The 55183-nt window shown below is 67.2% G+C and carries 44 protein-coding genes, 1 pseudogene and 1 riboswitch; of the genes and pseudogenes, 12 read left to right on the top strand and 33 right to left on the bottom strand.

The features are described 5' to 3' along the window. The first annotated feature begins 393 nt into the window (after positions 1-393). On the top strand, positions 394-1386 hold the full coding sequence (locus tag ACO1P8_RS21620; protein ID WP_486297915.1) for an XdhC family protein: 993 nt from the start codon (positions 394-396) through the stop codon (positions 1384-1386). A 98-nt stretch (positions 1387-1484) separates the two neighbouring features. On the opposite strand, the gene ACO1P8_RS21615 is transcribed toward ACO1P8_RS21620, so the two are convergent. From ACO1P8_RS21615 to ACO1P8_RS21530, 18 genes are all read right to left on the bottom strand, one after another. Beyond that, positions 1485-2705: an alginate O-acetyltransferase AlgX-related protein gene (locus tag ACO1P8_RS21615; protein WP_486297914.1), complete on the bottom strand. Its 1221-nt coding sequence runs from the start codon at positions 2703-2705 to the stop codon at positions 1485-1487. A 3-nt stretch (positions 2706-2708) separates the two neighbouring features. Further along, a complete protein-coding gene (locus ACO1P8_RS21610; RefSeq protein WP_486297913.1) occupies positions 2709-4133 on the bottom strand; it encodes an MBOAT family O-acyltransferase in 1425 nt (474 codons plus the stop codon). A gap of 70 nt (positions 4134-4203) precedes the next feature. Continuing rightward, positions 4204-4881 carry an alginate O-acetyltransferase AlgF gene (locus tag ACO1P8_RS21605; RefSeq protein WP_486297912.1) on the bottom strand — a complete coding sequence of 226 codons (678 nt, stop codon included), beginning with the start codon at positions 4879-4881 and terminating at the stop codon, positions 4204-4206. Next, positions 4878-5540 (bottom strand): SGNH/GDSL hydrolase family protein, encoded by a 663-nt coding sequence (locus tag ACO1P8_RS21600; protein ID WP_486297911.1) that lies wholly within the window; start codon positions 5538-5540, stop codon positions 4878-4880. The genes ACO1P8_RS21605 and ACO1P8_RS21600 overlap by 4 nt, the downstream gene beginning before the upstream one ends. 61 nt (positions 5541-5601) lie before the next feature. Beyond that, on the bottom strand, positions 5602-9720 hold the full coding sequence (locus tag ACO1P8_RS21595; protein ID WP_486297910.1) for a cellulose biosynthesis protein BcsC: 4119 nt from the start codon (positions 9718-9720) through the stop codon (positions 5602-5604). Next, on the bottom strand, positions 9696-10934 hold the full coding sequence (gene bcsZ / locus ACO1P8_RS21590; protein ID WP_486297909.1) for a cellulose synthase complex periplasmic endoglucanase BcsZ: 1239 nt from the start codon (positions 10932-10934) through the stop codon (positions 9696-9698). Before bcsZ ends, ACO1P8_RS21595 begins: the two co-directional genes overlap by 25 nt. Next, positions 10934-13219, bottom strand: a complete 2286-nt coding sequence (bcsB, locus tag ACO1P8_RS21585; RefSeq protein WP_486297908.1) for a cellulose biosynthesis cyclic di-GMP-binding regulatory protein BcsB — start codon at positions 13217-13219, stop codon at positions 10934-10936. The genes bcsZ and bcsB overlap by 1 nt, the downstream gene beginning before the upstream one ends. Then, positions 13216-15447, bottom strand: coding sequence for a UDP-forming cellulose synthase catalytic subunit (gene bcsA / locus ACO1P8_RS21580; protein ID WP_486297907.1), 2232 nt, complete (start codon positions 15445-15447; stop codon positions 13216-13218). The genes bcsB and bcsA overlap by 4 nt, the downstream gene beginning before the upstream one ends. After that, complete coding sequence (gene bcsQ, locus ACO1P8_RS21575) at positions 15444-16223, bottom strand: cellulose biosynthesis protein BcsQ (RefSeq protein ID WP_486297906.1); 780 nt, start codon at positions 16221-16223, stop codon at positions 15444-15446. The genes bcsA and bcsQ overlap by 4 nt, the downstream gene beginning before the upstream one ends. Continuing rightward, complete coding sequence (bcsP, locus tag ACO1P8_RS21570; RefSeq protein ID WP_486297905.1) at positions 16220-16900, bottom strand: cellulose biosynthesis protein BcsP; 681 nt, start codon at positions 16898-16900, stop codon at positions 16220-16222. Before bcsP ends, bcsQ begins: the two co-directional genes overlap by 4 nt. Next, positions 16897-17370 (bottom strand): cellulose biosynthesis protein BcsD, encoded by a 474-nt coding sequence (gene bcsD, locus ACO1P8_RS21565; protein ID WP_486297904.1) that lies wholly within the window; start codon positions 17368-17370, stop codon positions 16897-16899. The genes bcsP and bcsD overlap by 4 nt, the downstream gene beginning before the upstream one ends. A 351-nt stretch (positions 17371-17721) precedes the next feature. After that, a complete protein-coding gene (locus tag ACO1P8_RS21560; RefSeq protein ID WP_486297903.1) occupies positions 17722-18633 on the bottom strand; it encodes a polysaccharide deacetylase family protein in 912 nt (303 codons plus the stop codon). 95 nt (positions 18634-18728) lie between these two features. Beyond that, complete coding sequence (locus ACO1P8_RS21555) at positions 18729-19439, bottom strand: ABC transporter ATP-binding protein (RefSeq protein ID WP_486297902.1); 711 nt, start codon at positions 19437-19439, stop codon at positions 18729-18731. Next, entirely contained in the window at positions 19417-20199 is a 783-nt protein-coding gene (locus ACO1P8_RS21550) for an ABC transporter ATP-binding protein (protein WP_486297901.1), read from the bottom strand. The genes ACO1P8_RS21555 and ACO1P8_RS21550 overlap by 23 nt, the downstream gene beginning before the upstream one ends. Further along, positions 20196-21200: a branched-chain amino acid ABC transporter permease gene (locus ACO1P8_RS21545; RefSeq protein ID WP_486297900.1), complete on the bottom strand. Its 1005-nt coding sequence runs from the start codon at positions 21198-21200 to the stop codon at positions 20196-20198. The genes ACO1P8_RS21550 and ACO1P8_RS21545 overlap by 4 nt, the downstream gene beginning before the upstream one ends. Before the next feature lie 7 nt (positions 21201-21207). Further along, positions 21208-22077, bottom strand: a complete 870-nt coding sequence (locus tag ACO1P8_RS21540; protein ID WP_486297899.1) for a branched-chain amino acid ABC transporter permease — start codon at positions 22075-22077, stop codon at positions 21208-21210. 58 nt (positions 22078-22135) lie between these two features. After that, positions 22136-23314 (bottom strand): ABC transporter substrate-binding protein, encoded by a 1179-nt coding sequence (locus ACO1P8_RS21535; protein ID WP_486297898.1) that lies wholly within the window; start codon positions 23312-23314, stop codon positions 22136-22138. Between the two features lie 43 nt (positions 23315-23357). Next, the gene (locus ACO1P8_RS21530; protein WP_486297897.1) at positions 23358-24650 is read right to left on the bottom strand and encodes an amidase; all 1293 of its coding nucleotides are present in this window, start codon (positions 24648-24650) and stop codon (positions 23358-23360) included. Positions 24651-24899: 249 nt separating this feature from the next. Between ACO1P8_RS21530 and ACO1P8_RS21525 the strand changes: the two genes are divergently transcribed. Beyond that, a complete protein-coding gene (locus ACO1P8_RS21525; RefSeq protein WP_486297896.1) occupies positions 24900-25787 on the top strand; it encodes a LysR substrate-binding domain-containing protein in 888 nt (295 codons plus the stop codon). A 1237-nt stretch (positions 25788-27024) separates the two neighbouring features. On the opposite strand, the gene ACO1P8_RS21520 is transcribed toward ACO1P8_RS21525, so the two are convergent. From ACO1P8_RS21520 to ACO1P8_RS21490, 7 genes are read right to left on the bottom strand one after another with little or no spacing between them, the layout of a single operon-like run. Then, entirely contained in the window at positions 27025-27978 is a 954-nt protein-coding gene (locus ACO1P8_RS21520) for an SMP-30/gluconolactonase/LRE family protein (protein WP_486297895.1), read from the bottom strand. Beyond that, complete coding sequence (locus ACO1P8_RS21515; protein ID WP_486297894.1) at positions 27959-28711, bottom strand: ABC transporter ATP-binding protein; 753 nt, start codon at positions 28709-28711, stop codon at positions 27959-27961. The genes ACO1P8_RS21520 and ACO1P8_RS21515 overlap by 20 nt, the downstream gene beginning before the upstream one ends. Next, a complete protein-coding gene (locus ACO1P8_RS21510) occupies positions 28692-30557 on the bottom strand; it encodes a branched-chain amino acid ABC transporter ATP-binding protein/permease (protein WP_486297893.1) in 1866 nt (621 codons plus the stop codon). Before ACO1P8_RS21510 ends, ACO1P8_RS21515 begins: the two co-directional genes overlap by 20 nt. Next, positions 30557-31414 carry a branched-chain amino acid ABC transporter permease gene (locus ACO1P8_RS21505; RefSeq protein WP_486297892.1) on the bottom strand — a complete coding sequence of 286 codons (858 nt, stop codon included), beginning with the start codon at positions 31412-31414 and terminating at the stop codon, positions 30557-30559. The genes ACO1P8_RS21510 and ACO1P8_RS21505 overlap by 1 nt, the downstream gene beginning before the upstream one ends. Positions 31415-31429: 15 nt before the next feature. Then, a complete protein-coding gene (locus ACO1P8_RS21500) occupies positions 31430-32620 on the bottom strand; it encodes an ABC transporter substrate-binding protein (protein WP_486297891.1) in 1191 nt (396 codons plus the stop codon). Between the two features lie 49 nt (positions 32621-32669). Then, positions 32670-33761 (bottom strand): mandelate racemase/muconate lactonizing enzyme family protein, encoded by a 1092-nt coding sequence (locus ACO1P8_RS21495; RefSeq protein WP_486297890.1) that lies wholly within the window; start codon positions 33759-33761, stop codon positions 32670-32672. Further along, positions 33758-34879 (bottom strand): mandelate racemase/muconate lactonizing enzyme family protein, encoded by a 1122-nt coding sequence (locus ACO1P8_RS21490; RefSeq protein ID WP_486297889.1) that lies wholly within the window; start codon positions 34877-34879, stop codon positions 33758-33760. Before ACO1P8_RS21490 ends, ACO1P8_RS21495 begins: the two co-directional genes overlap by 4 nt. 173 nt (positions 34880-35052) lie before the next feature. On the opposite strand from ACO1P8_RS21490, the gene ACO1P8_RS21485 reads away from it, so the two are divergent. After that, positions 35053-35991 carry a LysR substrate-binding domain-containing protein gene (locus ACO1P8_RS21485; protein ID WP_486297888.1) on the top strand — a complete coding sequence of 313 codons (939 nt, stop codon included), beginning with the start codon at positions 35053-35055 and terminating at the stop codon, positions 35989-35991. Here ACO1P8_RS21485 and ACO1P8_RS21480 read toward each other — a convergent pair. After that, the gene (locus ACO1P8_RS21480; RefSeq protein WP_094839446.1) at positions 35979-36263 is read right to left on the bottom strand and encodes an acylphosphatase; all 285 of its coding nucleotides are present in this window, start codon (positions 36261-36263) and stop codon (positions 35979-35981) included. The two genes, ACO1P8_RS21485 and ACO1P8_RS21480, sit on opposite strands and share 13 nt — an antisense overlap. 189 nt (positions 36264-36452) lie before the next feature. Between ACO1P8_RS21480 and ACO1P8_RS21475 the strand changes: the two genes are divergently transcribed. The 6 genes and pseudogenes from ACO1P8_RS21475 to ACO1P8_RS21450 all read left to right on the top strand — a co-directional run bounded on the left by ACO1P8_RS21475 (position 36453) and on the right by ACO1P8_RS21450 (position 41068). After that, a complete protein-coding gene (locus ACO1P8_RS21475) occupies positions 36453-37319 on the top strand; it encodes an alpha/beta hydrolase (RefSeq protein ID WP_486297887.1) in 867 nt (288 codons plus the stop codon). A gap of 193 nt (positions 37320-37512) precedes the next feature. Further along, entirely contained in the window at positions 37513-38415 is a 903-nt protein-coding gene (locus ACO1P8_RS21470) for a phytanoyl-CoA dioxygenase family protein (protein ID WP_486297886.1), read from the top strand. Positions 38416-38495: 80 nt separating this feature from the next. Continuing rightward, positions 38496-38786 (top strand): annotated as a pseudogene (locus tag ACO1P8_RS21465) (TFIIB-type zinc ribbon-containing protein). Positions 38787-38947: 161 nt separating this feature from the next. Then, the gene (panE, locus tag ACO1P8_RS21460; RefSeq protein WP_486297918.1) at positions 38948-39880 is read left to right on the top strand and encodes a 2-dehydropantoate 2-reductase; all 933 of its coding nucleotides are present in this window, start codon (positions 38948-38950) and stop codon (positions 39878-39880) included. Positions 39881-39954: 74 nt separating this feature from the next. Continuing rightward, the gene (locus ACO1P8_RS21455) at positions 39955-40404 is read left to right on the top strand and encodes a nuclear transport factor 2 family protein (protein WP_486297885.1); all 450 of its coding nucleotides are present in this window, start codon (positions 39955-39957) and stop codon (positions 40402-40404) included. A gap of 130 nt (positions 40405-40534) precedes the next feature. Then, complete coding sequence (locus tag ACO1P8_RS21450; protein ID WP_486297884.1) at positions 40535-41068, top strand: nucleoside 2-deoxyribosyltransferase; 534 nt, start codon at positions 40535-40537, stop codon at positions 41066-41068. Positions 41069-41078: 10 nt separating this feature from the next. Here the strand turns inward: ACO1P8_RS21450 and ribB are convergent, their stop codons facing one another. The 3 genes from ribB to ACO1P8_RS21435 all read right to left on the bottom strand — a co-directional run bounded on the left by ribB (position 41079) and on the right by ACO1P8_RS21435 (position 43146). Then, positions 41079-41795 (bottom strand): 3,4-dihydroxy-2-butanone-4-phosphate synthase, encoded by a 717-nt coding sequence (gene ribB / locus ACO1P8_RS21445; RefSeq protein ID WP_486297883.1) that lies wholly within the window; start codon positions 41793-41795, stop codon positions 41079-41081. 107 nt (positions 41796-41902) lie between these two features. Then, a riboswitch (FMN riboswitch) is annotated at positions 41903-42058 on the bottom strand. 49 nt (positions 42059-42107) lie between these two features. Then, on the bottom strand, positions 42108-42599 hold the full coding sequence (locus ACO1P8_RS21440) for an SET domain-containing protein (protein WP_486297882.1): 492 nt from the start codon (positions 42597-42599) through the stop codon (positions 42108-42110). A 73-nt stretch (positions 42600-42672) separates the two neighbouring features. Then, positions 42673-43146, bottom strand: coding sequence for an Lrp/AsnC family transcriptional regulator (locus tag ACO1P8_RS21435; RefSeq protein ID WP_094839454.1), 474 nt, complete (start codon positions 43144-43146; stop codon positions 42673-42675). 94 nt (positions 43147-43240) lie between these two features. On the opposite strand from ACO1P8_RS21435, the gene ilvB reads away from it, so the two are divergent. Further along, positions 43241-45064, top strand: coding sequence for a biosynthetic-type acetolactate synthase large subunit (ilvB, locus tag ACO1P8_RS21430; protein ID WP_486297917.1), 1824 nt, complete (start codon positions 43241-43243; stop codon positions 45062-45064). A gap of 54 nt (positions 45065-45118) precedes the next feature. Here ilvB and ACO1P8_RS21425 read toward each other — a convergent pair whose 3' ends face one another. Together ACO1P8_RS21425 and ACO1P8_RS21420 are read right to left on the bottom strand one after the other, a co-directional pair. Beyond that, entirely contained in the window at positions 45119-46552 is a 1434-nt protein-coding gene (locus ACO1P8_RS21425; protein ID WP_486297881.1) for an aldehyde dehydrogenase family protein, read from the bottom strand. A gap of 26 nt (positions 46553-46578) precedes the next feature. Next, positions 46579-49299 carry a DNA topoisomerase III gene (locus tag ACO1P8_RS21420; RefSeq protein ID WP_486297880.1) on the bottom strand — a complete coding sequence of 907 codons (2721 nt, stop codon included), beginning with the start codon at positions 49297-49299 and terminating at the stop codon, positions 46579-46581. Between the two features lie 61 nt (positions 49300-49360). Here ACO1P8_RS21420 and ACO1P8_RS21415 point away from each other — a divergent pair, with 61 nt between their 5' ends. Then, positions 49361-52060, top strand: coding sequence for a GDYXXLXY domain-containing protein (locus tag ACO1P8_RS21415; RefSeq protein WP_486297879.1), 2700 nt, complete (start codon positions 49361-49363; stop codon positions 52058-52060). On the opposite strand, the gene gluQRS is transcribed toward ACO1P8_RS21415, so the two are convergent. Together gluQRS and ACO1P8_RS21405 are read right to left on the bottom strand one after the other, a co-directional pair. Then, the gene (gene gluQRS / locus ACO1P8_RS21410) at positions 52048-52941 is read right to left on the bottom strand and encodes a tRNA glutamyl-Q(34) synthetase GluQRS (protein ID WP_486297878.1); all 894 of its coding nucleotides are present in this window, start codon (positions 52939-52941) and stop codon (positions 52048-52050) included. The two genes, ACO1P8_RS21415 and gluQRS, sit on opposite strands and share 13 nt — an antisense overlap. 72 nt (positions 52942-53013) lie before the next feature. Next, the gene (locus tag ACO1P8_RS21405) at positions 53014-53475 is read right to left on the bottom strand and encodes a Smg family protein (RefSeq protein WP_066342731.1); all 462 of its coding nucleotides are present in this window, start codon (positions 53473-53475) and stop codon (positions 53014-53016) included. A gap of 312 nt (positions 53476-53787) precedes the next feature. Between ACO1P8_RS21405 and ACO1P8_RS21400 the strand changes: the two genes are divergently transcribed. Then, positions 53788-54858, top strand: a complete 1071-nt coding sequence (locus ACO1P8_RS21400) for a DSD1 family PLP-dependent enzyme (RefSeq protein WP_486297916.1) — start codon at positions 53788-53790, stop codon at positions 54856-54858. Positions 54859-55183 lie beyond the last annotated feature (325 nt).

Genomic DNA, 55183 nt, shown 5'->3' with positions numbered 1-55183 from the left:
TTCGAAGGTGCGTAAGCACCGACGGCGAATCCAGCCACGGGTGGCGTGATCGCGCGATCGGGTGACCGGTCAGCATCGGGGTCCGGCAAGTGTCGCGGACCGCGCCATCAGGAAGTCCGGCCGTTCATGCCCGTACGGATGGACGGTTCCCCCGGCGAGAGGCGGGGGTGCTGTAAGTGGCAGTCCTCTCGGTGCAGTACATCGGCCCTCCCCGCGAGGGCCGATTTTTTTTTGGGTGCCCGGCGCGGTCTCCACGGCCCGGCATCGACGCTCATGGCCGCCTCTTGTAAAGTAACCGTTCCCGGCGGCGCCCCGGTAAAGGGGGGCGCCCTCACACGTCGTGCCGCGACGCTGGGCGCGGCAGGCTTTAAGGGCCTCTCGGAAGGGCGCTTCATGAATTCCCTGGATATCGATGTATTGCAGCACGCACGCGACTGGGTCGCGGAAGGCCATCGCGTACACCTGATTACCGTTGTACAGACCTGGGGTTCGGCACCCCGGCAAGCAGGGGCGTTGGCGGCATTGCGCGGCGACGGCAGGCTGGTCGGCTCCGTGTCGGGCGGTTGCGTGGAAGACGACCTGATCGCGCGCGCGGTGGCGGGCACGCTGCCGGATATGGCAGACCGGGTGACGTACGGCATCACCAGCGAAGAGGCCGCGCGTTTCGGCCTGCCCTGCGGCGGCACGCTGCGCCTGGTGGTGGAGCCGCTGCTGGATACGGTGTGGCTGGATCCGGTGCTGGCGGACGTGCGCGCGCATCGACTGGTGATGCGTACCGTCGATCTGCAGACGGGGGTCTGTTCATTGGCCCCGGCCAGTCCTATCGACGGTCCGGACTTCGATGGCCGCACGTTTCGTTCGGTCTACGGCCCGCATTGGCGGTTGCTGATCATCGGCGCCAACCAGACGGCCCGGGTGCTGAGCGAGATTGCCTCGGCGCTGGATTTCCACGTGATGGTATGCGATCCGCGCGAAGAGTTTTTCGCGGACTGGAACCTGCCGAACGTGACCCTGCTGACTTCGATGCCGGACGACACGGTGAATGAGATCGGCACGGACGAACGCACCGCCATCGTGGCGGTCACGCACGATCCCAAGCTGGACGATATGGCTTTGCTCGAAGCGCTGAAGTCGCCCGCCTTCTATGTGGGCGCGCTGGGCTCGGCGCCCAACCAGGCCAAGCGCCGCGAACGCTTGCGCCTGTTCGATCTTTCCGACGAGGAAATCGGCCGCCTGCATGGGCCGGTGGGATTGCGTATCGCCAGCCGCACGCCGGCCGAGATCGCGGTGGCGATCGCCGCCGAGCTGGTATGGGTGCGCAATACGTTGGGCGGCGCATCGGCGTGCACGCCGAATCCTTCCACGGCGTCGCGCGAAGGTTCCTAGCGCCAAAGACTGCTGGCGTTAAAGGCGCTTGGCGGTAAAGGCCGCTGGGGTAAAGGCACTGGCAGCAAGGCACCGGCAACTGGCCGTGGCAATACGTGTCAACGCGGACCGAGCGCGATCGTGTCGCCATTGCGCGGCGCCTCGATCACGCGTTCGGGAATTTCCCAGATCAGCAGTTTCGGCGGTGTCTGCTTGAAGGCGGCGCCGCCGAAGTACGCATTGGCGGCCCCGGCGAAGTCGCCGCCGTCCTTCGCGAAATCGGGAACGCGTGCGTGCAGGTCCCGTTCCAGGTAGGGCACGAAATTGCCGTTGCGCGAGAAGGATGTGCCGATCAGCGCGGTGTTGGGCAGATTGCTATCGCCAAAAAGATCGTCGGCGTCGCTCGTGCCCGCGGGCTGGGGCGCCTGGGTGAAGACGGACACGCGCGTGATGTCCGGCGGCGGTTGCAGGGCCGGGGGCAGCCAGTCCAGGCCGGCCAGGCGGATCAGATCGCCCGGCACGGTCTTGATGCCGCTCTGCACGGTCCAGTCCGTGCGAGGGGACACCTTCACGCCGGTCCGGCGTATTGCCTGGGCCAGCTCGGCGGCGGCCCGCGCCGCGCCCGCTTCGTTCCAATGGGTGTCGGTGCGCAGATAGGCGCCGGACATGTTGCCGCCGCGGTCGTCCCTTTGGAGTCCGCCGTTGCCGCGGCCATCGTTACCACCTTTAGCGTTATCGCCAGCGCCATCGACCGCCGCCAGGGCCGGCGCCAGATTCACGGCGTCCACGCCTTCGGCGCGCAGTTGCGCGACCCAGCGATCCAGGCGCGGCGCGGATGCCGCGGGCCGCTGCAGGCCGCACAGGCGATCGGCGGCGATGCGGCTTTTGTCAGGCACGACCGCCACGACCAGCGCGATATGCCGCGCGGCCAATTCGTCCTTGACGCGTCCGACTTCCCGCGCGCGCGATAGCGCGTTGTCTTCCGCGTGCGGATAGCGCATGAACTCGTCGGTCAGGAACAGCCACCCCGGGCAGCCCTGGCGGACGCGCGGACCCAGGTCGCCGGCCACGACCCAGCTGAATCCGCGTTCCAGCCTGGCGGACTCGGCGGGAAGCGGCGCATCGGACAGGGCGTGGGCCAGCGCGCGGGTGGTGTCGCCGCGCATGAAAGCGGGCCAGGTGAAGCCTTGCGGGAGCAGATCCAGCGTGCCGCGGGCGGCCTGGACGACGGTTGTGACCAGGCCGGCCAGCAGGAAGAGAACCAGCGCCGCGCCGGCCAGCTGGCTCGTCCAGCGCGCGATGCGACTGGGATGGTCGATGGGAGGAGCGCTTGGCGTCATGGCTCAGAACTGGAAGTACAGGAACGGCACGGCGCCGCGGCTGGCGATCAGCGCGAAGGAAAACAGAAAACCCATGACCGGCCACAGCGCGCCCGCGGTCAGCACGGCCGGATTCCGGAAGCGCTCCATCCATGGAGCCAGGGCGGGCGCGAAGGCGCAGAAAATGCCCAGCGCCATCGTCATGACGTGGACGGGCCGCAGCGCCAGCCGCATCTCGTCGCCCAGGGCGATGCCGTGCAGGCCGAACTGGCCCGCGTACATGGCCAGCGCGCCATCGAAAGTATGGGCGCGGAAGATGGTCCACGCCAGCATGACGAACAGCAGCGTCAGCACGCGGGCGGGCAGGCGCGGCAGCGCGGGCAAGCCGCTGTTGATCCACAGGCGCTCGGCGCATAGCGCCAGGCCGTGCGCGATGCCCCACAGCAGGAAATTCCAGCTGTCGCCGCCATGCCACAGGCCGGCGATGGCCATGGTCAGAAGAAGGTTGCGGTAGGTGCGCGCGACGCCGTGGCGATTGCCGCCGAGCGGGATATACAGATAGTCGCGCAGCCAGGTGGAAAGCGATATGTGCCAGCGCCGCCAGAAGTCCTGGATGCTGCGCGCCAGGTAGGGATGCAGGAAGTTCTCCGGGAAGTGGAATCCCAGCATCAGTCCCAGGCCGATGGCCATGGCGCTGTAGCCGGCGAAATCGAAGAACAACTGCAGCGTATAGCCCAGGCAGCCCAGCCAGGCATCGGCCAGCGAAGGATGCGGCAGCGCGAAGGCCGTGTCGACCAATGGCGCAAGCGTATCGGCGATCAGCACTTTCATGCTGATGCCGATCATGAAGCGCCGCGCGCCCAGCGCGAACTGCGGCCAGTCCACCGTGCGCGCGATGAGCTCGCGCTTGACCCAGTCGTAGCGGATGATCGGGCCGGCGATCAAGTGGACGAACATCGCCTGGTACGCGCCGAAGGTCACGAAACTGTAGTCGGCCGGCACCGTGCGGCGGTACACATCGATCAGGTAGGAAATCGACTGCAGGACGATGAAGGAAAGCCCGATGGGCAGCACGACGCGCTGCCAGCCGACGGGATGCCCGCCGGCCGCGCCGATCGCCGTGTTCAGCGTATCGACCACGATGTTGGCGTACTTGTACCAGCCCAGCGTGCCCAGCGCGATGCCGATCAGTATCGCCAGCGTCCAGCCGCGGCGGCGGCCGTCGCCCGCCTTGTCGATCAGGATCCCGCCCAACCAGCCCAGCAGCGTCAGGGCGATGAACAGGAACAGGAATTCCGGGCTCCACCAGCCGTAGAACACCCAGCTGGATGCCAGCAGCACGGCGTTGCGCCGGTACACGGCGCGGCCACCCCCCACGCCCGCCAGGACGTAGGCGATGAGGAACGCTGGCAGGAACAGCGTCAGGAATTCCAGCGACGCGAAAACCATGGAGTGACCGGATACAGGATAAGCCCGGGCCGCGGATCGATGGCGGCGGCCCGCGATGTCGCCAGGAGAATCAGCGCGCCAGTGTGTCGTCGACGCGTATCAAGCGGGTGCCCGACGATCCGGGGATCGCCAGGACGCTATAGCGCTTGCCCGCCTGCAATTGGCCCAGGTCCAGCGGCGCGCCGGCGGGCTGGCCCGCGCAGGCTGCCTGCACCGACAGCGCGACGGGGTTGATGGCGCGACGCTTCAGCGTGCCCGTCGCGACGTCGTCGACGATGGCGATGCCCCGCCCCGCCGCCTGCAGGCCGGCATGCGCGCAGGACGGATCCAGGCTGTAGAAGGCCAGCGACGCCTTCAGGCCGTTGAAGTCGTCCGGCTGTTCGGCCACCGTGACGGTCTTGATGCCGCCCTTGCCGTCCGGCAGCACGGCCACCGTGGCGAAGGCGCCGGGCGCCACGCGCACCGATACCGCCGCGCGGGCGCTGCCCTGCTCGATCGCGCCGGCGATCGCGCTGTTGGCCTTCACCGGCAGGAAGTCGGTGGCCGGCCGGGCCGCATCCAGCACGATGCGTGTCTGCCGGTTGTCCGGCACCACGGTGACGGGCGTGGCGGTGGCATTGACGAAACGCAGGAACGAGGCGTCTTCGGACGGGCCGGTTTCATACAACTGGGTCTCGGCGGCGGTGGCGGCGGCCAGGGGCGCCACGGCCAGCGCGAGGGCCAGCAGGCAATGGCGGATGGGCATCATTTTTTCTCCATGCCCTTGACCAGCGGCAGCTCCAGGACGGCCTTGGTGATGGCATCGCCCCACTGCTTGTAGCCGGGCGCGGTGAAGTGCTGGCCGTCGACCGTGCCCCACTGCCCCGGCTTGGAGAAGTTCAGCGAATCGATGTAGACGCACGGCGAGACATTGGCCGCCAGGAAGCTGGACATCAGCTTGACGCGGGCGAAGGTCTTGCCGAATTTGCCGCCTTCGCTGCCCCAGGCCGGGCCGATCCAGATGCAGGCCGTGTTGGTGGCGGCGATATCGCCCGTCAGCGCCGTCACCTGCTGCCACGCCCAGGTCTTGGGAAAGTCCGGCTTGTCGTAGGCGGCCATGGTGTCGCCCATGACGATCATGACGATGTTGGGCTTGTCGGTGGCGATCAGCTGCTTGATCGGCCGGGTCTGCGGATTGGCGCCCAGGACCTTGATCGGGCCTTTGTCCACGCGTTCGGCGCCGCCGCAGGTGCCGGTCGTGACCTTGGTCCAGTCGCCGGCATTCGCGCCGCAGATGCCCAGCGAATGCACGTGCGCGCCCCGCTGCACCAGGTCGTCGTGCAGCGTGGTGATCAGGTGCGTGGGGACGGTCATGTGGCTGTCGCCCACGATAAGGATGGACAGTCCGGCGAGAACGGCAGGTAGCATAAATATCTCTCTACGAAAATAAACAGGAATACGGTGGCGCGGGCGGAACGGAGCGCGGCCTTTACTGCATGTACGGCGACTTAAAGGTGTTGGCGGGCAGGCTGACGCCGCCCGGCACGGCGTCGAAGGTATAGCGGGCATACAGGCCGCCCACCCATTGGCGGTAGTCGCGCGCGTTGTCGATGCCTGCCATGCCGCCCAGGAATAACTGCGGGCCGACCTGGTATTCGGCGCTGGTCGACAGGCTGTAGCCCACGCCGGTCTTGCTCTGGCCGTCGTAGCGGGCATCCGGCGAGCCGGTCTGCCCTTGCGCATAGGCGATGGCCGCGGCCGCGTTGGCGGCGCTCTGCAGGCTGCCGCTGGTCGGGAAGTACGGCGATGAACTTGTATGGAAGTACTGCAGGCCCAGCGATCCGCGCACCTGGTAGCTGAAGTTGCCTTGCCGCTGCGCCCAGTTCACCGGCACGCTGAGCGCGTAGTATTCCTGCGGACTGAAGTAGCCGCCCTGGCCGTAGGTGAAGTAGCTGAGGTTCTTGTCATAGGACATGGCCATCAGGTTCAGCCCGCTGGTCAGCTGGTAGTCGGTATCGCGCAGCAGGTACTTGTACAGGCCGACCCCGCCTTCCAGTTTGGTGTTCGATTCGACGTTGCGGCCGTCCAGCGACTGCCAGGATCCGTAGCCATATACGCCGTAGTCGCCATAGTCCTGCGTCAGCTGGAGCCGGACGCCGGTCGCCGCGACCGCGCCCCAGGACTGGCCGGTGCGGGCATCGCGCGCGCCGGCGAAGGAAAGCAGGCTGTCGGTGACCGGGCGGCGCGACAGCTCGGCCGTATAGGACAGGCCGCTATCGTTGAGCGGGCGGTTCAGCTTCACGCCGCCGACCACGTTCGTGTAGCGAAAGCCGATGGGCGTCGTGCCCAGGTCGGCGGACAGGCCGTTGGTGTCGTAGCTTACGGACAGGCCGACGCCATGGTCGCTCTGCGATCCCGCCGATCCCGTCGTACCGTTCTGTTGGGCCAGCGCCGCGGCCGGGCCGCCACCGAACCGGCTGTTGGCGCCATAGCCTTGGCCGATCGAACCGGCCTGCAGGGTGGTGGGCGTGACGCGCAAGGTGAGATTGCCGTCGCCCACCGGCAGGCGGGCTTCGGACGGCGCTTCGATGTCGTTGAGCTTGCCCATGCCCGATTCGCCGTTGCGGTTGCGGCCCAGCAGGCCGACCTGCGCATAGGGCGTCGCGGTACGCATGAGCTGGTCCAGCTCCTGTTGTATGGAGGGCGGTGCGGCGGGCTGGGCAGCGGGCGCCGCGGCGCGGCCGCCGCCCGTGCCGCCGGCCTGCGCATATCCGTAGCCGTCCGCGCGCGGCGCCCCATAGCCGGGGGCGGCGGCGTAGCCCGGCGGCGCGTAAGCCGGTGCCGGCGCGTAGCCCGGTGCGCGTGCGTAACCTGCCGTTGGCGCATAACCCGGCGCAGCGGTATCCGCAGAGGCGTATTGCACCGATCCCGCGGGTGCCTGGTAGGGCGCCGGCGGTGGCAGCGACGAAGCCGGGGCGGGGATATAGGCACTCTGGCCGGCGCTGGCCGCGCCGGCGCTCGCCAGCGCTTCGGGCATCGGCAGCGGCGCCATGCCCAGGGTCGATTGCGTGCGCTGTCCCGGCAGTCCGATGAAGGGATTGCCCGCCGCGGGCGAGGCGTTCGCCACGCGCGTGCCATTGCCGCCCGATTGTTCAGCCGCCAAGGCGGCTTTCAGCAGTTGCGCGGCCTTCGACGTCTTGCCCTGTTCGCGATAGATGCGCGCGGCGGATGCCAGTACGTCCGGGCTATCGGGCGCCAGCGCGATCGCCTTCTGCGCGGCGCTGTCCGCGTAGTCGTAGTCCTTGACGCGGTTGGCCATTTGCGCGGCGCCCAGCTGCACGTCGACGTTGCCGGGATCGCTGTGCTGCAGCTTCTTGTACAGATCCAGCGCCTTCGGGTATTCCTGCGCGCTGGCGTACATGCGGGCCAGCGTGCCGACCACCAGGGGGTCGTTGGGTCGTTCCTGCAGGACGGGCGCCAGGATGTCATAGGCGGCGACCAGGTCGTCGCGTTGGCGCAAGGCTTCAGCCTGCCGCACGATATACAGTACCCGCAGGTTGTCGAAACTGTCCTGGTCGGCCTGGCTCAGGCGCTGCCGCTGCAGAGACCGCAGCACATCGACCAGTTCGGCATCCCGCCCCGTCTTCAGCAGCAGGGACGCGTATTGCAGCGATAGGGCCGGCGGCGGATTGCCGCGCGCCATCGCGTCGCGCAGCATGGCCGTGCCGGTAGGCGTGTCGCCCGCGTCGACGTAGGCCAGCGCCAGGGCGCCAAGCATGTCGGGGTCCTGTCCGGCGTAGGCGGTGCTTTGCGCCAGCAGGTTCAGCGCGTCCTTGCGCCGGCCGCTCTTGGCCATGCGCGATGCCAGCGCGGCCTGCGATTGGACCCAGGTGCGGCGCTCCAGCAGCGTCACGTCGGCGGTGCGCGCGGCTTCCGGGATGCGGCGCAAGGTGGCGAGCGCCCGATTCCATTCCTTGGCTTGCGCGGAAATCAGCGCGCTCGCGTACAGGGCCTGGTCGTCGCCCGGCCGCGCCGCCGTCAGTTCATCCATGGTGGCGAGCGCGCGCGCTTTATCCCCCGCTTTCAGATACAGCCGCGCCAGCGACACGCGTATCCAGGGATCGGCGGGATCTTCCTTGACGGCCTGTTGCAGCGCGGCCTGCGCGGCGGCGTCGTCGCCGCGTGCCAGCGCGGCCTTGGCGCGGCCGTCGTCCAGTGCGGCACGCAGGATGCCGACGTTGCCGACCGCCGTCCGCTGGGCCGGCGTCAGGCCGTCGACCATGCGGCGCGCTTCGCTCTCCTTGCCGTTGCGGGCCAGCACCGATACCAGTCCGCGCAGGGCGTCGGCATCGTCGGGCGCTACCGCCAGGGCGCCGCGATACAGCCGTTCCGCTTCGTCCAGCCTGCCCTCGCCGGCCGCGATGGCGGCAAGCTGGGTGGCGGCCGCGGGCTCGCGCGGCGACACCTTCATGGCCTGCCGCAACAGGCGGTCGGCGCCGGCGGTGTCGCCGGCCTGCCGCGCCGCGTTCGCGCGCGTGACCAGCGTCCAGTACGCGGCGTTCTCCCGCGCGGTCTGCCATCGCGCGCCGCCGCTGCGCACCGCGCGTTCCAGCAGCGCACTGGCGTCGTCGAAGCGCTGCTGGCGCAGGCGCACCACGCCCAGGCCGCCGAGCGCGTCGGCGTAGTCGGGCCGGGCCCGCAGCACGGCATTGAACTCGGTTTCTGCCGCGGCCATGTTGCCCTGGTTCATGGCGCGCAGTCCGGCATCCGTGCGCGCGCGCAAGGGATCGACCGGCGCCGCGCCGGCGGCGGGCGCCTTGCCGATGTTGGCGTACTGCTGGCGGATCTCGTCGTCCTCCGGATGCACCTTCAGGTAGGCTTCGAACAGGGGCGCATCGGCCTTGCGCGGCGGATTGCCCAGATAGCCCAGCGCCTCGCGCCAGCTTTCGGTGGCCGCGCCGCCCACATCGGGCAGGTTGGTCAGTTTTTCCAGGGCGCGTATGCCGTCCGCGCGCTGCTTTTCGTCCAGCGCCGTGATCTGCGCGATGTTCAGGCGGATTTCGTTATTGCCCGGATCTTCCCGCGAAAGGCGCTGCAGGTTGCGCAAGGCTTCCGCGCGTCCCGCCGCCGTATAGCCGAGCCGGCTGTAGTATTCCAGCGCGATGTCGCCCGTGGGATGCGGGACATTCTTGAACGCCGCGCGATAGTTTTCCAGGGCCTTGTTGGGGTCGTTGGACTGTATGGCAAGCCGCGCTTGCTCCAGCATGCGCTTGCCTTCGCCGCTGCCCAGTTCGATGGCCTGGTTCAGGCGCGCCACGCGCAGGCTGTCGGGATCCACCGCGCGCAGCCGATCCAGGTATCTGCGCGCGTCGGCCGGCTTGTTGGCCTTGACCGCGTCGATGCCCAGGCCGTACAGCGCGTCCGGCTGGTTCGGATCGATGCGCAGCAGCTTTTGCCAGGCTTCGCCGGAGCGCTCCGCATTGTTGCGCTGTTGCCAGTACTGGCCTTGTTTCACCAGCACGTCGATGGCGCCGTCCTGCGCCCATGCGGCCAGGGGCATGGACGCGGCGAGCAGGCCGGCGGCTAGGGAGCTGAGACGCGGCGGCATGATTTTTCCCAGGAAGGTTGTACGGTACCGGCGGTACGGAAGCGGTAGCGCCCTTCGCTCCAGCCCAGGCCGAAGAGCGTCAGGACATAGTCGTAGTAAGGCGCCTGCGAACCGGTCGCATCGGCCTTGGCGCGGGCCTGTTCAAGCAGCGCCAGCACACGCGCGCGCTGCGCGGCCAGCAGGTCCGTCCGGTTCGTGACCTGCAGATAGGGCAGCAGCGCCGCGGAGAAGCCGAATTGGCCCGTGCCCTCGGCGACGCCGGTGGCCGTCCGAACGGATTCCGGCGGATATCCCAGTACGGCGGTCGCGGCGGCAAGCCCGCGCGTCGCCTGGCGCAAAGGTGCCGCCAGCGCATCGTCGTCGGGCGTCACGCCCGCCCACAGATAGGCGCGGATGGCGTCATAGCTGCCGACGTCCCCCTTGAGCGGATCGGTGGCGAAGCGGCCGTGCGGCGCCTTCGCTTCGGACGCGGCGGGCGCGACGTAGGCCACCCAGTCCGGTACGTAGCCGGTGTCCAGGCCGGCGGCGTAGACGGCGGGCGTATTGCGCGCGACGTCATGCCAGACCGCGGCCTGGCCCGCCGTCGCCAGCCTGCGCAGCACGGGCGGCGGCAGATAGCTGGCGTTCAGGCGTGTAATGCCGCCCGGCAGGACGAAGCCCATCGGGCCCGGAAGCAGCATTTTGCCCAGGCCCGGAAGATTCGCGATCTCTTCCTTTTCGATGCGCGCGAGCAGGGCCTGCCCGCGCGCCGCGTAGTCCTTCCTGCCCCACAGCCTGGCGGCTTCCAGCAGGTCGTACGCCAGCCACAGGTCGGCATCCGAGGCGGCGTTCGCGTCCAGCACGCGCCAGGTCCCGTCCGGGGCGTGGCCCCAGAACCAGGCCGGCAGGCGCTTGCCGATATCGCCGCCCGCCAGGTTGGCTTCGGTCCATTGCCACAGGCGATCGAAGGTGGGCTGGTCGTCGGCCACCAGCGCGAAGAACATGCCGTACGACTGTCCCTCGGAAGAGGTATGCCGCTGCGGGGTGCTGGCGTCCAGCACGCGTCCGTCGGGCTGGATGAAACGCGCCTGGAAGTCTTCCCAGAGCGGCCAGGGCTGCGCCTCGCAGGTCGCGGCGCCGGCGGCCCAGGGTACGCACAGGGCCAGCAGGGCGAACGCGCGCCGCCAGGCGCCGGGCGCGAGCAGGCAATGCGTGCGTGGCCGTCGCATGTCCATCAGCGCTTCAGGCGCCGCTGCGCGCGGGCGTGCAGCGACCAGTACAGCACGGACGCCAGCAGCAGCGCGCCGAGCAGGCAGCAGGCCAGGAAAACCAGCATATGGCGGCTGAAGAACCATTCCGCGTATTCCACCGGGCCCAGCCGTCCGACGTAATAGCTGTCTTCCGCCAGCAGGCTTTCCGCCTGCTTGCCGCGCACCAGCGCCAGCGAACCCTTGATGCCGCGGTCGTCGCTGCTATCGTCCATCAGCACGTCCAGCGCGTCGGACAGGCCCTGCGGCTTGTTGCCCGACACGACCACCACGCTGCGTCCCGCGGTAAGCGGCGATTCGAATCCGGCCAGCATCGCGTCCGCGCTATCGCTGTTGAACGAAAGCGTGTCGCGCGGCTGCGGCCGCGCGCCCAGCCAGGATGTCGTGCGATAGACCAGGTCCGATATGCTGAAGCGCTTTTCCCTGCCGTCCATGGAGGCCGGCATGTACTGGGCCCATTGCTTGAGCAGCGGCTGGTTGTCGCCCGAGGCGATCACCAGCAGGTCCTTGTCCGCCAGCTTGGCCGCCTGGCCCGGTTGTGCCACGGTAATGCCGGTGGCGGGGTAGCCGGTGGAGGCGCCCAGGTGGCCCACCAGGGTCAGGTAGGCGCTGTAGTCCGACTCCGACGGCCGGTCGGGCAGGACCACAGTGGTCTGCGACAGATCGGCCATGCGCGTGAACGGAAACCCGGCTGTGTCGAAGGCATTCAGGTCCGGCATCGCGATGAAATGCGGGATATGCGAAATATCGATCGTCGAATCCGGATCGATGGCGCCGCGCACATTGTCCAGCAGCGCGTCCTTGCAATCGCCCTGTTTCAGCACGTCGTAGGAGTAGTACAGCTGCAGCTGCGAGCGCGGCGGCAGCAGGAACAGCGGCAGCTCCAGACGCTTCTCCGCCGGCAGCATCGAATCCTGCAGCAGCTTATCGGCGATCGAGGCTTTGGCCACGGCCGGCAGCGGGATGGCCTGCACGAACTGGTTGTTCAGACTGACCGTCAGCAGCGACTTGTCGCTGGTCGGCCTGGGCGTATAGCGGTACTTCAGGTCCACCGGCACGCGCTTGTTCTGCCAGTTGAACAGGTCCGGCGGCACGCGCAGGTTCAGACGGATCAGGTCCGGGCGATAGCCCGCGACGTTCAGCGCACGGCCGTCCGCCAGCTCGCCGAACTTCACCGGGCGGTCGCTGGGCAGCCAGTTCGGCGCGTCATAAGGCTTGCGGGCCATCAGCGGCTGCAGCTTGGTGATGGTGGCCGTCTGGCCCGATAGCGTCTGGCCGCCCAGCACCAGGGCGTTGGCGGCGGTCTTCAGGTCGGCGCTGTCGCGTCCCTGGACCAGCAGCAGCTTGCCGTGCGGATCGTTGGGATTGTCCACCACGGAAACGGTGGGCGCGCTGACGGCGCCGGCTTGCAAGCCGGGCACGGCCGCGCCGCCCGCGATCAGCACGACGGCATTGCCGGTCTTCGGCAACTGCCCCAGCGTCGTGGGGAAACGCGCGCCGCGATAATCCGCCAGCGCGCCGAACCACGACGAAAGCGCGCCGGCGGCTTCCAGCGTGGCCGGATCGGGCGTGCCGGCGAAGACCATGGGCAGCACCAGCCGCCGCACGTCGCGCCGATCGAAGAACGGCAGCGGCAGGGTCGACAGGTCATTGCGCATGCGCAGCGGCGCCACCGTCAGTTGCAGCACGCTTTCGTTGCCGACGTTGGCCCACAGGCTGGAGTGCAGCGGGTCTTCGCACTGCATCGTGTAGTGGCCGATCAGCTGCAGATTCAGGCGGTTGAAGTCGGTGATCAGGCGCGCCGGGATGTCCACGGTGCGCTGCAGGTTTTTCCCGGCATCTTCTTTCGGCACGGGGATGCTGTAGGCTACTTCGCCGTTGACCATGACGTTGATGTGCGACAGGTCCGGCAGCAGTGCCGGTGAATAGGCGTAGTCCAGCTTCAACTTCGCGCCGGTGACGACTTCGTCCGCCCGCACGCTGAACGGTACGCCGTTGGTGCCATCCACGCCCGTCATATTCAGCGGATACTGCGCGCCCAGCTGCTTCAGGGTCAGCGAATAGGTGCGCGAGCCATCCGCCGCCGGCGCCCCGGTGGGCACGGAAGCCGCCGCGGCGGCGGTCCCCGTGGCCGGCACCGGGTCGGACGGCGCCGCGCCGGCGCTGTGGAATGCGCCGGCCAGCAGCGTGCCGGCGAGCGCGCCGCACAGGCCGCGGCGGGCGCGGTGGACGCGATTGTGGAACACGGTCATCGATCTCTCGCAGTGCCGGTGGAGGTTTGCGCCGCGACGGCGGGCGTGGCTGCCTCGGCGCGCCGGTGCGCGCGGAAGCGTTCGTGGAAAAAATGGCGCAGCAGCAGCGCGAAGCCGTGCGCGCCGATCTTCGTGACTTCCAGCAGGGCCGCCAGCGGCGCATCGGGCTTGCGATTGCCCCACCCGGATGCCCAGGTGTCCGCGCGCGCGAAGGTCAGCTGGGCCAGCTCGACCTGCTGGGCGACGCTTAGCGCATCGAAGCGCAGGCCCACTCTTTCGTCACGGCTGAATACGGCGGTGGCGGGAAAGACGCCTTCCTCACGGCCGCGAAAGATCGATATCTGCACCTGTTCGTGCAGCGCCACCCGCGCGCCGCGGGGCAGGACCAGCCCCAGCCCGGTCTGCGAGAAGTCGCTGGTTTCGCACGCGATGGTCTTGCCGTCGGGCAGCCTGACCATGGCGGGCAGCTGCGCGGCGACGCGCGGATCGCCGCGCAGCTGCCGGTTCTCCGCCGCCACGGCGACGCTCGCGCTGGTGATGACGATGTTGTAGACCGTCCAGGCCAGGTTGATGCAGATGGTGGTCTTGACGTCGGTGTCGCCGTGTCCGAAGACCAGCGCCGCCAGGCCGGCGGCCATGCCCGCCAGGTTCAGCAGCAGCAGCACGATATAGGGCCGCGCCATCGTCCAGTCGAAGTAGGATTGCTCGATCACGCCGCCCTTGGCGGTGACGTTGAACTTGCCCAGCTTGGGATTGATCAGCGCCAGCATCACCGGGCGCATGATGTACCACGCCAGTACGGATTCGTAGACCTCGTTCCAGAACGAATGGCGAAAGCGCCCCTGTATGCGCGAGTTCGTCAAACTGGCATGCAGCAGATGCGGCAGCGCGTAGGCGGTGATCATCAAGGCCGACGCCTGGAACACGTGCGCGCCGAAGAACAGGTAGGCCAGGGGTGCGGTCAGGAAGACGATGCGCGGCAGGCCGTAGAAAAAGTGCAGCATCGCGTTCAGGTAGCACAGGCGCTGGCCGAAACTCAGTCCTTTGCCGGCCAGGGGATTGTCCACGCGGAAAATCTGCGCCATGCCGCGCGCCCAGCGTATGCGCTGGCCGATGTGGGCCGACAGGCTTTCGGTGGCCAGGCCGGCCGCCTGCGGAATGCCGAGGAAAGCGGTGTTGTAGCCGGCGCGGCTCAGCTTCAGGGCGGTGTGCGCGTCCTCGGTCACCGTCTCGACGGCCACGCCGCCCACTTCTTCCAGCGGGCCGCGCTTCAGGATGGCGCAGGAGCCGCAGAAAAACGCCGCGTTCCACAGGTCGTTGCCGTCCTGCACCAGGCCGTAGAACAGTTCGCCCTCGTTGGGGACGGCGCGCCCAGTGCGCAGGTTCTTCTCGAAAGGATCGGCGGAGAAGAAAAAGTGCGGCGTCTGCAGCATCGCCAGCTTCTCGTCCTTCAGGAACCAGCCCATGCACATCTGCAGGAAGGAACGCGTCGGCACGTGGTCGCAGTCGAAGATGGCGACGTATTCGCCCTGCGTCTGCTTCAGTGCCCAGTTCAGGTTGCCGGCCTTGGCGTGGCGGTTGTCTTCGCGCGTGATGTAGCCCGCGCCGACTTCCTCGCAGAATTCCCGGAAGGCGGTGCGCCGGCCGTCGTCCAGCAGGTATACGCGCAGCTTGTCGGCCGGCCAGTCCATGGTGAGCGCCGTATAGACGGTCTGCCGCACGACGTTCAACGGCTCGTTGTAGGTCGGAATGAAGATGTCCACCGACGGCCACAGGCTGCTGTCGCCGGGCAGCGGCACCGGTTTGCGCCGCAGCGGCCAGGCGGTCTGCAGATACCCGAGCAGCAGGACGGCCAGCGCATAGCATTCGGCCAGCACCAGTCCCCAGCCGAACAGCATATCGGTCAGGTTGTCGAAGTCCAGGGTGGCGGTCAGGCGCCAGTACATGTAGCGCAGCGATGCCGTGCACGACAGTACGATCAGCGTCAGTACGGTCAGTTGGCCGGCCACGCGGCGCACGCACAGCGCGAACAGGAAGGTCACCACGCAGAACACCAGCTGTTGTTCGAGCGTCAGCGGGATGACGATCGTCAGCCACACGAGCAGGGCCGCCAGCACGGCGATCGCCGCGCGCAACGGGCGGCTGGCCCACACGCCGCGCTGCAGCAGGCGATCGCCGGGCGCGGGACCTTCCGGCGGGTAATGGAAGGATTGCTGCCGGCGCTTCATGTCGTGCGGCTCCGCGGATTTTCCAGGCGCGTCAGCACGTGCTGGGCGCATTGCTGCAGGTCGCGCGCGGCGCGGCCATGGGGGTCGTAGTCCAGCACGTTCATGTGGCAGGCCAGGGCCTCGCGCACCGACTCGTCGTCGTGGATCACGCCGACCGTGCGCGCTCCCAGGCTCTGGCGCATGACCTGGATGACGTCCTTGGCCAGCCGGCGCGACTGGTCGACCTGATTGATGGCATAGACGCAGGGCGTTTCGCCGCTTTCATTCTTCGCGCCGTAGGCTTCGACCATCGATGCGGTGGCCGGCAGCGCGGCGTACGAAGCCGCGTCGGCCAGCGTCACGGCCAGCACCAGGTCCGCCGCGGCGATCGCCTGTCGCGTATATACCGACGGACCGGGCGGCGTATCGATCAGGACGATGGCGTCGTCGGGCAGGCGCATGTCGCGCAGCCGCGTCGCCAGGAGGGTCGGTTCGTCGCGCAGCAGGTGCTCGAGTCGCTGGCGGTCCGTTTCCGGCAATTGTCCATGCGGCAGCACATCCAGGCCGTGCTTGCCGGCCACGCGCGCGTCGTCCCACGGCCGATGCGACAAGGTGGCGCGGGCCAGCCCGTCCAGGCCGCCCTGCGGGGTGTCGACGTGCAGGCGCAGCGCGTTCTGCGGGTCCAGGTCGACCGTGACGACGGGATGGCCCATACGGGCCAGCGCGGCGCCCATGTTGGCGCTGATCGTCGTTTTGCCTACGCCGCCCTTGGCGGATATCACCGCGATCGTTTTCAAGATGACAGCAACCGGTTGAACAAATCGGGCAGGCGCGGCGAGCCGGCCGGCGCATCATCGCGGGCGGCCAGGCGGCGGAACGCATCGGTGCCGGCGGCTGGCGCGGGTGCGTCGCCGGGGGCGGCGGGCATGGCCGCTTCGGGGCCGGGGGCAGGGGCGATCGTCGGCTCGGCGCGCAACGCCGGGATCGATGCGACCGGCGGTTCGGCGGCCAAGGCGGACGCGGCTGCCTCGTGGGCGTCGTCGTCGAGCGCGGCGGGTTTCGGCAGCGGCGCATCTACCGTATGCGCGGCCGTATGCGTCGCCCTGGCGGGGGGCGATTCCACCGGCGCCGGGGCGATCGGGACGAGGAAGGCATCCGGTACGTCGCGGCTGAACGGCTTGGGCCGCGGCGGCATGAACTGCGCGCGAGGCTTGTCCGCGCCGGCATCATGATCTTGCGCGCTTTCGGCCGAGCGCTTTGCTTCAGCTCGTTCCGCCTGCGCGATGACCGATGCATCGTCCGCGCCCACGGCCGGTGCGGCGATGCCGGCCAGCGGATCGAAGGTCGACAGCACGGGCCAGCGTGCGCGCGCTTCCCGCGCGGCCGCCACCGTGGCGATCTCCTGATAGGAGCCGGGGTCGCCGCCGAACTGCGCGAACAGCCGGGCGATGTCGTTGTCGTCGTCGGGGTTCATGCCGTGCCACCTTGTTTCGAGAATACGAACCGCAGGCTGCCGGTGCCGGGAGCGGCCTGTAGCAGCCGCACGCGCAGCGCATCGCCCGCCCCGGCCGCCGACATCCATCCCTGATACACGCCTTCCAGGAAAGCTGGCGTCCAATCGAGATGTGCCTGGCCGAAGGCCGCGGATAGCGGCGAGCAGAAGTGCTGGATCGCCAGGGCCGCGCTGTCCCGGTCGTCGAGTTCGACCAGGCCCCAGTCCAGCGGCTTCCATACGGCGTTCATGGCATCGCGCAAGTCGGCGATGCTCGCGCACGGTCCCAGCGGGTGAAGCGCGGCGAATCGCAGGCCGACGCGATTCATCAATCCGCGCAGTTCCGCCGTCGACAGATGCGCGCGAAACTCCTCGGCCTGGGCATGGAGAAAATCCCGCCACTGCGGAATGCAAAGGCGGCCGTGTAGATATTCAAGTTCGGCACCCTGCATCCGAGTTCCCCTCAGCCAGTTGCAAACGACTACCTCACGTCGTCGGCCAAAAGGATGAACCGACTAGTTATAACGAATTGTGAGTTAGCAATCTTTGTTTAACAAGACAGACAAAGGGGAAGATTCACAACCTCCTCCTTCTTATCGATATATGTCTGGGAGCAAAGGGGATGTTGCGGCGCATCTACGCAAATATGACGGAAGATGCCGAATGAATGCGGAGTCTTCCGTTGTGTGGCGAAGACTTTTGTGGCGTGGTGCCAACGACGGACGGCGGGTTTACGGCCGGGGCCGATGCAATGACCCAGGAGCGCCGACGCCTGCCCGTGCCGCGCCGGCCCTCCCGCTGTATCAAGCCTTGTCCTGGGGACGGACCATCACGCCGTCCTCGAGCCCCGCGCAGTGGTCGTAGATCTGGCCTGGGCGCGTGAACCACACCTTGTCCCGCTGCGGATGCTCGACGATGTACTTCAGCGCCCGGCGCAGCGCGCGCAGGCGGTACGGCTGGCCGACGATCATGGTATGCAGCGCGATGCCGCAGACCAGCGGCTGTTTTTCCGACTGCAGCAGCATTTCCTCGAACTGCTCGATGATCATTTGCTCGAAGTCCTGGGCGGTGTGGCGGCGCACCAGCATCTGCGGCGAGTCGTTGATCTCCAGCGGATACGGCACCGACATCAGCGGGCCCGACCGCGTGGTCATCCACACCGGCTGGTCGTCCGCCGGCCAGTCCATCACGAACTTGTAGCCGGTATCCACCAGCAGTTCGGGCGTCTGCGCGCTCTGCGACATCCACGGGCCCATCCAGCCGCGCACGTCCTGGCCGGTGTGCGTCTTGATGGCCTCGCGCACCTCGGTCAGCAGGCGCGCCTCGTCGGCGGGCCACAGGTGGCCCTGGGCTTCGGCGTTGGTGCGGCCGTGGCCGATGATCTCGTCGCCCCGCTTCAGGATGGGTTCCAGGACCTCGGGGCAGTAGTCGAACAGGACCGTGTTCATGAGGTGCGCGGCCGGCAACTCCAGTTCGTCGAACAGGTCCAGCAGGCGCCAGACGCCGACGCGGTTGCCGTAGTCGCGCCACGCGAAGCCGCGCGCGTCGGGCTGCGGCAGTTCGGTGCCCAGGTGATGGCCCTTGCCGGTCCCGAAGGCAAAGTGCTCGATGTTCAGGCCCAGATAAACCGCCAGGCGCTTGCCTTCGGGCCAGCTGTAGTCCGGGCGCCGTGCGATGGCGCTGTAGGGATATCGGTCGTGATAGGGAAGTAGCATGGGATCAATCCGATGATGAAGGTCAACAGAGGAGGGTCACCGCCAAAGGCCGCACCGAAGGATCGGATGCGAGCCGCGACGATCCATGCGCCCGCTCATACGCCCAGGAACGCGGTCTGTACCTTGGGATCTTCGAGCAGCGCGGCGGACGAATCGTCGAATACTTTTTCGCCCAATTGCAGGATGGCCGTGCGCCCGGCCACGCGCATCGCCCAATTGGCGTTCTGTTCGGCCAGCACGAAGGCCAGGCCCTCGCGCTGCTGGATTTCCAGCAGGATGTCGCCGATGCGCTCGACAATGATGGGGGCCAGTCCCAGCGAAGGCTCGTCCAGCAGGAACAGTTTTGGGCCGCTCATCAGCGCCCTGCCGATGGCCAGCATCTGCTGCTCGCCGCCGGACAGGCTGCCGGCGGCCTGGCGCGCCCTTTCCTTCAGGCGCGGGAAATAGCCGAACATCTGCTCCATGCGTTCGGCCAGGCGGTCGCCGCCGCGGCCGAAGGCGCCCATCTTCAGGTTCTCCTGCACGGACAGCGAGGGAAACACGCGCCGGCCTTCCGGCGAGAAGCCGATCCCCAGCTTGACGACCTCCGACGCCGCCATGCCCTTGATGCTCTTGCCATTCCAGAGGATGTCGCCGCCGTAGCCGTTGACCAGGCCCGTAATGGCCTTCAGCGTGCTGCTCTTGCCCGCGCCGTTCGAACCGATCAGCGCCACGGTTTCGGCTTCGCCGATGCTCAGGTTCAACGCGCGCGTACCGGCGACGCGGCCGTAGCGCACGTCCAGATTACGCAATTCCAGCAGTGACATTCCTAGTCCCCAGATAAGCCTCGACGACACGCTGGTCGCGCAGCACGTCTTCAGGTTTGCCGCGCGTCAATTCCTGGCCGGCCGCCACCACCAGCAGGCGGTCGCACAGGCCGGCGATGAAGCGCATGTTGTGGTCGATGACCATCACGGTCACGCCCGATTCGCGCACGCGCAGGATGGCGTCGCGCACCTGGTCGGTTTCCTCGGCGCTGAGTCCGGCCACCGGTTCGTCCAGCATCAGCAGCGTGGGCCGCGCGGCCAGCGCAATGGCGATACCCAGGATCTTCTGCACGCCGTAGGGCAGGCTGCCGGCGGTGGCATCGGCCACGGCGCGCAGCCCCATGCGGTCCAGCAGCTCTTCGACCTGCGCATCGGATTCGGCGCGCCGGCGGCGCGCGCGCGGCGTGTCGAACAGCGTCGAAAGAAATCCCGGGTAGCGGGTCAGGTAGGAACCGCGCACGATGTTTTCATGAACGGTGCGGGCGCCGTAGACGGCGGTCGATTGGAAGGTGCGCACCAGCCCGCGCTCGGTCAGACGCGACGGCGCCATGCCGGTCACCGTCTCGCCGCGGAATGCGATGCCGCCGCGCGAGGGCTTGATGACGCCGCTGATCAGGTTTACCAGCGTGGTCTTGCCCGCGCCGTTGGGACCGATGACGCCAAGGATTTCTCCTTCGTAGACTTCGAAGGTGACGCCGTCGACCGCTTTCAGGCCGCCGAAGCTGCGGCCGATGGCCTGTACATCGAGCAGTTTGTTCATGCCCGTGCCTCCTTGCGTGCGCGCCGCAGGCCGCGCAGCATGGCGGCCAGGCCGGCCATCCCGGACGGGAACGAAGCCATCACGACGATCAGCGCGATGCCGAACAGGATGCGCTGGATTTCCACGTAGCCGCGCAAAAGCTCCGGCAGCGCCACCAGGAAGGCGGCGCCGATAATGGGCCCGACCACGTGATACATGCCGCCCAGTACATTCATTACGACCAGGTTCAGCGAATCGGTCATGCCGAAGGTGGTGGGATCGATGTAATGCATGAAGAAGGCCAGCAGCCCGCCCTGCAGTCCCACCAGCGCGCAGCCGAGCACGAAGACGCCGACCTTCAGCCGCAGCACCGGCACGCCCGCGCATTCGGTCAGGCGCTGCGCCTCGCGGGCCGCGTCGATGGCGCGGCCCGTCTCGGACATCAGCAAACGTACGCACAGCGCGGCCACCAGCACGGCGGCGACCAGGGCGATGTAGTACTGCGCGAGCGGCGAGCTCCAGCCCGCGTGCAGGTCCGGCAGGTTCGACAGGCCGTTGGAGCCGCCCGTCAGGCTTTCCCATTCCACCAGCACCAGTCGGATGATCTCGCCGAGCAGGAAGGTCACCAGCACGAAGTACTTGCCGGTCAGGCGCAGCAGAATGGGACCGACCAGCAAGGCCAGCAGGCCCGAGGCGAGCGCGCCGATGGCCAGGCCGACGAAGGGCGATACGCCCAGTTTCAGCACGGATAGCGCGCAGGCATAGGCGCCGACACCCATGAAGCCTGCATGCGACAGCGAGATGTGGCCGGTGCGTATGATCAGGTGCAGGCTGAGCGCGCCGATGACGTTCAGCAGGATCAGGGCGCCGATCGCCAGGATGAAGGCGTTGTCGGCCACGTGCGGCAATATGGCCAGCACCGCCGTCGCCAGCACGCCGGCGCCCAGCGCCGTCGTTCCGCGCGTGGCGCCGTGCGTGGCGGTACCGCGCGCGGCAAGTGTGTTCGAGGAAGTATTCGACATGGCGGCCTCAGCGTTCCGGTTTTCCAAGCAGGCCCCACGGGCGGACCACCAACAGCGCGATCACGACGCCGAAGGAGACGAAAGTGGACGTAGCCGATCCATAGAAGGTGGACAGGAAGCTTTCGCCGAACCCGAACAGCACGCCGCCCAGCGCGGCGCCGGGAATGCTGCCCATCCCGCCCAGGATCACCACAATGAAAGCCACCATCAAGGGGCGGTCGCCCATGAAAGGGGACAGAGCGTAGGTCTGCGCATAGATCGCGCCGGCGATGGCGGTCATGAACACCGCAAGGAAGAACGCCAGCTGATAGATGCGGCGCGTGTTCACGCCCTGCGCTTCGGCGATTTCGATGTCCTCGGACGCCGCGCGCACGGCCAGGCCGTAGCGGCTCAGGCTCATGAAGGCCCAGAACGCCAGCAGCACCACGATGGCGATGCCGATGATCATCAGCTTGTCGGCCGGTATCGTGACGGGGCCGATCGGCACCATGGCGTCCACCGCGGCCGGAATGGAGCGTTCGTAGACGTCCCATACCAGCACGCTGCCGTAGACGATGGCGATGTCCAGGCCGAGCAGGCCGATCATGCTCTGGAACATCTTCTGGTAGAAGCGGCGGAACACCAGCCATTCCAGCACCATGCTGGCGGTGGCGACGGTCAGTCCCGCCAGCAGGATGGCCGCCACGTAGGGCAGCTTGAATTCGCCGAAGTAATAATGCAGCGCATAGCCGCCCAGCATGGCGAAACTGCCGTGGGCGAAGTTGACCACCTTCATGATGCCGAACAACAGCGTGAATCCCAGCGCGATCAGGACATAGATCGCGCTAAGGCTCAGGCCGTTGATCAGCACCTGGGTCAGGACCGGTGCGGAAAACATGCAATCCCCTTGATGGCGGAACGTCCGGCGGGATGGCTCCGGACCGGACGTAAAAGGCTTATTCCTTGACGGGCGTCAGGGTGGTGACGGTCTGCGGCTTGCCGTCCTTGATCTGCGTGATCCAGAACTTGTTCAGCAGCTGGCGGTTCACGCCGTACGCCTTCTGGCCGCCCCATACCACCGGGCCGTAAATGCCGGCGTCGTAGCCGCCGAGGCTTTCCAGCGCACCGCGCACCTTGTCCGTGTCGGTGACCGTGCCGGCGTTCTCGAGCGCCTTGAACAGGATCTTCGCCGAGTTGTACCAGCCCGGCGTCTGTGCGTTGATAACGCCGCCCCAGTGCTTCTTGTACGTTGCGATGAACTTCTGCGCCGAGGGCTCGCGGAAGTCGAACACGTCGTAGGACATGAAGCCTTCGGCGTACGGGCCGGCGATGTCGTTGATCTCGTCGATGCCGGGGCCGCCTACCTGCCAGATCAGTCCCTTATACCCGATCTGGCGGGCCTGCTTGACCAGCAGCCCCGCTTCGCCGGGTGCGTTCAGGTTCAAGTCCAGGATGTCCACGCCCTGCGCCATCATGCGCGTCAGCAGCGGCGTGAATTCCTTGGAGCCGCGCTCATAGCTTTCCGACCACACGGTGTAGCCGTTGTCCTTGTAGGTCTGGCCCAGCGTCGGCATCACCACTTGTCCGGTTGCGTCGTTGGGGACGATCAGCGCGACCTTTTTCACCGTCGGATGGGTATCCTTCAGCCACTTCACCATTGCGGGGCCGAATTCGACGTTGCTGTTCATCGAGCGGAAGTTGTAGCCGTTCTGGCCGCCCTGCTTCAGGATGTCGGGCGCGTACCCGTCGGACAGCACGATGACCTTGGCCTGGTTGGTGATGGGCACCACCGCCATGGCCGACGGCGTGCCGATGGGGCCGATGATGAACTTCGCCTTGTCGTAGTTGACCAGGCGTTCGGCGGCGGTGCGGCCGCCCGTGGCGGTGTACTTATCGTCGTACATCACCAGCTCGGGCTTATACGTCTTGCCGCCGATCTTCAGCCCGCCCTGCGCGTTGGCTTCGTCGATGGCCATTTGCACGCCGCGCTGCACGGCCAGGCCCCAGGCGGTGCCGCCGCCCGACAGCGGCCCGATGCCGCCGATTTTCAGCGTTTCCTGTGCCTGGACGGACAGGGCCACGCCGGCGCCCAGCGCGGTCAATATCAGGCTTCCCAGCAGTTTCTTCGCATGCATGAGTCATTCCCCTTGTTCTGGATACGGTGCGGTTGAAGTGAGGTCAGGTGGTTGGACGGTGCGGGGTACCCAGCACCGATGTGGCAAATCGCGCGGCGGCCAGCAGGCGGTTGTCCTGCCCGTACTGGCCGACCAATTGCGCGCCCAGTGGCAGGCCGCCCGGGCCGGTTTCAAGCGGGAAGGACACGCAGGGCATGTGCAGCAATGTCCAGATCGCGCCGTAGCGCGGCGATCCCGAGTAGGCGTGCCCGGCTTCCGCTTCGCCATCGGCCGCCGGGTACAGCAGCACGTCGTAGTCGTCGAACAGCGAACGGGCGCGGGCACGCATCTGCGCGACGTGCTGCAACATCCCCGTGTACTCGTCCAGGCCGATGTCGGCGCCGCTTTGCAGGCGTGCCTGCAGACGCGGGCTGAGCAGGCTTTCGCTGTTCAGCCTTTCCTGCGCCAGCGTCTGGCGCGCCTCGAAGGCGAACAGCCGCAGTTGGGTCGCCTCCAGGGCCTCGAATTCGGCCGGCAGCCAGAAGCGCGTTACCCGCGCGCCCGCTTTCTGCAGCGTATCGGCCGCGCGCTCGATGGCGGCAATGGTGGAGGGATGCGCATAATCCCATTGACGCGACAGGCACAGGCCGATGCGCGGACGCAGGACGCTGCCGGACATGACGTCGCGCGCGCCGTGCAGGCCCATCGTGAAGAAGGCGGCGTCGGCGACGTCGCGCGTGATCACGCCTATGGTGTCCTGGGAGGGGCTGAGCGCTTTCATGCCGGCGGTGGCGATCAGGCCGTAGCTGGGCTTGTAGCCGACGGCGCCGCAATAGATGGCGGGCCGCACGATGGAACCGGTGGTCTGCGTGCCGAAGGCAACGGGCACCATGTAATCGCCCACCGCCGCGCCCGATCCGCTGGAGGAGCCGCCGGGCGTGTGCGTTACCCGCAAGGGATTCACCGCCTTGCTGGGCGTCTGCGTGGCGAATTCGCCGGTGGCCACTTTGCCGATCAGCACCGCGCCGCGATGCCGGGCCAGCGCCACGCAGCCAGCGTCGGTGACGGGGCGATGGCCGCGGTAGATGGGCGAGCCGTACTCGGTGGGATAGTCGGCAGTGTCGAAGATATCCTTGGCGGCAAAAGGCACGCCGCGCAGCGGGCCGGCCGCCATGGCTTGCGCCTGTTGCGCGCCGGCCAGGGCCCGCTGCGGGTCGCAGGCGACGAAGGCCTGGATCTGGTCATTGCGCTCGGCAATGCGGTCCAGGCAGGCCTGGACGATTGCGGTGGGCGTTGTCTCGCCGCGTTCGATGGCGGCGACCGCCTCCACGGCGGTCAACTGGTTCAAAGGTTTCACTTCAACGTTCCGTGGGTGTATTCGTGGCGGCCGGGGCAGTCCGTGCCGCGCGATCCAGGTGCCTTGCGCGGCGGGCATCGGCGCGGGGCCGCGGGCTGTCGGAGCGACCCACACGGTGTGTCGCGCCGACAGCCCGGGTTGCGTGGGCCGTCGTCCAGCCTGAGTACTGTATGGATCGTCGATTGATATGTCTAATACAATATAAAAGTCTGATTAAGACAGAATCCGACCTAATAATCCGGGAAAACGATGCCCCTTCTTTCGCGTGCGCTGCGCGCCTTCATCGTGGTGGCCGAGGAGCTGCATTTCGGCCGGGCGGCCATTCGCTTGAACATCAGCCAGCCGCCGCTGAGCCAGCTGATCCGCCAGTTCGAGGCCGAGGTAGGCACCGCGTTGTTCGCGCGTTCGACGCGGTCGGTACGACTGACGCAGGCGGGCGAAGTACTGCTGCACCGCGCGCGGCGCATGGTGGACGACAACGATTCGATTCTGCGGTCGGTGCGGCGGGCCGGCAGCGGCGACGCGGGCCGTCTGGCGGTTGGCTTCGTGAGTACAGCGGCCTATCGGGTGTTGCCAGGAGCGATTGCCCGCTACCGCGCGCAGTATCCGGAGGTGGAGCTGGTGCTGTTCGAAGAGTTGACGGGGGGGATTACGGATAAATTGATGGCGGGGACGATAGACCTGGCGATTTTTCGTCGCCTGCCTCGCGCCATCGAGCACGATCTGATTTTCGAGCGGGTGCATCGCGAGAAAATGGTGCTGGCGATGCCGGCGGATCATGCGTATCGCGCGCTGGAGAAGGTGCCGATGGCGAAGCTGGACGGGCAGGCGATGGTGGGTTTCCAGCGTGAGGGGTCTTCTTACTTCAATGCGGTGCAGACGCGGCTGTTCCGGGACCACAACGTGCGGCCGCGCATTGTTTACGAAAGCGTGTTGCCGACGCTGTTGGCATTGGTCGAGGGCGGCATGGGGATGGCGCTGGTGCCGGAGTCGGCGGCGGGCCTGCGCAATTCAGTGCTGTACCGGCCGTTGTCGGGGTTGCCGAATGCGTTCGATGTCGATCTGTATTGCGCACGCAGGCCGGATAATCTGAACCCTACTGCGCAAGCGTTTGCGCGGATTCTTCAGCGCGGGTAGTTGTCTTCGGTATGCGGAATTGACGGGGGTGCTGCTGCTGTCGGTGCGTGTCTTGCTGATGCCGTCCGTTGATCGTTGCCGTCGGTGCATGTCTTGCTGATGCCGTCCGTCGGGGGTGGTGCCTGTCGGGGCCAGCCCGATCATCCGTCCCGGCGCGCGGGCGCCGGGCACCGCGTCGCTAATCTCGTCCGGCGGGCGTTGGCTTGCGGTGTTCTTGGCGATGGCGTCCGCGCCTCGCCTCCCTTCGATTCCGCTCGCTCGTCCTCAACGGGCTGGCCCCGACAGGCACCACCCCCGACGGACTCCGGTTTGCCTTAATTACGGTCGCTGCGACGAGCTGGGTTCTTGCGCTTCGTGGGTTGCTGGTGCTGCCGCTGGAAGATTTTGCATTGCACGTCGCATCGAGGCCGCCCAGCGCGGCCCCGCTGCGCCTACGCGGTAGTTGGATGCGGCGGGCTGCATGCGAATGGCGGTGGGGATGGGGGCGGCGGTGGAATGCGACGTGCTCGAATGTCGCAGACGCAGGAATCCTGACAGTCCCGCCGGGAGACTGCAGACACGGAAATCCTGACAGTCTCGACACCGGCCAGGATTCTGCGGACACGACGGTCCTGACACCCCGCAAGCTCTGGCTGCCGCGGGCACAAAGGTCCTGACGCCTCGACAGGCTTGGATGCCACGGCTACCCCTCAATCCTGACAGTGCCGAGCCGCGCCCCTGGGCCGTGTCGCGGCTCGGTCCCCATGTCGCGTATCGTTGACCCTTTCGGCTCGTTGGCCATCTCGCCCATGGCTCATGCGGATGTACGCATGCAACGGCATCCACTCCGGATGCAATACCGTCGCACGAAAACACCCGTGGCATGGCACACCGCGTAGACGATCGCTGGCCGCGCTGGGCGGCCGGCGATCGACGTGCGCCGCGCAATCTTCCTACGGCAGCAACCGCCACCGACGAAGCGCAAGAACCGAGATCGTCGCAGCACCCGTGAATAAGGCAAACCGGAGTCCGGCGGGGGTGGTGCCTGTCGGGGCCAGCCCGTTGAGGACGAGCGAGCGGAATCGAAGGGAGGCGAGGCGCGGATGCCATCGCCAAGCACACCGCAAGCCAACGCCCGCCGGACGAGATTAGCGACGCGGTGCCCGGCGCCCGCGCGCCGGGACGGACGATCGGGCTGGCCCCGACAGGCACCACCCCCGACGGACGGCATCAGCAAGACATGCCCCGACAGCAACCGTCAACGCAGCGACGTGGCCCCCTGCGTATTCACATACACCGCGTACAGCGACTTCCCCGCCGCCATGAAAAGCCGATTGCGATGCACCCCCCCGAAGCATAGATTCGCGCAGCGTTCCGGCAGATGGATATGCCCCAACCGCGTCCCGTCCGGTGCGAATATCGCCACCCCGTCCAACTCTTCCGACCCCATGCCCCAGCCGCACCACAGATTCCCATCCACATCGCATCGTATGCCGTCGGATGTCCCCGGCCCGCAATCGATAACAACGCGGCCATCGTTTTCCACGCTGCGTCCGTCCGCGCTGACCTCGTGCGCGGTGATCAGGCGATGCGGCGTGGCGCGCGACTGCACAAGGTACAGGGTCTTCTCGTCCGGCGAAAAGCACAGCCCATTGGGACCGTGCGACCCTTCGATCGCTACCGACAGTTCCCCGCTGTCCGGATCCCAGCGATAAACCTGCGCCGGCACCTCCTGCTTGCCCGGCAGCCCCTCGTACCAGCCTCCGATACCGAAAGGCGGATCGGTGAACCACACCGAACCGTCGGATTTGACCACCACGTCGTTCGGCGAATTCAGCCGCTTTCCCTGGTAGTTATCGGCAAGTACCGTCATGGTGCCGTCGTGCTCCGTACGCGTGACCCGGCGCCCTTCGTGTTCGCAGGTAATCAGGCGTCCCTCCAGGTCGCGCGTATTGCCGTTGGCGTTGCGCGACGGCTGGCGGAAAGGGCTGAACGAGCCGGTGGCTTCGTCCCAGCGCATGATGCGGTTGTTCGGGATATCGCTGACCAGCAGATAGCGCCCGTCGCCGAACCACACCGGCCCTTCCGCCCATCGCATGCCGTCGCCCAGCTTTTCGACGGCGGCGGAGAAAATCACATAGCGGGCAAAGCGCGGATCGATGACCTCGATGCGTGGATCGGGATAGCGTTCACTAGGCTGCCACACGGTCATGGTCTCCAAAATAGGCCCGCTCCAGGCGCGCGGCCAGGTCGGGCTCGCGGGTGCCGGCCTGCATGACGATGCGGCCCTGCGCCAGGGCATAGACGCGATCGGCCAGGGCCAGGGCTTTTTCGACCAGCTGTTCCACCAGCACGATGGCCGTGCCTCGTTCGCGCAGTTGTCCGGCCACGGTCAGGACACGGTCGACCAGGACGGGTGACAAGCCGGCGGACGGCTCGTCGAGGATAAGCAGGCGGGGCCGCTTGACCAGGCCCTGCGCGACCACCAGCATCTGCTGCTGGCCGCCGCTCAGCGCGCCGGCGCGATCGTGGCGCTTGGCCGCGATCTCGGGAAAGAAAGCCAGGGCTTCCTCCACGCGCGCCTTGCGTTCCGCTCGCGGCGCATCGTAGCCCGCCAGCATAAGGTTGTCGATCACGCTTTGTTGGGTGAAGACGCGGTGGCCTTCGATGACGTGGACCAATCCGGCACGGGCGGCTTCGCGGGGCGTGGCGCGGGTCAGGTCCACGCCGCCGAAGGTGATGTTGCCCGCACCCGGCGTCAGCAGGCCGGATATGGCCCGCATCAGCGTGCTCTTGCCGGCGCCGTTGGGCCCCAGGATGGCCACGATCTCGCCGGCCGCCACATCCAGATCGATGCCATGCAGAATGCCGATCTTGCCGTAGCCGGCGTCCAGGCTGTGCACCGACAGCAACGGCGTGGCTGCGTTATCCGCCAAGGTATGCACTGACCACCTCCTTGTGTTCGCGGACCTGCGTCGGCGTGCCGTCGGCCAGGACGCGGCCCAGGTTCAGTACGGTGACGTGATCGCAGATGTCGAAGATCAGGTCGGCATGGTGCTCGACCAGCAGGACGCCCGTGCCCTGCCGGCTGATGTGGCGGATCAGGTCGCCCAGGCGGCGGATCTCCTCGGCGGCCAGGCCGGCCGCCGGTTCGTCCAGCAGCAGGAAGGCGGGCCGCAGCATCAGCGCGCGGGCGATCTCCAGAAAGCGCAGCTCGCTGTGCTGCAGGCGGTCGGCGCGCACATCCGCCACGGCGCCCAGGCCGACGATCTGCAGCGCGGTGCGCGCCGCGTCGCGCAGCGCCGCTTCGTCGCGGCCGTGGCGCGGCAAGTGCAGCAGCGTTTCGATGAAGGACGCGTGGCCTTGCAGCGTGCCGCCGATCATCACGTTCTGCAGTACGGATGCTTCGCCGATGATGCGCGGCGTCTGGTAGGTGCGGGCAATGCCGCGCGGCGCGCGCAGCAGCGGCCGGCCCAGGGCCAGTGGTGCCCCGCCCAGGCTCAGCGTGCCCGCCTCCGGCGTGCAATATCCCGAGATGACGTTCAGCGTCGTGGTCTTGCCGCTGCCGTTGGGCCCGATCAGCCCGTGTATGCGGCCAGGCGCGATGGTCAGGGTCAGTCCATCGATGGCGCGCACGCCGCCGAAGCTGAGCACGATGTTCTCCAGCGCGATGCCGCCATGCGCCGGCGCCGCCGTCAGCAACCGGCCCAGCAATCCAGGATTGGGCACGATGGCGCGATCGGCAGGCAAGGGCCGGCGATTGCGGAAGTCCAGCAGCGCGGCGATGCCGCCCGGCGCGGCCAGCACGATGACCAGCAGCATCAGCGCATAGAGGAAGTTGGACCATGCCGCCAGCGGCGCGGCGATCTCCGGTAGTACCGTCAGGATCACCGTGCCCAGCAGCGGACCGAGTATGGAGCCGCGCCCGCCGATCAGGATAGAGATGAAAAACAGGACAGAGAGCTCGAAGGTGAAGGCGTCGGGCGTGATGTAGGTCTGCAGCGAGGCGAACAGGCCGCCGGCCACCGCCGCCAGCACCCCGGCGAGCACGAAGATCAGCGACAGCAGCCTGACCTTGGATATGCCGCTGGCCTCGGCCGCGACTTCGGCGTCGCGTACCGCGATCAAGCCTCGCCCGAAGCGGCTGTGCGCCACGTTGGCGGTCAGCAGCGTGCAGGCGCCCGCGATGCCCAGGCACAGGTAGTACAGCCCCGATTCGCTATCGAAGGGCGCCGGCAGCGCCGGGCCGGAGAGGCCGATGCCGCCGCCCGTGACATCCTGCCAGGCCAGCGCGATCTGCGTGACGATGGTGGCGAAGCCCAGTGTCGCCATGGCGAAGTAGAAGGTGCGCAGCCGCAGCGCCGGCAGGCCGACGACCAGGCCGAAGATGCCGCCGCCCACGCCCGCGCACGCCAGCGCCGCGAAAGGCGGCAGGGCCGGCAGCACATTGCCGGCCGCCAGCACGCTGGTGATATACGCGCCCAGGGTCAGCAGGGCCACATAGCCGATGGCCAGCTGTCCGGCGTAGCCCACCACCAGGTTCAGGCCGGACACCAGGATCCAGTAGATGGCCGCGCGCGTGGCGATAACCGTCCAGTAGGTGTTGCCGCCGAAGGGCAGCAACGCGGCCAGTACGAAGATCACCACGAAAGGCCAGGCGTTGTGCCAGGAAGATGGCGCGCCGTGCACGCCCACGGCGCGTTTGCCGGGCCGGGGATTGCCTTCTCCGCGCACCGCGCTGGCGGTCATGCCGCCGTGGACCTGTCTTTGCAATTCGCTGTCCGCTGCCATCAGACCCTCCGCGCGGTCGAGCTGCCGAACAGGCCTTGCGGCACCGCCAGCAGTACGACGATGAACAGCACGAAGACCGCGATCGACGCGAACACGCCGCCCACCGTGAAATTGGCGGCCTGCTGGAACAGGCCCAGCGCCAGCCCGCCGACCAGGGCGCCGCGGTTATTGCCCAGGCCGCCCAGCGCCACCGGGACGAAGCCGTAGAAATTCAGCAGCGTGCCGTTGGCGAAGAAAGCCAGCATCAATTGGCCGCTGGCGAATCCGGCGATGCCGCCGATCACAGCCGCCAGCACGTAGCTCCATACGCGCAGGCTCCGTTCCGGCAGGCCCAGGGCGCGCGCCGCGAAATTGTCTTCCGCCACCGCCAGGAAGGCCATGCCCACCAGTGTTCGGCGGTACAGGTACTCCAGGCCCAGCACCACCAGCGCGCAGGCGACGACCGGCAGCCAGAACTTCTCGTCCGTGGCCCCCGACCCCAGGCCGAACAGGCGCGGAAACGGCTGAGGTTCCGTGCCCCAGCCGATGGCGGTGACCTGCTGCACCATCAACGCCAGCGCCAGTGTGGACAACACGTACAGGTGCTGGTCCAGGCTCTTGAGGACCGGCCGCACCGCGACCAGTTCGGTGATCACGCCCATCACCGCGCAGCCCGCAAGCGTCGCGATGAATCCCAGCCAGGGCGGCAGGCCCAGCTTCAGGATGAACAGCGAGCCCAGCACGCCGCCCAGCATGCCCAGCTGCCCCGCGGTGAAGCTCATGACCCGCGACGTGGCGAACATGGTGTTGTAGGTGATGCCGATAAGCGCGTAGACCGCGCCCATCGCCAGGCCGGATGCGATGATGGAAGCGAACATCGTGCGTCCTCCGCGTCAGGCGTAGCCGGGCGCCAGCGCGAAAGTGCCATGCCTGGCGGAGTTGGCGGCCGACATGACCACGTCGGCGGTCGGATAGCCGTTGTGCTGCTCGGGTGTGTAGCTGTAGTTGCCGAAGTAGCCCGGATAGGGGTTCAGGCTGTTCCAGTAGGCGATGATTTCCTTGGCCGATGCCCCGCTTTCCTGCACGGCCTTGGCCACCATATGCACGGCGTCGTAGCCCGCCGTCACCCACCAGAACAGGGTGTCGTCCAGGGTTACCTTGCCCTGCACCTTGTCGACGAATTCCTGCGAGCGGGGGGGCAGCTTGCCGCTGGCGTCGTAGCTGCAGCTGCGGTAGCCCACCGCGTAGACCTTGTCCCAGTTCTGCGGCTTGGTCAGCAGGCCGCGGATTTCCCCGGACGCCATCGAAGGATGGCCGGCGAAAGCCACGTCCCAGCCCATTTCGCCGCGCGCGTTGAACAGCCTCGCTTCCATGCCCGTGGACACGCTCCAGATGACGATGACTTCGGCGCCGGCATTGCGCGCACGCGTCATGTCGGGCGTCATATCGGGCTGGGTGGCGTCGATGTTGTTGTTGTAGACGACGTCGGCGCCGTCGCGCTTGAAGTTCGCCACGCTGGCCTTCAACGCGCTGACGCCGTAGCCGGTGGTGTCGCCGATCACCGCCACCTTCTTCACCTTCAGCACTTTCAGGCAATAGTTGCGCGTAGCATCGTCCCATTGCTCGTTGGATGGCGCGATGCGAAAGGCATTGGGAAACTTCTTGGGGTCGATCAGGCTGTCGATCACGCAAGGATGGATATTGGGCGTGCGGGCCCGCGCCATGATGGGCGTGACGGCCAGCGACTCGCCGGAATTGGTCGGCCCCCAGATGGCATCCACCTTGATGGAGTTGATCATTTCCTGCGTGGCATTCACCGCCTTGGTGGGATCGCCCTGCGTGTCGCGGGTGACGATCTCGATCTTGCGGCCCTTGACACCGCCCGCCGCGTTCAAGGTGTCCGCGGCGAACCGCACGCCGCGGTCGAAGCCGACGCCGGGCGCCGAACTGGGGCCGGTCAGCGCGGCCAGCCAGCCTATACGCAGCGGCTCGCTGGCCGCGCTGGCGAAGCGCGGCGCGCCGATGGCCGACGCACCCAGTATTCCGGTGGTTCCCAGGACGAAATTGCGACGCGATAAAGACATGGTCTTTCCTTGAAGAGGCCAGAGAAAATGCGCGAGGCGGGGCGCTTTGTCAGCGCCGCGCGTTTTCCAGTTCGGCGATGCGCCGGGGGTCCAGGGTGAAGCCCCAGCCGGGACGCTCCGGCACCACGGCATCGCCGTCGACGAATTCCAGGCGTTCGCGGTAGAGCGACGAGAACCAGGGCATGTATTCGAGGTAGATGGCATTGGCCAGCGCGCCCAGTACCTGGATGCTGGTTTCGGGAAACAGATGGCTCGACACCGGCACGTCGTAGCTTTCCGCCATGTGGCCGATGCGCATGAATTCGCTGACGCCGCCCGATCGCTGCAGGTCCGGCATCAGGACGTCGGCGCTGCGCAGCGTCAGCATGCCGCGAAAGCCGTAGCGCGTGTATTCGGTTTCGCCGCTGGCGATGGGGGTGTCCAGGGCCGCGGCCACGCGCGCCACGCCTTCCAGGTCCCAGGCGGGCAGCGGTTCCTCGAACCACGTCAGGTCGTGTTCCTCCAGCATGCGGCCCAGCCGGATCGCCTGGGCCTCGTTCAGGCCCTGGTTGGCGTCGGCCATCAGGCGGATGCCCGGGCCGATGGCCTGCCGCACGGCGCGCACGCGTTCGGCGTCCTGCCGCGGGTCCGGCATGCCCAGGCGCATTTTGACGGCCTTGAAGCCCTGGGCCACCATGTCCTGCGCCTCGCGCGCCAGCGCATCGATATCGCGGTCCAGCCACAGGCCGCCGCTGTGGTAGGCCGGCATGCGGTCGCGCGCGCCGCCCAGCAGGCGGTACAGCGGCATGTTCGCGGCCTTGCCGGCGATATCCCAGAGCGCGCCGTCGATGGCGGAAATCCCCATCACCGGCAAGCCCTTGTGGCCGAAGAAATTGATGTCCTTCCAGGCGCGCGCCCAGAAGCCGGCGATATGGCCGGCATCGCGTCCGACCACCAGGTCCGCCAGCTCCTCCACCATGGCGCGCAGCACGCCGGTGCGCCGGTCGTTCAGCGTGAAAACCAGGTTCTCGCCAACGAGACCGTTGTCGGTGTAGGCGTACACGAGCACCACGCCGCAGCCGCGTATCGAGCCCAGGGCGCTTTCGATGGGCTTGTCCAGCGGCAGCGAAAACGCGCGGGTTTCCAGGCGTTCTATCTTCATGCATGCTTCTCCCGGACGACGTGGCGTTCACCGACGCGGTAGCGCGCCAGCACTTCGGGATCCGGGTCGCAGCCCAGGCCCGGGCCCTGCGGCACGGCGACGCGGCCATCGCGCGCCCGCACCCACGGATCGAAGGGATTGGCTTCCATGTCCAGCCACAGTACTTCGATCAGCGGCTTGTTCGGCAGTGCCGCGGCGATATGCAGCGTGGCGATGAAGCCCGGGCCGAAGTAAGGCGAATGCGGTACGGTCTGCACGCCGTGCATCTGGCACATCGTCGCCACGCGCATGCATTCGCCGATACCGCCGATCTTGATCACGCTGGGTTGGGCGATATCCAATGCGCCCGCTTCCAGCAGCCGCATGAAGCCTTGCGGACCGGCGACGTTTTCGCCCGCCGCGATGGGGATGCCGCGCTGCCGCACACGCGCCAGTCCATGCGTGTCTTCCGGCGGCCATACCGGCTCTTCCAGCCAATACATGCCGTCGTCGCGCAGGCTGTCCGCCATGGCCAGCGCGGTGGGGACGTCCCAGGCGCAGTTGGTGTCGAGCATGATGGCCGTATTCGCGCCGCCGGCAGCCTGCGCCGCGCGCACCGAACTGCGCGTGACCTCGTGCAGCTTGACGTGGCGATAGCCTTGTTCGGCCGCCGCGGCCGTGTTGCGGGCGACCAGCGCGTCGTCACTGTAGTTCAGCAGGCTGGAGTAGGCCGGCAGGTCGGCGCAGGGCGCCGCCCCCAGCAGCCGGTGTACGGGCAGGCCGCTGCGCTTGCCCAGCAGATCCCACAGGGCGATTTCGATACCCGACCAGGCGAAGACGTAGGCGCCGTTGCGGCCCAGCAGGTGGGTCGCGTGCAGCACGCTGCGCGTCATCCCCGCGATATCGCCGGCATCCCTGCCGATGACCAGCGGCGCGACGATGGTATCCAGCGCGGCGCGCGTCGAAGGAATGGCGGCATGACCGAAGGCTTCTCCCCAGCCGACCAGCCCGTCCTCCGTTTCCACGCGTACCAGGAGGATATCCAGCCGGTCCCAGAGGGCGCCGGCAAAGCGTTGGTAAGGACCGCCCATGTCGAAGGGCAGCGACACGACTTCGGACGCGACGGACACGATATTCATGTGCCGCGCCCCACGGGGTTCGCCATCTTGTCTCCTTTCTTGGCTTTCCGGCGCAGCTCGCGCTTTTTTCACCGGTGCCTGGTTTTGCGGACCAGAATAGGGAGCCCGCTAGATAAAATCAATTGAGGCGAACTAATTTCCACATAAGCCCGCCTTATGCAGGAGGAGACAGAATGTCGCTTACCGTCCGCCAGTTGGAGGTGATCCGCGCCGTCAGCGTGCACGGCTCCGTGACCGAAGCCGCCGCCGCCCTCGGCATTTCGCAGCCCGCCATCAGCCTGATGCTGCGCGACTGCGCCTCGCAGGCAGGCTTTCCGTTTTTCGTGCGCAAGCACGGACGCCTGCAAGCCACCCGGGAAACCCAGGTCATCCTGACCGAGCTGAACCGCATCTTCGACAGCATCGAGCGGGTCAACCGCCTGATGGACGACATGCGCGAGATGACGGTGGGCACGGTGCAGGTCGCGTCGGTGCCCACGCTGGCGGACAACCTGCTGGCCACCACCATCGCGGAATTCCAGAAAACCTGGCCGCACATTCAGATTTCGGTGTTTACCGTGGACAACCTGGGCGTGTTCGAGAACGTCGTACAGGAGCGCGTGGATTTCGGCCTGGGCTTGTCGCCCCTGCATCATCGGGACGGCCGCATGGTGAAGGGTCGCCTGAGCGACGTCTGCGCCGCCGAACTGGTCTGCGTGGTGCATCCTGACAGTCCGCTGGCTGCGCGCGAGTCGGTGACGCCGGCGGACCTGGCGCCTTATCCCTTGATTTCCTTCGGCAAGACCCAGCCGCTGGGCGCGCTGATCGAGGACAGCTTCCGGCGCGCCGGCGTGGTGCGCCGCATCGCGATGGAGGTGACGTTGACCTCGGTGGCGTGTTCGCTGGCGCGATCCGGGGCCGGGGCCGCCATCATCGATCCTTTCCATCTGTGGGCGCCGCGCGATCATGGCGTGGTCACCCTGCGCTACCAGCCCAGCACGGAGGTGAAGGCGCAGATGCTGCTGCCGAACAATACACCGCTGTCGCGTTCGGCCCAGTTATTCGTTTCGGCCTTGCGCCGCACCGTGCGCGAACGGGGGATGGCCGCGCCAGCGCGCCCTTATAGTTGCTGAAAGTTGCGGTAGCGCTTGTCGATGTATTCGCGGCGGGAAGTTACCTCCCTGACCGTCGCGCCGGGCGGCCCGCGGCCCAGCCATTCCAGCATCTGGTCGACCTGCTCCGGCGTGCCTTGGACCAGGGCTTCTACCGAGCCGTCGCCGACGTTCTGCACCCAGCCGGTCGCGCCGACCATGTGCGCGCGCCGCACGGTGGCCATGCGAAATCCCACGCCCTGGACTTTGCCGCGGACCTGGACGAAGACGGTTTCGATGTGGGGATCAGCCATGATGCGAAGCGGGATGGACGTCAAACGCGGTATTTTTCCATATAGCGCGCGCGTCCATGCGCGCGCATTAGTCGGAACGGGTAACTTATTAAGTCATGGCGAGGCGGTTTATCCGGCGGCGGGCATTTCATATGCTTGCATCATCTTCCATACGCCCCGAAAGATTTCCCGGGGCACCGGTTAAAGACCATGTCCTGCCATCCCGACATCGCCGCGCGGCGGGTAACGCGCCGCGACGGCGCATTATCCCGCTCATCCGCGTCCGCGGATATCGTCCCGCCGCACCGCGTGCGTTTCTACGGAAGACGTGCCCAGGGCGCGGCTACGCCTCTGGTCGTGCACTTCCACGGCGGGGCCTTCGTGTCGGGTTCGGTGGACGCGCCGTCGGGGGTCGCCCAACTGCTGGCGGATGCCGGCGCCGTGGTGCTCTCCGTGGATTACCCCCTTGCGCCCAGCCATCCTTTTCCTTCGGCGGTAGAGGTTGCCTACGCCACGCTGGAGTGGGCGCATCGGCATCGCCAGCAGCTGGGCGGCAAGGGCGCGGCGCTGTTCGTGGCCGGCGAGGAAGCCGGTGGCTGCATCGCCGCGGCGGTCGCCCTGATGGCGCGCGACCGCCTGGGCCCCCCACTGGACGGCCAGGTCCTGTTTTCGCCCATGCTCGACGCCAGCATGGGCACGGCTTCCATGCGCGGCGCGCAGGCTACGCCGGCCGGCGCCCGATGGGCCGGGGGCTGGCGCGGTTATCTGTCCTGTCCTTGCGATGCCAGCCATCCGTACGCGACGCCCCTGGCGGGGACGCGCCTGGCCGGCCTGCCGCCTTTGCTGCTGCTCAGCGGTCCGGACGACCCGCTGCGCGACGAGGGCCGTGCCTATGCCAGCCGGCTGCGCGCCGCGGGCGTGCCCGTCATCCGGGAAGTCCGGGACCGCGCGCCGGCCTGGACCGGCCCGCAAGCCGATGGCGTGGCTGCCGTCGCCGACGTCGAAGCCGTGCGGGCAAGGCTGTTCAGCTTCTTCGTCACCCATCCGGGCGGGGGACTTCGTTCGGCTCCGCTTTAGCGTGTCGGCCGAAGGTGCACCGGTGCGGCGTGGCGGGGTCTTCGCCTCGTCTCTATGCATCAGTGACGCGCCGAATCCGTCCTAGGCATCACGAGCGATAGTTGCTCCGCCTTTGAAAAGATACCTTACGCCTCACATAGCCGCTAACCAAATCTTGGGCGCGGCGCGGTGTACGACCAGTGTGGAGCGCGATGTGAACCAGGAATATCTCCTTCCGGAAGAAACGACGGCCGAATACAAAGCGCGGGGATACATAGCCCTGGAAGAGATCTGCCCGCCGGATGAAGTCGCGCAGATACGCAAGACGTTGATGCGCATGTTCGAGAACAAAGTGGGTTACGAGGAGGGCGCGCAATACGATTTCGCCAGCCGCGACGACCCCGACAAGCCGCAGGTCTTCCCCAGTCTGCACGATCCCTCGCACTACGCGCCTGAACTGCTGAAGACCACGTATCACCGGCGCGCGCTGGCCATCGCGCGGCAATTGCTGGGGCCGGACGCCGCCCTGTATGGCGAGCATGCGCTGCTCAAGCCGGCACGCGTCGGGCCCGAAACGCCATGGCACCAGGACGAGGCCTTTCGTTCGCCGGATTTCGAATATCGCGAGCTCAGCATCTGGCTGCCGCTGCAACCGGTCGGAGAGATCAACGGGTGCATGCAATTCATACCGGGATCGAACCGTTACGAGGTGCTCGAGCACCGTTCGCCCGGGTACGACAAGGCCCTGCATCCGCTGGAATGCTGCGACGATTTCCCCCGCTCCAGCGCGGTGCCGGTGCCTCTGCCGGCCGGCGGCTGCACCGTGCATGACATGCGCACCCTCCATTACACGGGTCCGAATACCTCGGATAGCCCGCGCCTGGCCTATATCCTGATTTTCAATGTGCCGCCGGTCTACAAGCCGGGCCTGCGCAAGTTCGACTGGCTGGAAGGCCGCAAAACGGACAGCCAGGTTCGCAAGCGCGAATGGCACCGCCGCGGCGGGATCGCCATCGAGGTCATGAGGCGCCTGCCCCGCGCGCGGCTGACCAATGGCAGATGGGTCGCCTGGGCGGCCATCCGTGCCGTCAGCAAGGTGTGGCACCGGCCACGCTGACATCCGCATACCCAGCGGTACGGGAACCATCGTGGCGGCAGCCGGTCTATCTTCGTTCAGGAAAACGTAAGGAGACCCAAATGAAATGCCCTGCCTGCCGAGAACCCGAGCTGGTCATGTCCGCCCGGCAAAATATCGAAATCGACTATTGCCCTGCCTGCCGTGGCGTCTGGCTGGACCGCGGCGAACTGGACAAGCTGATCGAGCGCAGCCTGCAGGAAACCGTCGCCGCGTAAACCGTCGCGCCCGCGCCGCCTGCCCAGGCCCGTCCCTATCGGGACGACGATCGCGATCGCTCCTACGATCGCCATGACCGCGGGCACGACCGCGGCTATCGCAAGAAATCCTTCTGGCACGAGATATTCGATTAGGCCTTCGGACGGGCGGTACCGTCGCGGCTTTCAGCGGGACGTCAAGCGTGCCGGTGCATCGTAAGCGGCCGGGCCGATGCCGGTCCGGCGCGCGCCACGTTGGGCATAATGCGACCAGGCGGTATCCGGCTCATGCCGCGCGCCCTCGATGGAGAAAAATGATGCGGATGTTGTTCCTCGGTGCCGGCGGCACGGGTGGTTATTTCGGTGGACGCGCGGCACAGGCTGGCGTGGACGTCACCTTCCTGGTGCGCGAGGCACGCGCGGCGACGCTGCGCGAACAGGGTCTGCGGCTGCGCAGCCCGCGTGGCGACGCCACGGTGCGGCCGCGCATCGTGACTGCCAACGACCTGGGCGGCCACTACGATGTCATCGTGCTGGGCTGCAAGGCGTACGACCTGGCCAGCGCGGTAACCGCGATCAGCCCGGCGGTGGGGCCGGGATCGGTGGTGCTGCCCATCATGAACGGGATGGCGCATTACGACGTACTGGACTACAGCTTCGGCGCGCATCGGGTGCTGGGCGGCCTGTGCCAGATCAACGCCACCATCGGCCCGGAAGGCGAGATCGTCCACATGGGCGCGCACGCGGGTTTCGTGTTCGGCGAACGCGCGGGCGATCCCCGCAGCGACCGCTGCGTGGCGCTGGAGCGCGCGCTTGCCCCGGCCGATTTTTCTTCGCGCCTGAGCGAAACCATCCATCAGGACTGCTGGGAGAAATTCGTCTTCCTCTGCACGCTGGCCGCGGGAACCTGTTTGCTGCGCGGCACCGTGGGGGAAATCGCGTCCACCGCGGACGGGCAGGCGGTCATGCTGGCCCTGCTCGCGGAGGCCCAGGCGGTCTCCGCCGCGGCCGGCTACCGTGCGCGGCCGCAGGCCGATGCGGCCGCGCGCAAGCTCTTCGCCGATACGGATTCCCCGGCGACGTCATCGATGTTCCGCGACCTGCGGCAAGGCATGCGGGTGGAAGCGGATCATATCGTCGGCGATATGATCGCCCGGGGCGCCGCCACCAGCATTGCCACCCCCTATCTGCGCGTGGCTTATTCGCATCTGCAGGTCTACCAGAACCAGCGGGACCAGAAGGCCGCCTGAACTTTTTGTTTACACTGGCGGACCTCCAGCGCGCCTGCACGTGCCCGTCCCGCCTCGATACGTCCGGAATCCGCATGAAGCTCAAACCCTTCGCCGCCGCCTTCCTGTTGTGCGGGGCCGCATGCCTGTGCGGTGCCGCGCAAGCGGCGCCGGCTGACAACAAGGCAGTGGTCACGGCATTCTTCCGCATGCTGTTCCAGGACAAGAACGTCGACAAGGCGTTGCAGACGTATGTCGACAAGGACCTGATCCAGCACGATCCCTATCTGCCGGATGGCGCATCGGCGATGGCGGATTTCTACGCCCCCTACCTGGAGCAGCATCCCACGGCGAGCGCGAGCATCAAGCGCATGATCGCCGAAGACGATCTGGTGGTGGTCCATTACCTGTGGAAGGAATCGCCCGAGGATGCCGGGCAGGCAGTCGTCGATATCTTCCGCCTGCGGGACGGCAAGATCGTCGAGCATTGGGATGTCAGCCAGGATATTCCCGAGAACCCCGCGAACCGGAACACGATGTTCTAGCCGCCGTTCCCGGGCCCGTGCGCGGCCTCGGCGGCTGGCGAACGTATGCTGCCCCGCCATTGGCGGATCCCCCTATCCGGGCATGGGTGGGCCGATGGACCGGCGCACCCATGTCATGGCTGGAAATCACATGGCCCCTGCTTCTTCCGCAAAACCGTTTTCCCTTTACCTGGCGGGCTACGATGTATTCCGGCCCGACGCCGTCGCGCATGGCGAGCACCTGAAACGCCTGTGTGCCCGGTATGGACTGCGCGGCCTGTATCCCCTCGACCAGGCGGGCCCTCCCGGGCTGGCCGGCCCGGAATTGGCGGCATGGATCTATCGCGCCAATGTGGCATTGATCCGCCAGGCAGACGGCGTCATCGCCAATCTGAACCCCTTCCGCGGCGCGGAACCGGATTCGGGAACCGCCTTCGAGGTCGGTTATGCCGTGGCGCTGGGCAAGCCCGTTTGGGCGTATTCCTCCGTGGCGTCTTCCATCGTCGAGCAGGTAGCCGTCGGCAAGTCGGCCGACGGCGGCTTCCACATCGACGCGCAAGGCTACACCGTGGAGGACTTCGGGATGAATCTGAATCTGATGCTGGCCTGCAGCGCCACCGTCGTCATCGGCGACGTGCAGGCGTGCCTGTCGCGGGTCGTCCAGGACCTGGAGAGGCCCCTTTGACGCTACACCGCTAGGCGGCCTTCGACTCCAGGTCCTGCGTCGTGCGGTCCTGCGAGGCCTGCGCGCGGCGATAGTCGGCCAGTTCCGCGATGGTCAGGGCGACCAGGCCGTGCTTGGCGGCATAGCGGTCGATGGCATCGCCGCGGGTCATCGTACCGTCGTCGTTCATGAGTTCGCACAGCACCGCCGCCGGGCGCAGTCCGGCCAGGATGGCCAGGTCGACCGATCCTTCCGTATGGCCGCGCCGCGCCAGCACGCCGCCGGGCTGGGCACGCAGCGGAAAGACGTGTCCCGGGCAGACGATGTCGCCGGCCTGGGCGTGCGGCGCGATGGCGGCGCGGATGGTGGTGACGCGATCCCTGGCCGAGACGCCGGTGGTGACGCCTTCGCGTGCCTCGATCGATACGGTGAAGGCAGTGCCGTGACGGCTTTCGTTGCGCGCCGTCATGGGCGGCAGGGCCAGCCGATCCAGTGTCTCGTCGGTCAGGCACAGGCAGACGATGCCGCTGCAGTCGCGAATCAGCTGGGCCATGACGGGAACGGTGATTTTGTCGGCGGCGACGATCAGGTCGGCCTCGTTTTCCCGGTCGTCGTCGTCCAGGACGATGACGGGACGGCCCAGGCGCATGTGGTGCAGGGCACGCGCCAGGCGCATGGGGAAAGGTTGCGCGAAGATCGACGGCGTGCGCGGATCCGTGGCAATGGTGGGGGTGGATGCTTGGGACATTGAAACGCTCTCGCGAAAAGTTGGGCGAAAAACGTTTCAGGGCTATGGACAGCCAAACGCAAGACCGCATGCGCGCCCAGGGGCGCGCGGGGTACGGAAGTGTGCCGGCACATCTTCTCTCATCCGGACTATGACCGTCGGCTCTGGAATCTGACCAGATCTGCTGACCCCGCCGACCGTTGCCGGACCGCGGGCGCTCGCGGGCTTGCCACGTCGCGTGGCCTACCGCCGGTGGGGAGTTTCACCCCGCCCTGAAGACGTACTCAATGCCGCTGGCGGGCGGCATGAAAAGCATTGTATGCCAGCCCGGGCCTAATCCTTCTTTTTCTTCTTGCTCTTCTTGGGCAGGGCGAGCATCGTGCCGCGGCATTCGGGCGCGCCGCACAGGCATTTGTAGCCCTCTTTCATCGCCTTGGTGATTTTGCCGTCCAGTACCAGCCCGTAGTCGTAGAAGAGTTCCTCGCCGCGCTTGATGTCGCGCAGGGCATGGATATATACGCGCTTGCCGCCGCTGCCTTCCTGCGATTCGCAGTTGGGCGCGCAGCTGTGGTTGATCCAGCGTGCATCGTTGCCTTTGTCGCCGCCGTCGATGACCTTGCCGGAGGACAGCGAAAAGAAGAATGTGTGGAAGGGATCGTCCGGATTCGTGGGATGGCGGCGGTCGGCTTCCTTGGCGCTGATGCGCGCCCCGCCGTATTCGATGATGCGCGTGCCGGCCGGGATCTTGCGGGCGGCGAATACGCCATTGCCGTGCAGCTTGGAACGCCGCACGACGTACCAGGGTTTGGAAGTTGCTTCGGTCATGTCCAGCCAGGGTCCGCGCGCATGTCGCGGTAAGTGAGTAGCCGATCGCGCGATCGGGCGAAGTGACGCAGGATTATATCGGCGCGGGGGGCGACAGCGGCAGCATGGATTCCTTCAGCCGTCGCAGCACGAAACTGGACTTGCTGTGGCGGATGCCGGGGATGCGGTAGAGCTGTTCGCGCAGCAGTCTTTCATAGTCCCGCGTATCCCGTACGGCGATGCGGATGTAGTAGTCGTAGTCGCCGGAAACCAGGAAGGCTTCCAGCACTTCCGGTATCTGCGCCAGCGCGCGGCCGAATTCGTACAGCGTTTCCTCGCTGTGGCTTTCCAGGGTGACATGCACGATGACGGTATCCATGAAGCCCAGCGCGGCCGGATCGATATTCACCGTATAGCCGCGGATCACGCCCGCGCCTTCCATGCGCTTGATGCGATTCCAGCAGGGCGTGGAAGACAGCCCGACCGCGGCGCCGATCTCGTTCAGGCTGGCCCGCGCGTTGTCCTGCAGGACACGCAGGATGGCCAAATCGAATTTATCCAGATGCATTTTCTTTAAATTCCAGTTTTATAAGACTAATTTACTGGATCTGGGCCGTTTCAGCAGAAAAACAGGATAAAAATTCCGGTTGTTCCACCATAAGATGGTGTCCATGAACGATCGTCTTTCCTCCCTGGCATTGAACAGCGCCGACGCCGACGGCGCGCCCCCCGCCCCGAACGGCGCCCGCATCCTGCTGGAGACGCTGATCGCGCATGGCGTCGACACCATTTTTGGCTATCCGGGCGGCGCCATGCTGCCGCTGTACGATGCCCTGTACTCGGAACCGCGGCTGCGCCATGTACTGGTACGGCACGAGCAGGCGGCCGTGCACGCGGCCCAGGGCTATGCGCGCACGACCGGCCGTACCGGCGTGGTGCTGGTGACTTCCGGTCCGGGCATGGCCAATACGACGTCCGGACTGCTGGATGCCATGTGCGATTCGATCCCGGTGCTGTGCATCAGCGGTCAGGTGGCGACCGCTGCCATCGGCACGGACGCATTCCAGGAATGCGACGCCATCGGTATTTCGCGTCCCGTCACCAAATGGAATGCACAGATCCTCCGTGTCGACGCCGTCGCCGATACGGTGTCCCGCGCGCTGGCCGTGACGCGGCAGGGGCGGCCCGGTCCGGTGCTGGTGGATTTTCCCAAGGATGTGCAACTGGCCCTGCCGGCCGACCCGGACGAGACCCTGCCCGCCGACGAGCGTCATGGGGTGACGGCCTTGCGGGCACGCCGCCAGGCCGCCAAGACCTCATTCAAAGTGCCGCAAAGCGCCGTGCGCCGCGCCGCCGACCTGATCGCGCAGGCCCGGCGTCCTGTGTTCTACGGCGGGGGCGGTCTGATCAATGCCGGTCCCGAGGCGTGCGCGGCCTTCACCGATCTGGTACGCCATGTGGATGCGCCCTGCACCTTGACCCTGATGGGCCTGGGCGCCTTCCCCGCATCCGACCCGCGATTCCTCGGCATGCTGGGCATGCACGGGACGCTGGAGGCCAACCTTGCCATGCACCATGCGGACCTGATCGTTTGCGTGGGGGCACGGTTCGACGATCGCATTACCGGCCGGCTGGCGGATTTCTGTCCCCATGCGCGCAAGATCCATATCGATATCGATCCGGCATCCATCAACAAGGTCGTGCGTGTGGACGTCGCGATGGTGGGCGATTGCCTGCCGCTGGTCCAGGCCTTGCGGCAGGCGCTGGCCGAGCGCGCGGAGCCAGGCGCGCAGCTGGAAACCTGGTGGCGCCGCATCGAACGGTGGCGCGCCAGGGACTGCCTGCGTGTCGAACCGCGCGACGACGCCATTCTGCCGCAGCAACTGATGCGCCGCCTGGACGCGGCGCTGGCGCGGCACGATGCGGTGGTATCGACGGACGTCGGCCAGCACCAGATGTGGGCCGCGCAGTATCTGCGGTTCGAACAGCCGAATCGCTGGCTGACATCGGGCGGCGCCGGCACGATGGGGTATGGGCTGCCCGCGGCGATCGGCGCGCAGATCGCCCATCCGGACCGCACGGTGGTGTGCGTCAGCGGCGATGCGTCCGTGTTGATGAACATCCAGGAGCTATCGACGGCGGTCCAGCACGAAACGCCGGTCAAGGTGGTGTTGTGCAACAACGGCTATATGGGCATGGTGCGCCAGTGGCAGGAGCTGATCCACGGCGGCCGCTACAGCCACAGCTATAACGCCTCGCTGCCGGACTTCGTGGCGGTGGCCAAGGCGTTCGGATGGAATGCCGCGCGGGTAAGCGACCCCGCGCACCTGGACAATGCGCTGGCGCAATGCCTGGATAGCCCCGGGCCTTATTTCCTGGACGTTTGCGTGGCGGAACAGGAAAACTGCTACCCCATGATGCCTGCCGGCTACGGCCATCACCGCATGATGCTGGCAGGGGGCGTGTGGTACGAGGACGAAGCGTGATTTGCCGCCGGCCGCCGCGCGAGCCCGCGAGCCCGCGCGCCGGCTGGCGGTGCCTTAATCGTGCTTGATCGAGACCGTCTTCAGCACGGTAAAGCCGTACAGCGCTTCGAAGCCTTTTTCCCGTCCATGGCCGCTGGCCTTGACGCCGCCGAAAGGCAGTTCGATGCCGCCGCCCGCCCCATAGTTATTGATGAAAACCTGGCCGGCGCGCACCTTGCGCGCCATGCGCAGCTGGCGTCCGCCGTCGCGCGTCCAGACACTGGCCACCAGGCCGTAATCGGTGGCGTTGGCGATGCGTACGGCATCGGCTTCGTCGTCGAAGGGCATGGCCGCCAGCACGGGGCCGAAGACTTCGTCGCGCGCCAGCCGATGGGTGAGCGGGACATCGCGCAATAGCGTCGGAACCTGGTAGTAGCCGGCCGCCGGCGCGCTGTCGCTGAGCTTGCCCTGCGCCACGGTGGCGATGCCGTCGGCGCGCGCCTGGGCCAGGAAATCGGCGACCCGTGCCTGCTGGCTTTTCCGGATCAGCGGCCCGCAATCCAGGTCCTGATCGGCTGGGCCGGTGCGCAGGGCGGCGAAGGCCGCGCCGACTTTTTCCAGCACCGCCTCATAGGCCTCGCGCTGGACGAGCAGGCGGCTGCCCGCCGAGCATGTCTGGCCGGCATTCTGCACGATGGCATTGATGACCACCGGCAGCATGGCGTCGAAGTCGGCGTCGGCGAAGACGATCTGCGGCGACTTGCCGCCCAGCTCGGTGGTGACCGGCGTATGGTTGGCCGCCGCGGTCTGCGTGACAAGGATCCCGATGGCGGGCGAGCCGGTGAAGGAAATGTGGTCGATGCCCGGATGGCGCGCCAGGGCATCGCCTGCTTCGTGGCCGTAGCCCGTGACCACATTGATCGCGCCGGGCGGGAAACCGGCTTCGGCGGCCAGCTCGGCAATACGCAGTACCGACAGGCAGGCGTCTTCCGCGGGCTTGACGACGCAGGCGTTGCCCGCCGCCAGCGCGCCGCCCACGCTGCGGCCGAAAATCTGCAGAGGGTAGTTCCACGGGACGATGTGCCCGGTAACCCCGTGCGGCTCGCGCAGGGTGAGCACCGTATAGCCGTTTTGGTACGGCAGCGTTTCGCCGTGCAGCTTATCGGCCGCGCCGCCGTAGAACTCGAAATAGCGCGCGACAGCGGTGACGTCGGCACGCGCCTGCTTGGTCGGCTTGCCGCAATCGCGCGATTCGAGGGCCGCCAGCTCATCGAAGTGGTCCATTACCAGCAGCGACAGCTTCAGCAGCAGGCGGCCGCGTTCGGCGGCCGTCAGGGCGCCCCACGCGCCTTCGTAGGCCTGGCGCGCCGCGGTGACGGCGCGATCGATATCGGCCGCATTGCCGCGCGGGATGGCGTCGAATTCCTGTCCCGTGGAAGGGTCGATGACCGGAATGAATTCGCCGGCGGACGACGGCACGGGACGGTTGTCGATGAAATGCTGCTGCATGGTGGACTGTCTCCTCGTTTTCCGTGTCAGGCGGTTGTCTTGGTCGCGGCCTTTTTCGCGGCGGCTTTTTTCGCCGGCGCTTTCCTGGCCGCGGTCTTCTTGGCTGCGGTTTTCCTGGCGGCCGGCGCGCGCGCGGCCGTCGTTTCCGCCGCGCCTGCGTCCTGCGTATCGCCTTCGCCGGCCGCCGCCGTCTTCGCCGCGGTCTTGGTCGCGCGCTTCGCGGCGGTCTTTCCGGCGGTTTTCGCGGCAGTCTTGGCCGGGGCCGTCCTGCCGGTGCTCTTGGCACCCGGTTTTTCGGGGCGCGGCTCGAATTCGAAGCCGATCTTGCCGTCGGGCTGGCGCACCAGATACGCCTTGAACTTGCGGTTGGTGCGGCTGGAGACGAACCCGTCGAGCAGATCCGTACGGCCCTCCGTCAACAGCTTTTCCATCTGCGCGCGCGATATTTCCTGCTGCAGGATGACCTTGCCGGAGCGGAAGGTGCAGGTCTTCTCCGGTCCGACGGATTTCTCGCAGACATAGCTCATGCCATGTTCGAACACGCGCGAGTGGCATTTCGGGCAAGGGCCGACCGGTGTCTGGCCGGAAAAGTCGACCGGCTCGCTGTCCTCGTCGTTGCTCTGGCCGAAATCGAACTCGAGCTTGTATTCGTCGGTGATGCGCAGGATGGCCGCGAACGGCCGGCCCATTTTGCTGATGAATCCCTGCAGCGGACCGATTTCGCGTTTGGCCAGCAGTTCCTCGACTTCGGGTAGTTCGAAGGTGCGTCCGCCCGGATGCTTGCCGATGGAGAAGTCGCAATTGGTGCAGGCATAGCGGCGATAGTTTTCCTTCACCACGCCGCCGCATTTGGGACACGGCGTGTGCAGCGTGGCATAGTCGCCGGGCACGGTATCGCGTTCGTATTCCTTGGCGCGCTTGACGATGACCTGCGTCATCTGCGCAATTTCGCGCATGAAGGCATCGCGCTGCAGGCCGCCCTGTTCGATCTGCTTGAGCTTGTGTTCCCACTCGCCGGTCAGTTCGGGCGAGGTCAGTTCCGTCACGTCCAGGCCGGACAGCAGTGTCATCAGCTGGCGCGCCTTGGCGGTGGGCACGAGGTCGCGTCCTTCGCGGCGCAGGTAGCCTTCGTTGAGCAAGCCTTCGATGATGGCCGCGCGGGTGGCCGGCGTACCCAGGCCGCGCTCGGACATGGCTTCGCGCAGTTCTTCGTCTTCCACCAGTTTGCCGGCGCCTTCCATGGCGGACAGCAGCGTGGCTTCGTTGTAGCGTGGCGGCGGCTTGGTGGCCAGGCCCACGGCTTCGATTTCCTCGGTGCGGACTTTTTCGCCATCGGCGACCGGCACCAGGTTGGCGTCCTCGTCCTGGGCTTCCTTGCCATAGACGGCCAGCCAGCCCGGCGCCACCAGCACCTTGCCGTCGGTGCGGAAACGATGGCCCTGCACGTCGGTCATGCGGGTCGTCACTCGGTATTCCGCCGCGGGGAAAAACACCGCCAGGAAGCGCTTGAGGACCAGGTCGTAGAGCTTGGCTTCCGCTTCGCTCAGGTCGCGCGGCACCTGCAGGGTGGGGATGATGGCAAAGTGATCGGACACCTTCTTGTTGTCGAAGATGCGCCGGTTGGGCTTGACCCAGTTCTGCGCCACGATCTTCGCCGCATGGCGCGCCGTTGCCGCGGCGGGGCCGCCCTGCGCGTCGGCTAGCGTGCGCATGGTGTCGCGCACGGTGTTGATGTAGTCCTCGGGCAGATAGCGCGAATCGGTACGCGGGTAGGTCAGCGCCTTGTGCCGTTCGTAAAGCGTTTGCGCCAGCGCCAGCGTGGTCTTGGCCGAAAAGCCGAAACGCCCGTTGGCTTCGCGCTGTAGCGAAGTCAGATCGTACAGCGCGGGCGAAAGCTGGGTGGAGGGCTTGGATTCCTCGGTAACGGTGCCCGGCTGCTCGCGGCAGGCCGCGACCACGCTTTGCGCGGCCGCCAGCGACCACAGCCGCGATTCGCGCTTTTCCGGATCGCGGTCGTCCTTCTTGAAGTCGGGGTCGATCCAGCGGCCTTCGTACAGGCCGGCCGCGGCGACGAAGGTGGCGCGCACTTCCCAGAAGTCGCGCGACACGAACGCGCGAATGCGGTTTTCGCGTTCGTGCACGATGGCCAGGGTGGGTGTTTGCACGCGCCCCACCGGGGTCTTGAAAAAGCCGCCGTCCTTGCTGTTGAAGGCAGTCATGGCGCGCGTGCCGTTGATGCCGACCAGCCAATCGGCCTCGGCACGCGAGCGCGCCGCGGCTTCCAGCGGCTTCATGACGCTGTCGTCGCGCAGATTGGCGAAGGCCTCGCGGATGGCGGCCTGCGTCATGGACTGCAGCCACAGACGGCGGATCGGCTTGTTCACCCCTGCGTACTGGATGATGTAACGAAAAATCAGCTCGCCTTCGCGGCCCGCGTCACAGGCGTTGATGATGCTGTCGACATCCTTGCGCTTGGCCAGCCGGACGAGCAGCTTCAGGCGCTCGCTGGACCGTTTGTCGGTCGGATCCAATTCGAACTGCGGGGGTATCACCGGCAGGTGGGCGAAGCTCCATTTGCCTTTGACGGGATCGTTCGGCGCCACCAGGCTCAGCAGATGGCCGACGCTGGAACTCAGGACGTAACGTTCGCTTTCAAAGTATTCCCCTTCACGCGCGAAGCCTCCCAGGGCGCGTGATATATCGAGGGCGACCGAGGGCTTCTCGGCAATAATCAGCGTTTTGCTCATGTGTTTCCAATGGCGGCGGCCCGCCGCAATAGCGCGGATGATAAGAGGGGAGAATCGCCACATGCAAGTCGATACCCACACGCCGGCAGGATCGGAATTGCACGCTTGGCGCGCGTTTCTGGCGCGTGCGACGCTGGCGCTCGGGCTTTTGCTGCTGGCCAGCGCGGTGGTTTGCTGGGTCGCGGCCAACTGGGGCGCCATGACAAAAGTGCAGCGCCTGACAGGGGCGCAGGTACTGCTGGCAGCAAGCGCCTTGCTTGCCGCGTTCCTGTACGCGCGCCCGGCGCGCACGCCTGTCGCGGCGCACGGCCGCGCCTGCATGGTCGGCCTGGCGAGCGTGTTCCTGGGCGCCCTGCTGGCGCTGGTAGGCCAGACCTACCAGACCGGCGCCGATACCTGGGAGCTGTTCGCCCTGTGGAGCGGCCTGATGCTGCCCTGGGCCGTCGCGGCACGCAGCCAGGGGGTATGGCTGTTCTGGATCGTGCTGGCCAATATCGCCCTGGCCCTGCTGCTGGGCGAACGCGTGCTGTCCTGGTGGGTGGTCTTCGACGGGCCGGGTTTTCCCAGCCTGATCGTCAGCGCGGCCAACCTCTTGATGCTGGCCATTTGGGAATTCTGCGCCTGGCGGGGGCACGCGCGTACCGGGGTGGGGCCCAGGGTATTGGTCCTGCTGGCGGTCGGCGTGCTGGCCCTGGCCCTGATGTTCGGGGAATCCGTGGTAGAGGGCCTGGGCACTTATACCGGGCTGGCCTGGGTCGGCGTGACGCTGGTGCTCGGCTATTTCTATACGCGCATCCGCCTGGACCTGGTGATCCTGGCGCTGCTGGCGGCGGGCGTGGTCTGCGTGTCCCTGCGGGTGGTGGGCGAGTGGCTGCTGCGGATCGACCCCGGCGTCTGGGTTGCCCTGCCGCTGGCCGGCCTGCTGATGGGCGAGGCGGTGGTCGCCGCCCGGTGGCTGCGTAGCCTTGCCTCGCGACAGGCCGGCGCCGCCCCGGACCGGCACGCCGGCCCGACCTTCGACCCCGCCGATGCCTACGTGCGGGCAGCCGGCGAACCGGCCGGCGCGCTGCCACCCGGCGCCCCGTCGGCGGCCCCGGAAACCGCCGCGTCCGCCGGCGGGGCCGTCGACGAAGCGGGCACCGCCGCTGCCGTGGCGCAACTGGGCCCGCGGATCGCCCGGCGCACGGCCACGCCTTGGTATGTGCAGGGTTTGCTGGGCCTGAGCGCGTGGATCGCCACCCTGCTGCTGCTGGTGTTCCTGGTGGCTTCCGGCATCGTCCCGACCGCTCCCTCGGCTTTGGTGCTGGGGCTCGTGCTGTGCGTGGCCGGCGTCGCGGTGGCCCGCAACGCGCGCCAGCTGTTCTGGCGCCAGTGCGCCACGGCGCTGGCCTTCTCCGGCCAGATCCTGGCGGCCGCGGGGCTGTCCGTGTCGAATTCGCCCACGGGCTCGGCGCTGCTCATCCTGGTGTTGGCGGTCGCGGTCTATATCCTTGCCCCGGATGCCATCCTGCGGTTCCTCAGTGGCGTCATGATCGCGCTGGCCCTCTTTATATTGACGTCGTTTTCCGCCAGCACGCAGGACCTGTACGAGCACGTCCTGAGCTGGATGGGTTTCGACATGGTACGCGGCCTGGCGGTTTGGCTGCCGGCGTGCGTGGCGGGCGCCTGGCTGGCGGCCGCCGCTTTCCTGGTGCGCGAACGCATGCCCATGTCGCGGCGCGACACCCTGCAACCCCTGGCCTGGGCGTTCGCGCTGACCGCGCAGCTGGCTGCCCTCCAGGCGACCGGCGTGCCGGTGTGGGAGCTGCCCGCCCTGTGGGGCCTGCACCCGCCCGGCGTCCTGTATCTGCTCCTGGCCGCCCTGCTGCCGGTCGCCGTGGCCTGGGCCTTGATACGGCGCCGGCGCGCGGTCCTGCCGGCCAGCGTCCGCGTCGGCGTGCCGCTGGGCCTGCTGATCCTGGCGGTGTGCTGGCTGCCGGCGCCCGGCATTGCCTTCGCTCTGGCGTGGATCCTGCTGGGCTTCGGACTGGGCCGGCCGCGCCTGCTGCGCTGGGGCCAGGCCGTACTGCTGATCTATCTGGTTCTCTATTACTACCAATTAGGCGTTCCCCTGCTGCAAAAGTCGCTCTGGCTGGCCGGCGCGGGCGTTCTGCTGCTGGTCATGCGGCTCGTCGCCTGGCGCCTGCCGCGCTGGCTGGAGGGCGCCAGGCCCGCCGTGCCGGTCGTTGCGGCGGCCCCTCGGCGGCCGCTGTGGGCGGGGGTCATCGTGGCCGGACTGGCCCTGGCGCTGGCGGTCGTCAACACCGGGATCTGGCAGCGCGAGCAACTGCTGGCCAGCGGACATATCGTGCGGCTGGCGCTGGCCCCGGCCGACCCGCGCGCCTTCATGCAGGGCGACTATATGGCCCTGCGCTTTGCCGCGGCGCGGGAAATTTCCCGCCTGCAGGACGGGCGGCCGGCCACCGTGGCCGGATTGTGGGGCGGCCCGGCCACCGATGGCTATCTCGTCCTGCTGCCCGATGCGGAAGGCGTCGCCCAGCCCGTGCGCGTGCAACCGGCGCCGGAACCCCACGACGCCCGCGAGGTGGTGCTGCGCTACCGGTTGCGCGCCGACGGGGTGCGCCTGGTGACCAACGCGTTCTTCTTTCCGGAGGGCGAGGCCGCGCGATACGAACAGGCCCGCTACGGCGAGCTTCGCGTCGGCGACGACGGGACCGGCTTGCTGGTGCGCCTGCTGAATGCGGATTTTCAGCCCTTATAGCGGCGGCCCCATTGCGCGATGGCCTCGGCCAGGAAACGCGTGGGACCATCGGCCGCGATGGGCGCGAAACCCAGGACGCGCCAGGCCTGCCCCAGCGCTTGGACAGGTCGGGCCAGGTCCAGCGCCGGGGCGTGGTTCTGCTTGGACAGCTTCAACCCCGTGACGGGGTCCAGGACCAGCGGCACATGCATGACGCGCGGCGGCTGGGCGCCGAGCAGTCGCGCCAGGACGCGCTGGCGCGCGGTCGAGCTGAGCAGATCGGCGCCGCGCACGATGTCGGTGACGCCTTGCGCCGCGTCATCCACCACCACCGCCAATTGATATGCCCACATGCCGTCCGCGCGCCGCAGCACGAAATCGCCCACCGCCTGGGCCACGTTCTGGCGCTGCTCGCCCAGCCAGCGGTCGGTGAAGCTTTCCTCGCCCGGCGGCACTCGCAGGCGCCATGCGCGGGGCAGCCTGCCCGGCGGCAAGCCGTCGCGGCACGTCCCGACATAGGGCCGCTCGCCGTCTACCAGGGCTTGGCGGATCCCACGCGCCCGCTCCAGCGCCGCATGGTTTTCGATGATTTCGCGGCGCGTGCAGGCGCAGCCGTAGACAAGCCCCCGGGCCGTCAGGTCTTCCATGGCCTGGCGGTACACGGCATCACGCTGGGACTGCCACATCACCTCGCCGTCCCATTGCAATCCCAGCGTGCGCAACTGCCGCATGATGAGGCGGTCGGCGCCCGGCACGGTACGCGGCTTATCGATGTCCTCGATGCGCAGCAGCCATGTGCCGCCATGGGCACGCGCATCCAGGTAGCTGGCCAATGCGGCGACCAGCGATCCCGCGTGCAGCGGCCCGCTGGGGCTGGGAGCGAAACGGCCGATGTAGGTCATGGACTGGCGGGTATCCTGCGCGCCAAAGCAAAGCCGGCCCGAAGGCCGGCCGGGTTCGGCGCAGGCAAGTCTTTAATGCAGGCAGCGGACGTCGCCGTCGTCGTCGAGCAGTTCTTCGAGGACCAGGTTATCGATGTCCGCTTCCTGGCTCCAGAGCACCATCAGCGCGGTAATCTTCAGCTTGGACAGGGGAACGGGCGATTCCGGCGCCGCCAGCGCACGGTCGATGACGATCTCTCGCAGGGGAGCGGGCAGGACGCCGGCCGACTCCAGGAAGGTGATGAAGCCGATGGCTTCGCTACCCAGCTGCCGGTATTCGCTGTCGGTGTAGATGCGGGTACCGGTCGCGGGCTGCTGAGCCAGATCCACGCAGCGCTCGGTGGTCTCCGCCAGGCCGTACAACCAGCCCAACGCATCGTCGATGTCTTCGTGTTCGAAGCCCGCCGCGGCCAGACGTTTCGCCAGTACATCCGCAGCAGGACAGGCTTGCGGCGTGTAGTAATTTTCAAAAAGATAGACGAGGATATCGAACATAGGGCGCAGCGCTTGTGCCAGTTTGCCCAGTCGGCCCGGTTATCGGCAAACCAGCAAACATGAATTCACTTTACGCTTATTCAAGTCCCGGGGCAACCGCCCTGCGGCGGGTGTCATGCGGATGCGACGACGTAGCGCGTAGAACGCCGTAGTTGAGCATAAATTCAGGAATCAGTCAGGCGTCGCCACGGGCGGCGCTTATCAACATGTCAGGAGATCTGCTTGGACAACACCGAACTGGACGTGACGGGCGAGGCCGCGCCATTGCCGCAATTGCCGCCGCCGGCGCGCGTCGGCGATGCATGGGATCAGGTGGATACGCCCTGCCTGGTGCTGGACCTGGATGCCTTCGAGCACAATCTGCGCACCATGCAAGAATGGGCCGACCGCTGCGACGTCGCCCTGCGGCCCCATGCCAAGGCTCACAAATGTCCGGAAGTGGCGTTGCGCCAGGCGGCGCTGGGTGCGCGAGGGGTGTGCGTGCAGAAGGTCAGCGAAGCATTGCCCTTCGTCGCCGCCGGCATACACGATATCCATATCAGCAATGAGGTCGTCGGTGCCGCCAAGCTGGATCTGCTGGCGTCGCTCGCCAGGCAGGCGCGGATCAGCGTGTGCGTGGACCATGTGGACAATGTGGCGGATCTTTCCCGCGCGGCGGCGAGGCATGGCGCGCGTATCGATGTGCTGGTCGAGCTGGATGTGGGCCAGGGACGTTGCGGGGTGTCGTCGCCGACCGCGGCGCTGGAGCTGGCACGGCGTATCGAGAGTCTGCCGGGTTTGCGGTTTGCCGGTCTGCAGGCGTATCACGGGTCGCTGCAGCACCGGCGCGGTCATGCCGAGCGCGCTGCCGCGTGCCGCGAGACGGCGGCGCGGGCCAAGGAGTGCGCGCGGATTCTGGCTGAGCATGACTATGCCTGCCCGATCATTACGGGCTCCGGGACGGGGACGGCGGAGTTCGACGGGCCTGGCGGGGTCTATACGGAACTGCAGGCGGGGACGTATGCCTTTATGGATGGGGATTACGGCGATAACGAGTGGGCGGGCGAGCTGCAGTTGCGCAATAGCCTGTTTTTGCTGAGTACGGTGATGAGTACGCCTTGCGCGGATCGCGTGGTGCTGGATGCGGGGTTGAAGTCGACGACGATCGAGTGTGGGTTGCCGCGGGTGCATGAGCGACCCGGGCTGACGTATGTCGCGGCGAATGACGAGCATGGCGTGGTGCGGGTGGCGGCGGGGGCGGCGACGCCCGCGTTGGGGACGAAGTTGCTGCTGGTGCCTTCGCATTGCGATCCGACGTTCAATCTGCATGACACGTTGGTGGCGATGCGGGCGGGGGTGGTGGAAGGGATTTGGCCTATCGCGGCGCGTGGGCTTAGTCGGTGAGGGGGGCTGATGTCGTTCGCTGATGGTTGCTGTCTGCGGGGGTTTTGCTGATGCTTGTCCGTTGATGGTTGCTGTCCGCGGGTATTTTGCTGATGCCGTCCGTCGGAGGTGGTGCCTGTCGGGGCCAGCCCGATCGTCCGTCCCGGCGCGCGGGCGCCGGGCACCGCGTCGCTAATCTCGTCCGGCGGGCGTTGGCTTGCGGTGTTCTTGGCGATGGCGTCCGCGCCTCGCCTCCCTTCGATTCCGCTCGCTCGCCCTCAACGGGCTGGCCCCGACAGGCACCACCCCCGACGGACTCCGGTTTGCCTTAATTACGGTCGCTGCG

The organism is Bordetella sp., from assembly GCF_057362025.1.
The sequence above is the reverse complement of the archived record's forward strand: the minus strand, read 5'-3'. Positions and strand labels throughout refer to the sequence as shown.

Coding starts and splice junctions, on each gene's coding strand:
- ACO1P8_RS21555 (WP_486297902.1), bottom strand. CDS start 19,439: ATGTCACTGCTGGAATTGCGTAATCTGGACGTGCGCTACGGCCGCGTC.
- ACO1P8_RS21495 (WP_486297890.1), bottom strand. CDS start 33,761: ATGAAGATAGAACGCCTGGAAACCCGCGCGTTTTCGCTGCCGCTGGAC.
- ACO1P8_RS21485 (WP_486297888.1), top strand. CDS start 35,053: ATGTCGCTTACCGTCCGCCAGTTGGAGGTGATCCGCGCCGTCAGCGTG.
- ribB (WP_486297883.1), bottom strand. CDS start 41,795: ATGTCCCAAGCATCCACCCCCACCATTGCCACGGATCCGCGCACGCCG.
- gluQRS (WP_486297878.1), bottom strand. CDS start 52,941: ATGACCTACATCGGCCGTTTCGCTCCCAGCCCCAGCGGGCCGCTGCAC.
- panE (WP_486297918.1), top strand. CDS start 38,948: ATGCGGATGTTGTTCCTCGGTGCCGGCGGCACGGGTGGTTATTTCGGT.
- ACO1P8_RS21435 (WP_094839454.1), bottom strand. CDS start 43,146: ATGCATCTGGATAAATTCGATTTGGCCATCCTGCGTGTCCTGCAGGAC.
- ACO1P8_RS21560 (WP_486297903.1), bottom strand. CDS start 18,633: ATGCTACTTCCCTATCACGACCGATATCCCTACAGCGCCATCGCACGG.
- ACO1P8_RS21525 (WP_486297896.1), top strand. CDS start 24,900: ATGCCCCTTCTTTCGCGTGCGCTGCGCGCCTTCATCGTGGTGGCCGAG.
- ACO1P8_RS21545 (WP_486297900.1), bottom strand. CDS start 21,200: ATGTCGAATACTTCCTCGAACACACTTGCCGCGCGCGGTACCGCCACG.
- ACO1P8_RS21505 (WP_486297892.1), bottom strand. CDS start 31,414: ATGTTCGCTTCCATCATCGCATCCGGCCTGGCGATGGGCGCGGTCTAC.
- ACO1P8_RS21520 (WP_486297895.1), bottom strand. CDS start 27,978: ATGACCGTGTGGCAGCCTAGTGAACGCTATCCCGATCCACGCATCGAG.
- bcsZ (WP_486297909.1), bottom strand. CDS start 10,934: ATGGACATGCGACGGCCACGCACGCATTGCCTGCTCGCGCCCGGCGCC.
- bcsB (WP_486297908.1), bottom strand. CDS start 13,219: ATGACCGTGTTCCACAATCGCGTCCACCGCGCCCGCCGCGGCCTGTGC.
- ACO1P8_RS21610 (WP_486297913.1), bottom strand. CDS start 4,133: ATGGTTTTCGCGTCGCTGGAATTCCTGACGCTGTTCCTGCCAGCGTTC.
- bcsD (WP_486297904.1), bottom strand. CDS start 17,370: ATGCAGGGTGCCGAACTTGAATATCTACACGGCCGCCTTTGCATTCCG.
- ACO1P8_RS21425 (WP_486297881.1), bottom strand. CDS start 46,552: ATGCAGCAGCATTTCATCGACAACCGTCCCGTGCCGTCGTCCGCCGGC.
- ACO1P8_RS21510 (WP_486297893.1), bottom strand. CDS start 30,557: ATGGCAGCGGACAGCGAATTGCAAAGACAGGTCCACGGCGGCATGACC.
- ACO1P8_RS21480 (WP_094839446.1), bottom strand. CDS start 36,263: ATGGCTGATCCCCACATCGAAACCGTCTTCGTCCAGGTCCGCGGCAAA.
- ACO1P8_RS21440 (WP_486297882.1), bottom strand. CDS start 42,599: ATGACCGAAGCAACTTCCAAACCCTGGTACGTCGTGCGGCGTTCCAAG.
- ACO1P8_RS21455 (WP_486297885.1), top strand. CDS start 39,955: ATGAAGCTCAAACCCTTCGCCGCCGCCTTCCTGTTGTGCGGGGCCGCA.
- ACO1P8_RS21405 (WP_066342731.1), bottom strand. CDS start 53,475: ATGTTCGATATCCTCGTCTATCTTTTTGAAAATTACTACACGCCGCAA.
- ACO1P8_RS21600 (WP_486297911.1), bottom strand. CDS start 5,540: ATGCTACCTGCCGTTCTCGCCGGACTGTCCATCCTTATCGTGGGCGAC.
- ACO1P8_RS21490 (WP_486297889.1), bottom strand. CDS start 34,879: ATGAATATCGTGTCCGTCGCGTCCGAAGTCGTGTCGCTGCCCTTCGAC.
- ACO1P8_RS21550 (WP_486297901.1), bottom strand. CDS start 20,199: ATGAACAAACTGCTCGATGTACAGGCCATCGGCCGCAGCTTCGGCGGC.
- ACO1P8_RS21450 (WP_486297884.1), top strand. CDS start 40,535: ATGGCCCCTGCTTCTTCCGCAAAACCGTTTTCCCTTTACCTGGCGGGC.
- ACO1P8_RS21595 (WP_486297910.1), bottom strand. CDS start 9,720: ATGCCGCCGCGTCTCAGCTCCCTAGCCGCCGGCCTGCTCGCCGCGTCC.
- ilvB (WP_486297917.1), top strand. CDS start 43,241: ATGGTGTCCATGAACGATCGTCTTTCCTCCCTGGCATTGAACAGCGCC.
- ACO1P8_RS21540 (WP_486297899.1), bottom strand. CDS start 22,077: ATGTTTTCCGCACCGGTCCTGACCCAGGTGCTGATCAACGGCCTGAGC.
- ACO1P8_RS21475 (WP_486297887.1), top strand. CDS start 36,453: ATGTCCTGCCATCCCGACATCGCCGCGCGGCGGGTAACGCGCCGCGAC.
- ACO1P8_RS21535 (WP_486297898.1), bottom strand. CDS start 23,314: ATGCATGCGAAGAAACTGCTGGGAAGCCTGATATTGACCGCGCTGGGC.
- ACO1P8_RS21415 (WP_486297879.1), top strand. CDS start 49,361: ATGCAAGTCGATACCCACACGCCGGCAGGATCGGAATTGCACGCTTGG.
- bcsA (WP_486297907.1), bottom strand. CDS start 15,447: ATGAAGCGCCGGCAGCAATCCTTCCATTACCCGCCGGAAGGTCCCGCG.
- ACO1P8_RS21420 (WP_486297880.1), bottom strand. CDS start 49,299: ATGAGCAAAACGCTGATTATTGCCGAGAAGCCCTCGGTCGCCCTCGAT.
- ACO1P8_RS21615 (WP_486297914.1), bottom strand. CDS start 2,705: ATGACGCCAAGCGCTCCTCCCATCGACCATCCCAGTCGCATCGCGCGC.
- ACO1P8_RS21500 (WP_486297891.1), bottom strand. CDS start 32,620: ATGTCTTTATCGCGTCGCAATTTCGTCCTGGGAACCACCGGAATACTG.
- ACO1P8_RS21605 (WP_486297912.1), bottom strand. CDS start 4,881: ATGATGCCCATCCGCCATTGCCTGCTGGCCCTCGCGCTGGCCGTGGCG.
- ACO1P8_RS21620 (WP_486297915.1), top strand. CDS start 394: ATGAATTCCCTGGATATCGATGTATTGCAGCACGCACGCGACTGGGTC.
- bcsP (WP_486297905.1), bottom strand. CDS start 16,900: ATGAACCCCGACGACGACAACGACATCGCCCGGCTGTTCGCGCAGTTC.